Below are 56309 nucleotides of genomic sequence, written 5' to 3'. Positions count from 1 at the left end.
GCTAAAGCCGGGCCATGCGAAGCCACCGTTAGCCGTGCGACGGAACCAGTTCACCAAAAAGATTTTCGGCAATCGTTGCGGATTCGCTTTGGCAGAAACCTCGATCCAGTGCTTGAGGTAATCGCCGGCATCGTAGCCTATGAAGGGCAGCATCGCCATGGGATCACGGCGGACAACACCAACAGCGCCGGTTGCCGCTGCAGTTGTTTCCGAGGAGAGCGTTGAGCCCATGAAAACACCGTGAGTCCAGTCCCGGGACTGAGTAACCAGCGGGATTGTGGTCTTACGCCGGCCACCAAACAAAATTGCGTTGATTTCTACTCCCTCTGGAGAGTAGTAGTCCTTGGACAACATGTCCACCTGGTCAATCGGCGTGGCAAAACGCGAGTTTGGGTGGGCGGCCGGGCGCCCGGATTCAGGACTCCAATCCCGGCCCTGCCAGTCAATGAGGTGAGCGGGCGCTTCGGTGGTCATGCCCTCCCACCAAACACCGCCGTCGTCCGTCAAAGCAACGTTGGTGAAGATCGAGTTACCCTTCACAATCGCAGCCATGGCGTTCGGGTTGGTTGACCAGCCCGTGCCAGGCGCGACACCGAAAAGGCCCGCCTCGGGATTAACAGCCCGGAGTTCGCCTTCCTTACCGAAACGCATCCAGTTGATGTCATCGCCCAAGGTCTCGGCCTTCCACCCCGGGATCGTGGGCTGAAGCAGCGCCAAGTTGGTTTTACCGCAGGCCGAGGGGAAGGCGGCGGCCACATGGTAGGACTTTTGTTCCGGGCTGGTCAGCTTCAGGATGAGCATGTGCTCAGCCAGCCAGCCTTCATCGCGCGCCATGACGGAGGCGATGCGCAGGGCAAAGCACTTCTTGCCCAGCAGGGCGTTGCCGCCGTAGCCGGAGCCAAAGGAAAAGATGGACCGCTCCTCGGGGAAGTGCACAATCCACTTCTCTTCATTGCAGGGCCAAGCCACATCTTTTTCACCCGGGGCCAGCGGTGCTCCTACGGAGTGCAGTGCGGGAACAAAAAATGCGGCAGTCTCCTCGATCTTGCGCAGAACTTCAGCGCCTATCGTTGCCATAATGCGCATTGAGGCTACAACGTAAGCAGAATCGGTAATCTCAACACCGAACTTGGGTTCTTCTGCATCGAGCGGGCCCATCACAAACGGAATGACGTACATGGTGCGGCCACGCATGCTGCCAGCGAACTTATCGTTCAGGATCTCCTTCATTGCCGTAGGATCCATCCAATTGTTGGTGAATCCGGCGTCATTTTCCTTTTCCGAGCAAATGAACGTCCGGCCTTCGACCCGGGCCACGTCCTTGGGGTCCGAGAAGGCTGCGAACGAATTCGGGAACAGTTCAGGGTTCAAGCGGGTGAGGGTTCCTTCGCTCACCAACTCATCCGTCAGCAGCGCATACTCCTGTGCAGACCCGTCTACCCAGCGGATGTCCTCCGGCAAGGTTAAAGCGGCTACCTCAGACACCCAGGCAGCCAAGGCCTCATGGGTTGTCATTGCCTGCTCAACGGATTCCTGCACTGGCGCGTGGGCCATTGTGTTTCCCTTCATTGGGGTAGGTGATGTCTAAATGCTATGGCCGGAGTTTGAAAGTTTGCTGGCATAGGATGTGGGACCTACGTCAGCTCCACACCGCGGTATCCGCGTATTCCCGGTCTTTTTGCCATCCAAAAGAGCCCAAGTTTGTGATCCGGATCACGTAGACCGGTCTAGTGCTGGAGGACACCGCCCTTCCGATTTGTATACGGAGGCCAAGACAGGTTAGAGTTATTCACGGCCCAAGGGTCAAGAAAAGAAACAGAATATGCGTGCGTAGCTCAATGGATAGAGCACCTGACTACGGATCAGGAGGTTGGGGGTTCGAGTCCCTTCGCGCGCACTTTGTGAGAAAATATAGAAAAAAAGTCCCAAACTTTTAGTTTGGGACTTTTTTGTTGTCCAAATACATCCTGGCCGCTAACCCGCTAACGCCAAAGTCGCGCGCACGGCAACCCGGTCTGGGAGCACTCTTACAGCGTCGCACCTGAAAACCGCACCTAAGCGGTAAAGGCCAGCCTTAAAGCGGCCCACAGCAACTGCACGGCGGGCACCTTGGTCTCTTACTCGGTTTCGACGAAGAGTCTGATCTTGGCGCGGATGCCATCAAAATGGCAGCTTAGGAGCCGGGAGGCGGTCGCCGCATCCCCGGTAGCAACCGCATTGTAGATGGAGCGGTGCGCAGCGGCGGTGTCAATTAAGTCAGCGCCGCCGGTGCCAATCTCTACGTGAATCTTGCGGTAAACCTTCCAAAATACACTCATGAGGTTCATGAGAAGATCATTGCCCAGCGGCTCAAACAGCAGACGGTGAAATTCAGCGTCACTTTCGGCAAACTGCTCCCCACGCTTTGCCAAGTCCTCAATCTTCACCACTTCAGCCTCAATACTGACAAGCTGCTCAGCCGTGACAACGGCGATGCTGGCGCCAATGAGACCCGACTCCAAAGCTTGACGGATGTCCACAAGCTGCAGTGCCTCAAGGCCTTCGTGGCGCAGCGAAAGGCGGCCGCGAAAGGTCAACCCGTCAGCCAACGCATCAAAGTTGCTAGGAGCAACGAACATGCCAAATCCATGACGGATTTCAATAACGCCAAGTGCCTGGAGTACCTTCAACGACTCGCGGAGGGTGTTGCGGCCAACGCCAAGCACCTCACACAATTCACTCTCGGTGGGCATCGCATCACCGGAGTCCAGATCCCGGTCAAGAATGAGCTCCATGATGTCTGCCTGCAATGCGCGAAGCCGCACCTGGGCGCTAAAACGAGCCCTGGGTACTACCGTCGAAAGGGACAACGAAACTCCTCAGAAAATGTATCTAGCATAAATCGCACATTTGGCACTTCAATGGTGATACTAGGTCAATTCTCGCATTGCGAAAAACCAGCAAAGGGTGGCCCTACCTTTGACCTACTAGCCCTACCATGAAAATCGGTACCGCGTTAACTAAGACATAGAATATCGGATGTCCGACCACTTGCCCACCCTTGGCCAAAATGAGACTCACCTTTTACTTGACCAAACACTGTGATGGCCATTACTGTTTTGCATAACAGCATCGGACGTCCTACATCCGATAACTAATAAATGAAATGGTGAGTCAACAGAATGAGCAATACTCTTCAGCACCTGCCTGCTAGCCCCGCATCGCGGCGTACCTTCCTCAAGGCCGCTGGCGTCCTTGGGGCAGCAACCGCCTTCACCGCCACCCTTGCAGCCTGCGGATCCTCCACAGACACCAGCAAGGACGCCGCCAACACCGGCACAGTGAACAAAGACCTCAGCATTGAAGCTGGCATCTCCTACTCGCTGTCCACCGGCTTCGATCCGATGAGTTCATCAGGTGCCACGCCGCTGGCCGCCAACCTGCACATCTTCGAAGGCCTGGTTGAACTCCACCCCGCAACACGTGAACCGTATAACGCACTTGCCGCCGAAGACCCCAAAAAGGTTGACGACTTGACCTACCAGGTCACCATCCGCGATGGCGCCAAGTTCCATGACGGCTCCCCCGTTACCACCGAGGATGTTGCGTACTCCTTCGAGCGAGTGCTGGATCCGGCAAATAAGGCACTGTTCGCACAGTTCATTTTCTTCATTGACTCGGTCAAGGCCCTGGATGAGAAGACCGTTGAGTTCAAGCTGAACACCGCGTTCAACGGCTTTGGCCCACGCATCTCAGTGGTGAAGGTAGTACCCAAGGCACTGGCCTCGGCGGACCAGAAGGCTTTCGACGCCAAGCCCGTCGGCACCGGTCCCTATAAGTTCGTCTCTGCCGCCAAGGACGACAAGATTGTCTTCGCCCGCAACGATGACTACAACGGCACCATGCCTGCTCTGGCTAAGGACATGACCTGGTTCCTTTTGGCAGATGCTTCCGCCCGCGTGACGGCCATGCAGTCCGGCCGCGTTCAGGCCATAGAAGATGTTCCTTACTTGGATGTTGATGCACTCAAGGCCAAGGTCGATGTGGAGTCCGTTCAGTCCTTCGGTTTGATGTTCCTCATGTTCAACCTGACCAAGGCTCCCTTTGATAAGAAGGAAGTCCGCCAGGCTCTGCACTACGCCCTGGATAAAGAAGCAATTATCAAGACCGCCCTGCTGGGTAACGCCTCCGCTGCAACGTCCTTCTTCCAGGAAGGCCACCCCGATTACCAGAAGGCTTCCACCGTTTACGGTTACGACGCCGAGAAGGCCAAGTCGCTGCTCTCCGCCGCCGGTGTCAGTGGTTTGAAGCTGACACTGACAACCACGGACACCGCCTGGGTCAAGGATGTTATCCCGCTCATCAAGAAGAACTGGGATGCCGTAGGCGTTGAAACCACGCTGGAGCCTTTGGCTTCTGCCGCCGTTTACGCACCGGATAAGGTTGGCGGCTTGAAGTACGACGTCGTTGCCGCCCCCGGCGATCCCTCCGTGTTCGGCAACGACGCTGACATTCTGCTCAGCTGGTGGTTCCGTGGCGACACGTGGGCCAAGAACCGCTTCGCGTGGAACGAATCAGCCGCCTACAAGGAAGTCCAGACCAAACTGGCTTCAGCACTTGCTGCTTCCGAGGCAGACGCCAAGGCCTTGTACGCGGAAATTGTTGACATCATTGCCGAAGAAGCTCCGTTGTATCCGATCTTCCACCGCAAGCTGCCTACAGCTTGGGATGCCAAGAAGCTCAGCGACTTCAAGCCGCTGCCCACCACCGGTATCTCCTTCGTTGGAGTAGGCCGCACCTCATAGCTTCACAGTTTTAGCACAGACCGGAGGGGCTGTGGCCTCTCCTAGGCCACGGCCCCTCCGGTTTGAACCCATCTTTCCTATGATGCAGCGCACAGTATCCATCCCTGAGGTGCCGCAAATAGAACCGGAGTAAGTACATTGGCAAACTTTTTGCGACTGCTGGGACGCCGGCTCGCAGCACTTCCGTTGATGATTCTGGGTGTCACCCTGCTCGTCTTCGTTGTGCTGCAGTTCGCTCCCGGTGACCGTGCCGTTGCAGCCTTGGGCGAAGGCGCCTCACAAGAGGCCCTGGCGCAGTACCGCGAGGTCAACGGATACAACGAACCCCTCTTCATTCAATACTTTCGCTACCTGGGCAAGCTCATCACGGGCGACTTCGGCAGCACCCTCCCCCCGGCGAAGCCCATCACTGAGGTTATTGCCAGCGCATTCCCCGTGACATTGCAGCTAACCTTCCTCGGTGTTTTGATTGCAATCGTCATTTCCTTGGTCTTTGGCGTTCTGGCCGCACTGTACCGCGACACCTGGGTTGACCAGATCATCCGCGTTTTCTCAGTGGCCGCCATCGCCACTCCCTCTTTTTGGTTGGGTATCCTGCTCATCCAGTGGTTTGCTCTTGGCAGCAACGCCTGGTTCCCCTCCGGTGGATTGGCTGACCCTTCCGAAGGTTTCATGGGCTGGCTGAAATCCATGTCACTGCCGGCATTGGCATTGGCTATCCCCGTTTCAGCATCCCTGATCCGTGTGGTCCGCACCTCCATGGTGGAGGAACTGGACCGTGATTACGTGCGCACCGCCATCGGCAACGGCGTCCCTTACACAACAGTCGTTTCCAAAAATGTGCTGCGCAACGCACTTGTCACCCCGGTGACCGTGCTGGGTCTGCGCATCGGCTACCTGCTCGGCGGCGCCGTCGTCATTGAAATGATCTTCTCCCTGCCCGGCATGGGGCAGCAGATCCTCAACGGCATCACCAGTGTGGACACCAACCTGGTCCAAGGCGTGGTCCTTGTGATCGCTGTGACGTTCGTCCTTGTGAACATCATGGTGGATCTTCTCTACCTGCTCATCAACCCCAGAATCAGGACGGTCTAAGCCATGCGTAGCAAACTTGCGGAACGGCTCAGCGCCCCTGGCCTGCGTTTCAAGGCCCTGACGCTGGGCTCCAAACTGGCCCTGCTTTTCTTAATCTTCATTGTTATTGTGGCCATTCTTGCCCCTTGGATCGCCCCCCATGATCCGCTGGAAACAGGCGATCCCGCTCAGGCTCCCAGCGGCATCCACTGGTTCGGCACCGACCGCATTGGCCGGGACGTTTTCTCCCGCCTGATGTTCGGCGCCCAAGCCTCCTTGATGATCGGTCTGGGCGCAGTTGCCCTGGCCATCATTGTTGGTGCAACCCTTGGTTCCTTGGCGGCCACTTCCTCTAAAACCGTCAATGAGATCATCATGCGCGTCATGGACGTGCTGATGGCCTTCCCAGGAATCGCACTGGCGGCCGTACTACTGACAGCTTTTGGCAACTCGGTACCAACAATTATCATTGCCATCGCCATCATTTACACCCCGCAGATTGCCCGTGTGGTCCGCGCCAACGTCCTTGCGCAGTATGGCGAGGATTACGTGCGTGCAGAGCGTGTCATTGGTGCCGGTCGCACACACATCATGCTCAAGCACATTGTGCGCAACACGGCGGCTCCCGTGCTGGTCTTCGCTACAGTCATGGTGGCTGACGCGATCATTTTGGAAGCCTCCCTGTCCTTCTTGGGCGCAGGTATTCAGGACCCCGATCCCTCCTGGGGCAACGTCATCTCCTACGGGCGTAACCTAGTGCTTTCGGGCGGATGGTGGGCAACCACCTTTGCCGGCCTGGTGATCCTGCTGACGGTGCTGGCCCTGAATATTCTGGCCGAAGGCCTCACTGATGCCATGGTCAACCCGCGTATCAAGAAGGCTGCTCCGGTGAAGGACGACGACGGTTCGGCAGCCGCCGCTGTTGCCTTGGCTAAGGCCGATGCCACAGCCCGTGCTGCGATCGAGGACCCGTTTGCTGCGCTGGATAAGGAGCTGCGCCAACTCCAAGCCGTGGAGATTTCACGCTCGGATCGCCTCCCGCAGGTAGGCCCGGAAGCACGCGTGATCCTGGAAGTGAAGAACCTCTCCATCCGCTTCCCCGGCCGCTATGACGCTACCGCCATTGTGGAGAACGTCTCGTTCACTGTCCGTGAAGGAGAAACGATGGGCTTGGTCGGTGAATCGGGGTGTGGCAAGTCCATCACCTCCCTGGCCGTCATGGGCTTGTTGCCCAAGACTGCCGAGGTTACCGGTTCCATCACATTCGATGGTTTGGAACTTCTGGATCCAGTCACCAAGGCGGCCTCCAACAAAGCCTATGAAGGTCTGCGTGGCGAACAAATCGCCATGGTTTACCAGGATGCGCTGAGCTCCCTGAACCCGTCGATGCTGATCAAGGACCAGATGTTACAGCTCACCCGCCGCAACGGTCGCAAGACTCCTGCGGAGTTGCTTGAAATGGTAAAGCTGGATCCGGTACGTACGCTCAGGAGCTACCCGCACGAACTTTCCGGCGGCCAGCGCCAGCGCGTATTGATCGCGATGGCTCTGTCCCGCTCACCAAAGATTGTGGTTGCCGATGAGCCCACCACAGCCTTGGACGTCACAGTGCAAAAACAGGTTGTTGATCTGCTCAACGAACTGCGCGAACAGCTTGGTTTCGCCATGGTCTTTGTCAGCCACGATCTGGCCTTGGTGGCCTCCTTGGCACACAAGATCACCGTCATGTACGCCGGCCAGGTGGTGGAATCCGCGCAGGCTTCTGAACTGCTGGCACATCCCACCCACGAATACACTCGTGGCCTCCTGGGCGCGGTACTCTCCATCGAGTCCGACGCCGTCCGCCTGCACCAGATCCCCGGCACAGTTCCCTCACCTCGTGAGTTCGCTACCGGGGACCGGTTTGCCGGCCGTTCCCAGCGCCCAGACGCTGATCCGTCCCAGAAGTTGGCTTTTGTTCCCATCACCCGTGACGGTGTGACAACTGACCATTTTTGGGCCAGCCACAAGCACGAAGATGCCCGGAGCGTTTCCGCCGGGGCAGAAACGGAAGGTGCCTCATGAGCAAGCACACAACAGGGGAAGCCATCGGGGCACACGCTCCAGTGATTGAGCTCAAGGACGTGCACGTCCACCACCGGACCCGTTCCGGCGGGCTGTTCCACCCTAGCTATGTCAGGGCCGTTGATGGTGTGGACTTCAGCATCAGCCGTGGTGAAACTGTGGGTATTGTGGGCGAGTCCGGTTGCGGCAAGTCAACTCTTGCTTCGGTGCTGGTTGGCTTGCAGCCTCCCACATCCGGGCAGGTGTTGTTCCGCGGAAAGCCTGCCATTAAACGCAATGCAGCCATGCGCAAGGATTTTGGTCGTTCCGTGTCCGTGGTCTTCCAAGACCCATCCACAGCACTGAACCCACGCATGACCATCCAGGATATTCTTCTTGATCCGCTGGCTGTTCACGGTATTGGCAATGGTGCATCGCGCCTGGCCAAGATCCGTGAGCTGTTATCGCTGGTGGGCTTGCCACAATCGGCAGCCGAGGTCACGCCGTCGCAGGTTTCCGGCGGCCAGCGCCAGCGCGTAGCGATCGCTCGCGCACTGGCACTGGGTCCGGACATCATCGTGGCCGACGAACCCACTTCTGCGCTGGATGTTTCCGTCCGCGCCCAGGTATTGAATCTGCTCTCGGATCTGAAGAAGGAACTGAACCTGGGCATGGTGTTCATTAGCCATGACATCCAGACGGTCCGCTACGTCTCAGACCGTATCTGCGTCATGTACTTCGGCAAGATCGTGGAGCAAGGCGCAGCTGAGCAGATTTTCGATCATCCCACCAACGATTACACGAAGAAGCTTCTCGGCGCTGCGCCGTCACTTCTGCACATCTAATTTTCCCTATAATCAATACAATTTTGGAGCAATTCACGTGACTACCGTCGCAACCCGTTTCCAGGGTGTCATCCCGCCCGTCTGCACCCCCCGCACAGCTGATGGCGCCATTGACGTCCCCTCGCTAGAGAACCTCACCCGTCACCTGCTCGACGGCGGCGTATCCGGTCTGTTTGTCAATGGTTCTTCCGGGGAGGTCACCCACATGACCAACACCGAACGCGATACTGTTTTGACCACTATTGCCGGCGTTAACGCCGGTCAAGTACCGCTGTTGGTGGGCGCCGTGGAGCAGACAACAAACCGGGTCATTGAAGAAGGCGCTCGTATGGTTTCTTTGGGTGCCGATGGCCTCGTGGCAACCAGCCAGTACTACGCCATCAGCAATGCTGAAGAGAACGGCCGCCACTTCCGTGCGATCGCCGCCAGTGTTGACGTCCCCGTTTTCGCCTACGACGTCCCTGTGCGCACACACTTCAAGATGCCCACTGACCTCCTCGTCGAGCTGGGACGCGAAGGTGTCATTGCTGGTGTCAAGGACTCCTCAGGTGACGATGTTTCCTTCCGCCAGCTGCTCATCGCTGCCCGCGACATCCCCAACTTTGACATCTTCACCGGCCACGAAGTGGTTGTAGACGGTGCGCTGCTGGGTGGGGCACAGGGCATTGTGCCGGGCTTGGGTAACGTGGCACCCGCCGCTTACCGCCGCCTGTACGATCTCAGCGTTGCTGGCGACTGGGCCGGTGTTGCTGCGCAGCAGGACAGCATCGCGGATATCTTCAACATTGTCTACACTCCAAAGGCTGGCCGCGTTTCCGGAAACGCTGCAGGTTTGGGCGCATTCAAGACTGCGCTGATGCTGATGGGTGTTATCAAAACCAACGTCATGAGCGCCCCCATGCTCTCCCTTGACGAGGACGAGACGGCCGCGATCAAGGTTATCCTTGAGCGCACCGGCTTGATCTAGTCCCCACCCGCTCCCCAACCTCGTACCTCGGGCGTGGGCCCAACCAGGTTGGGGAGCGTTCGTTTTTGGCTAAAATTTGAAGGAATATGCATGCGGTACGTAGTTGGCGTTGACCTGGGCGGGACCAAAACGGCAGCCGGGGTGGTTGGCGAGGACGGCTCGGTGCTATTCACCGATCAGATCCCCACTCTCAATCACCAGGGTGGCACAGCCATTCTTGATTCCACCGCACTGTTGATCCGTTCCCTCGTAGTCCGGGCCACCGCCGCCGGAATCAGCATCGATGCTGTGGGTGTTGGCTCAGCCGGCGTCATCAACGCCACCAAAGGCACCGTCATTTCAGCCACCGATGCCATTGCAGGCTGGGCAGGTACTGCCATCACTGCCGGTCTGACCGAACGGTTGGGACTGCTTTGCGCCGTTGTCAATGATGTCCACGCCCACGCACTGGGCGAGGCTCTGTATGGCGCCGGATCTGGGGAACCCACAGCTTTAATGGTGGCGTTTGGCACGGGTGTGGGCGGCAGCTTTGTGGTGAATGGACAGCCTTTGCTGGGTCATCATTTTGTTGGCGGTCACATGGGCCACTTTGTCTCGCCACTGGCCGTCCATAACGGCATCGAGCTGCCATGTTCCTGCGGCCATCGTGGCCATGTGGAGGCGATCGCTTCCGGGCCTGCCATCCACAGCGCTTACCTGCGTGCAGGTGGCAGCACGGAACTGAAAGACACAAAAGCGGTGTTTGTCTGCGCCCGGGCCGGTGACGAACTTGCCTTGCAGGTCATCGCCGTGGCCGCCACTGCCGCCGGACAAGCGGTTGGTGGTTTGATTAACATCCTTGACCCTGCCACCGTGGTGATCTCTGGTGGTCTAGCCGATGCGGGGGATCTTTGGTGGCAGGGCATGGAGTGCGCCCTGCGTGCGGAATTACTCGCTCCCCTGGCTCATGTTTCGGTGCGCAAAGCATCCCTGGGCACTGCAGGGGCAATTATCGGCGCAGCTTCTCTTGTTCTCACCCGTTAGATAGTTCCATCCATTCACAGGAGTCACAGTGACGCTTAAATTAACCGATCTTTCTGGGCTCGCCGGGCAGCTTGTTGTTTCTGCACAGGCCTACCCCGGCGAACCCATGCGTGACCCACGTACCATGGCCCAGGTGGCGGCGTCGGCGGTTACCGGCGGAGCGGCCGCTATCCGGGTCCAGGGTATTGCGGACATCCAGTTTGCCCGCGCAGCCGTTGAGGTTCCCATCATTGGGTTGTGGAAGGACGGCCATGAGGGCGTTTTTATCACCCCAACGCTGCGCCACGCCCTGGCCTGTGCCAATGCAGGGGCCCACATCGTTGCCATTGATGGCACCCGCCGTCCGCGTCCGGATGGGCTCACCTTGGCAGAGACTATCGCCGGGATCCACGCCGATTCCAACGCCCTGGTCATGGCCGATTGTGGTTCTTTTGATGACGCTGTTGCGGCTGTCGAGTCCGGAGCTGACCTGATCGGCACCACATTGGCGGGTTATTCCGACGAACGTTCCAAGACGGATGGCCCGGACCTCGAACTCATCGCTGCTATTGCCGCCGCACAGCTGGGCAGGCCCCTGATCGCTGAGGGCCGCATCCACTCGCCCGCCCAAGCCCGCGCAGCTATGGATGCTGGCGCATTCGCGGTGGTTGTTGGTACTGCCATCACGCACCCCACAACCATCACCAGCTGGTTCAAGGCGGCGTTGGAGCACTAGACTCTCACTTCCTAGGCCCCTTCTGCCGTCCTGTTCGACGGCGGAGGGGGCCTTTGCTCGCTCCCTTGAGGTGCCGCTGTGGTTGATCCCATGGCAGAGTGAGGGAGAACAGATCCGTACTTTGCGCGGACGGTTTGGTGCTGATATTTTTGTCACTCTCACCTCGCTGCCAAAGGAACTTTCGCATGCTCACTACCAAGAAGTTACACATCAACGGCAGAAGGCACGTACTACTTCCGGCCACAACCTTGGAAGCACATCGGGGTGAGGTCTTGCTGGTCCAGGCTGACGGGCCGGAGAGGCGCACAGCACTGGCTCTGGCGTTAACGGGGCGGATGAAGCCCACCACCGGATCTGTGGTTCTGGGCCACGACGGTTCCTTGGCCGCTCTGCGCCGTCGCAGCGCCATCGTGGACGCACCAGATATCAACGCACCCGAACATCACCTCACCGTCCGGTCCCTGGCAGCCGAGGATTTGGCGCTAGTGCCGCTGAAATTCCGTGACCGAACCCGTCCAACAGAGTGGCTGGTGAAAAACGGCTTCCGGGATATTTCAAAAATGTGGGTTGAAGAAGTTCACTCGGTCCGTTTGCTGCACCTGCAACTTGAATTGGCGTTGGCCAATCGTGAGGTGGACCTGATGGTGGTGGACTCCCCTGACCGCCACACAGCGGAAGCCGAAAATTGGTTGCCCCTCTTGGAACGGCTGGCTGCGGGATCGCTGGGCCCCCACACAGTCAATGATGAAGACGATAATCCTCGCCCATTGATTGTAGTGGCCGTAGTGAGCCGCATCCCGGCGGAATGGTGCGGTGCCACGGAAGTTGCTGGAAATGCCCTGGCCCCTCCACCCCCGCCCGAGGACAACCCCATAGCGGAGAACAACACAGCGGTGGAGGACAGCCCCGTAGCGGAAGCGAGCCCAGCACCAGCACAGTTACAAACAGCACCCGTTGGAGAAGAATTCAAGGAAGAGGATGGGGAAAAATGACAGTCTTCCGATTGGCACTATCCGAACTCAAGCGCATGACCGGTGGAATCCTGCCAAAGCTCACCATTGTGGCAATGGTGATGGTTCCGCTTCTCTACGGTGCCGTGTATCTCTATGCGAATTGGGACCCGTATGGCAACCTCGACCAACTCAAGGCCGCCGTCGTGGTTCAGGATGAGGGAGCCGTCAGCAAGGATGGCAAGGAACTCCATGTTGGCCAAGACGTGGCAAAGAACTTGGTTGAGGGTCATAAATTCAACTGGCAGCTTGTTACTAGCCCACAGGAAGCCAATGACGGGGTGAAGAGTGGGGAGTTTGCGTTTGCTTTAACAATTCCACAGGACTTTTCAGCCAACCTCGTGTCTCCGGAGAACTTTGATTCGGCCACTCAGGCCATCATGAGTGTGACCACCAATGATGCCAATAATTACCTGCTGACATCCATCGTGGACAAGGTAGCCACGCAGGTTCATGCCTCAGTTGCGCAGCAGGTGGGCGAACAGACCGCCAATTCGTTGCTGACGGGTTATGGCACCATCCATTCTCAGCTGGTAAAGGCTGCAGATGGCGCCCAACAGCTGGCCGAGGGCGCCGCCACGTTGGACAAGGCAGTGGCCACGCTTAAAACTGGCACCGCAGAGCTACTCGCCGGCGCCAACGGCTTAGTAGCCGGGCAGAAAAAGCTGGTGGCTGGCACTACGGAACTTCAGACCGGGGCCGCAGCCCTGGATAAAGGGCTCGGGGAACTAGAAACTAAAACCTCAAACCTGCCGGCAGATACACAGAAGCTATCCGCCGGCGCAGCGGCCGTTTCCGAGGGGAACACAGCATTAAACACTAAAGTGCAAAGTGCCATCGGAACAGCGGAAAAGCTCGATGACGCCGCCACCGCGGCCATCAATGACAAGCTCGCTCAGGCAGTCGCCGACGGTGTGCTCACCAAGGAACAGGCGGCGAAGCTCCGTACTGCCCTGGAATCCTCCGCCACGAGCACCTCGGTCACGGATCTGAAAAAGCAGCTCACGACCGATGCCGCCGACATCCAAAAATTGGCTGACGGTTCTTCGGCTGTTGCCGACGGGGCAGCGAAGTTGGCCGGGGCCACACCTGCCCTGTCCGCCGCCATTGGTCAGGCCCATGGCGGCGCGGGGAAGCTTTCCAGTGGTGCAACCACTTTGGCTCAGGGACAGCTCTCGGCCCAGGACGGCGCCGCGCAACTGGCTGCAGGGGCAAAAAAGCTTGACACAGGTGCAGGGGACCTGGCCGCCGGTTCCAGCAAACTGGCGGCAGGGGCATCGGAGTTATCCACCCAATTGCGAAACGGGGCCGGTTCGGTGCCGGATCCCAATGACAAGGAGAAGGAAAATGCGGCAGGGGTTATTGCCGATCCCATCCGGGTTAACTCGGTTTCCCAAGCCCAAGCGGCCAACTACGGAGCCGGGCTTGCCCCGTTCTTCCTGGTTCTGGCCTTGTGGATTGGGGCGTTCATGTTGGTGCAGGTCATGCGGCCGCTAACGGTGCGGGCGTTGGCATCCAACGCCCCATCGTGGAAGATTGCCGTGGGCGGCTGGTTACCGTTTGCCACTGTCGCCACGGTGCAGGCGCTGCTGCTTTATGCCGTGGTGTACTTTGGTTTGGGCCTGGCGCCCAGTCATCCTTGGCTGACATTGGGGTTGTTACTGTTGGCGTCACTGGCATTTACAGCGCTGATTCAGGGCATTGTGGCGTTGTTGGGCACCCCAGGTAAATTTGTTGTGCTGATCCTGTTGGTGCTCCAGCTGGTCTCATCCGGGGGTACTTTCCCGTGGCAGACCACCCCCGAGCCACTGCACATCATGCATCAGATTCTGCCCATGGGTCACGTGGTGGAGGGGATGCGGCATCTGATTTACGGTGCGGAGCTGGCCCCTCTTGTGCCAATAACTCTGGGGCTGCTGGGCTACATGGCGCTCGGGTTCTTCTTTGCTTGGGCAGCAGTACATAAAAAGAAGACATGGACCTTGAAGACTCTCATGCCAGAAATCGAGGCCTGATCCAGCCCGGGCAATCCAGATCTACCGGGGCACCACAAAGTTTTTCAGCAGGGCGTCCTGCCCATCTAGGGTGGCCCAGTCCCCCGCCTGTTCAAAAACGGCGAAAGCGCTGGTGGGAAACCCGGAGGCCAGGTCCATGTACGCGTCCTGGTCTGATTCACGCGAAGCCAACCGCAGGGCCAGCGATTGGATACCTGGCATGTGGCTGATCACCATGAGAGTCTTCACGGTTTCCGGGACGTGGTTGATAACAGAGAGCATCTGCGTGGCTCCGGCAGCGTAAAGTCCGCTCTCCAACTTAGGCGTTGGGGCCTTATCGCCTAGTTGCTGGCATACCCACGTGCAGGTCTGTCTAGTGCGCAGAGCCGAGGAACACAGGATAAAATCCGGTTCCACCTCATGGTCAACGAGCCATTTACCCGCCAATGGTGCTTCAGTGTGGCCACGCTGTGCCAGTGGCCTGTCATGATCCTCCACACCGAGCGGGAATGCCGCCTTCGCATGGCGCATCAGGATCAGCCGTTTAATGTGGTGTTCGCTCATCCCCACAGTTTAGTGACTCTTAAGGAAGTACGACGACGGCCCTAGTCTGGGGAACCGCCGTCGTATCTCCAAAATCCCGCGGCGCAAGAGAGCGCCGGTACGCTAGATCGAGTATTCCGGGGCGGCCCAGACAACCACTTCGGGGTGCTCGTAGAAGCGGTAGCCTTCGCCTCGGACCGTGCGGACCGTGTTTGCCAGCCGTCCCAATTTGGAACGCAGTCGGCGGATGTGAACGTCAATGGTGCGCTCGTTGGGGACCTCGTCGGCGTTGCTCCACAGACCGCCGAGGAGCTCGTCGCGGCCTACTGTACGGGTCCCGTTTTCAACCAAATAGTTGAGCAATTCAAATTCTTTGAACGTCAAATTCAGTGTCTCGCCGTCAAGGTGGACTTCACGGCGAGCCAGGTCAATCAGCACTCCGGTGGGCCGTTGTTCGGCGGCGGGAATCCTGATTGCTTCTTGGCGTTGGCGGGAGGCCACAGTGGGGTCCCCGAATGTTGAACGCACAACATCCAGTGCGGTTCCAACAGCATCCGACGGCGCAATGGCCACCGCTGCGTAGCTCTGGGCTTGTGGGACAATGCTTTGGGCGTATGCGCGGATGTCTTGGGCAAGCTTGGCCAAGGACGTTCCGGCTGCTGCTGCAGTGTCCTCGTCAACTCCCACGTAGAGAACGAATCCGCGGGCTACGTTATCCGGGCTGACTCCGCGGAGTTTGTCCGCACTTGCCCCTGCAATGACGGCGGTGGGCGCAGTCATGGGGTTGCTGTCCATCCCGGGAACAGCGTGGAGACGCGCCGGTGATGTGCTGGTCTCGGACCGGTAGCTGTTCGCATAACCGGGATGTTCTAGATTCGTGGGACGGGCCGTTGTGGCGGGTCCGGAATTGCGGGCTACCGCTTTAGCGGCATTTCGTACGGAGATGTGGACGTATCCGGATGCTACTGACATTGAACTACCTATGTGTAGGGCCGTACTCAACGGCGCGAATGCTTCCATTGGTTCTGAGGATCCAGAACCTTCGCTGCCCTGTCCTGAGGGCGGGCTCATGAGCCAAGACTGGTAACTGCCACTTTTTGCTGTATCTACATTGCTGTCTCTACGTTGCTGTCTAGATTGCGCGGCGTCCAGGGTGGTGGGTTAAGCCTGCATTCGACAACCACACAGAAACCGTCCTGTCGCTCCAAGGCGGAGCGTTGTAGCGGCTGCACAAGTCTCTGAAGCTGCACAAGTCTCTGAATGGGTGTTCACACCTGCCAGTGTCCTACGTAACAAAGCAAACTTGCAAGTAACATAGGCCCTAAATGTCCATAATATGAGATGCCGAAGAGCATTGTGATGAACGCAACACTGTCGATTTCCTCTCATTCGAATGAAAAATAGCAACTTTTGACGAACATAAGTATGCGAAAAGTATATTTTCGTGTTTTAAATTCTGCAAAAACGCGTTTTATATTGGATGTGTTCAGGAGTGCGGAATGGTCCTTTTGGACTGGGTTCAGCAAGTTCCCCAAGATGTCCGGCAATCTGTCAAACTTTGCGGCGAATTATTCACCGCATAGTCAACAGTCGTTCACTTCATCACCCCCTACGCTCCTTAAGGGTGCCGCTGAGGGAGCGTCCGTTGTGGGCAATTAACGTGCCGAGCGGCGCAGACCGCGCACCATGAAGGACGGACGAAGCGCCTTGACCTGATCACGCAGCCGGATGCTGTTGCGCCTGTTCATCATGATCAAAGCGATAAGACCCGAAAGAACAGCAACCACTGCCGCCATACCTAGCGACCACCGGACTCCGAACTCTGTGGCAATCCAGCCCACTAGAGGGGCTCCAATGGGCGTCCCCCCTTGCAGCACCACCATGTACACGGCAAGGACTCGTCCGCGCATGACCGAATCCGTGCTTAGTTGAACAGTGGTGTTGCACGCATTCATAAACGTCAACGACGTCAATCCCACAAACACCAGAGCCACGGCATACAGGAAGAAGCTCGGCATGAGCGCTGACACACCCACAGTCACCCCGAAGGCCAGCGCGCCGCCCACAATGTAAAGCATCCGCATGGTCCTGCGCCGCGCAGCCAGCAGAGCCGCGGCAAGCGTCCCTACGGCCATCACGGACCCCAGTAGCCCATACTCCCCCGGCCCCAAGTCGAACACCGTGGTGGCCATCAGTGCATTGATGATCTGGAAGTTCATCCCGAACGTGCCCACCATAAACACCAGCACCATGATCATCATTAGATCGGGGCGTTGGCGAATATACGCCAGCCCCTCGCGAATCTGCCCTTTGGCGCGGGGTAGGCGGGTTGGCGGAACTAGTTCGTTGGTGCGCATTCTCCACAGCGAAAAAATCACTGCTACGAAGCTGGCACCATTAATCAGGAAGGCCGGGCCCGTTCCCACAAGGGCAATAACAAGTCCCGCTACGCCAGGGCCGGCAAGGCGGGCCAAGTTGAAGGAAGCGCTATTAAGTGCGACGGCGTTGGGCACGTCCTCTTTAGCGACCACCTCAGAGACGAATGCTTGCCGTGACGGTGCGTCAAAGGCGCTGGCCACACCCAGTAAGAGGGCCAGAACATACACGTGCCAGAGTTCCACGGTGTTCGTGACAACTAATATACCCAACAAAAAAGCACACACACCCATGCCTGTTTGGGTGATCAGCAGCAGCTTACGTTTGTTGACCCTGTCACCCAGCAGCCCCGCATAGGGGCCTAAAAAGACGATGGGAAGGAACTGAAGACCGGTTGTGATCCCTGCGGCAGTTCCAGAGTTATTGGTCAGAATCGTCAGCACCAACCAGTCCTGGGCCACGCGCTGCATCCACGTTCCAATGTTGGAAACAAGTGCACCCGTGACCCAGAGCCGGTAATTGAAAACTTTGAGCGCTCGAAACATCGAACTCATCTATGCGCTCATCTCCTGAAGAATCAGTGCCGCCTCATGCAATGTCTGTCGTTCCTGGGCGGTCAGGGCAGCTACTCGCTGAGCCAACCAGGCCGTCCGCTTGGAGCGTGCACGTAGCAAGGCCGTGGAACCTGAATCAGTGATCTTCACCAACACTTGCCGCTTGTCCAACGGATTTTCTTGTCGGCTCACAAATTCGGCCGCGGTTAACGCATTGACGATCCGCGTCATCGAAGGGGCCTGAATCTGCTCCGCAGCGGCAAGCTGTCCCACCGTCTGGGCGCCACCCATGACTGCGGCGAGAACCGAGTACTGTCCGGGGCTAATTTCCTCCGAGGCTGCCTCCGCCCGCAATCGCCTTGAGGTCCGCATGACGGCGATCCGCAGTTCGGCAGCCAGCGGCCCTGCGCCGATGCCCCGCCATTCATATGGCGCGTACCCGGGCATCCCCGCTTCCCCCGAGATACTGGGCACATCAGCGCCCGGGGGCAAACTTTTTGTTGTCGATCTTGTTGTGATTGGTCCTGTCATTGATGTTCAACTGCCTAAAGAAAAGGGTAAGTAATACCTGCCTTAAGCATAGATCGTTAGCATTGCTAAGTAAATGACGAATTGCTCACCCTAATACAATGGTCGTTACCAAAATGTGACACTAGCGTCTCGTTTCCGTTACGCTCACTAAAGTGCCCGCCGAGCCGACTTTGGCTCTTGGCACTGATGGACGGTTCGCCGAGCTCTGCCGCCGCCCATTTCCCTCCACTAATCAATGGCAGAGACGGGGAACCCAATTTTTTCGGGCCCTTACCCATATGGCAGCCCTTGGGGTTAAGCCAGCGCGGTGCTAGCAGCATTGAAAATTTGCGTCTGGGCACTGCGCGGCCGGATTCTCTAGTCCGTTCCCGACAGCTCACCTCGCAGGCGTAGAGAGGCTCCAACATGTCTGCTGCACCGCAGCGCGGCCGTCGCCGCGCCGAATCAAAGCGCCCAGTTTCCGCGGTTTCCGCGGTGAGCGCCACAGCCAAATACATGGCTGCTGTGGCTGTTCTTGGCGCGGTCTTGGCCGGTGGCGCCGTCGCCCAACAAGTGGGAGCAGCAACGCCTGGTGGACAGAACCTGGCCGGTGTAGTTTCATCAGCAAGCAACTCCACGCCAGCACCATCGGTTTCTGCCCCGCTGGATGCAGCCATCAGTTTCTCAGACCTGAACATCAGCTCAAGCACTTCCGCAACGCCATCCGGAGCCGCGCTTAAGGCCCAAGCCAATGACGTTAAGACAGAGGCAACAGGGAAGGCGGAGAAGGAGCCGGCGGCCTCGCCAACAGCGGCTCCTGCTCCGGTGGATGACCCCGCAGCCGCCCAGTCTTACGCTTCAGGTCAGCTGGGCTCCTTTGGCTGGGGTGCCGATCAGATGAGCTGCCTGACCCAACTCTGGGAACGCGAATCAAGTTGGCTGACATCCGCGGAAAACGCTTCCAGTGGCGCCTACGGCATCGCACAGTCGTTGCCGGCAAATAAAATGGACAGCACCGGCAGCGACTGGGCCAGTAACTACCAAACCCAGATCCGTTGGGGACTTGGCTACATCCAAGCGCGCTATGGGTCCCCGTGTGCCGCATGGGGACACTCAAACGCAGTGGGCTGGTACTAGGCTTCAGTCGTTTCCAGACCCCCACACGAAAAAAGCCGCCGGTTGCGGTTTCGGCCACCGCGCGCGCGGTGGCCGAAACCGCAACCGGCGGCTTTTTTCATCCGGAGCAGGAATGTGGACTAATCCACGACTCCGTAGAGACGGTCACCGGCGTCGCCAAGACCGGGCACAATGTATGAATTTTCGTCAAGGCCTTCGTCAATCGAAGCCAAAACTACGTGGACGTTGTCGCGACCACCATGGGCGGCTTCCAACTTAGCCAGTCCTTCGGGTGCGGCGAGCAAGCAGATGCAGGTGATGTCCGCAGCTCCACGGTCAAAGAGGAACTTGAACGCCTCGATCAGGGTGCCGCCGGTGGCCAACATCGGATCAAGAACGTAGACCTGACGACCGGTGAGGTCTTCGGGGAGGCGTTCGGCGTACGTGATGGCCTCGAGTGTTTCCTCATTGCGCGCCATGCCCAAGAAGCCCACTTCGGCTGTGGGCAGCAGACGGGTCATGCCCTCAAGCATGCCAAGACCGGCACGCAGAATTGGTACAACAAGGGGCGTTGGCTTGGCCAAACCAATGCCAACTGTGGAGGTTACAGGCGTCTCAATATTGACCGGCTCCACCCGCACTCCCCGAGTGGCTTCGTAGGCCAGCAGGGTCACCAATTCCTCGGTGAGCTGACGAAAAACGGGTGACGGAGTGTTCTTGTCTCGAAGGACCGTCAACTTGTGGGCAATAAGCGGATGATCCGCAACCAGTACGCGCATGAATAAAAGCTACCATTGAGCCGTGCCCAACACAGCGAAACCTCACCCAATCGAGATATCCACCACGGCTTTACATGCCCGTTGGATGGACCTTGCCCTTGCCCAAGCACGGCTGGCTTTGGAGACAGCGGATGTGCCGATAGGGGCTGTCGTCTTGGGGCCCGACGGCGAAATCCTGGGTTTGGGGCGTAACGAACGTGAAGCACATGGAGACCCCACAGCTCATGCCGAGGTGCTCGCAATCCGTGAAGCTGCGGCGAAATTGGAGTCGTGGCGGCTGGCCGATTGCACCTTGGTGGTCACCTTGGAGCCGTGCGCCATGTGCGCCGGGGCGATTGTCTTGGCGAGGGTGCCGCGCGTGGTTTTTGGTGCCTGGGATGAAAAAGCTGGCGCAGCAGGATCCGTCTTCGACGTGTTACGTGAACGTCGCCTAAATCACTGGGTTGAAGTGTTCCCGGGGGTGCGTGAGGACGAGTGTGCAGCTCTGTTGAAGGACTTTTTCAGCGGACACCGGTAGCTCCGCTGCCGAAAACACTGCGCCGGGGAATGCCAATGTGTCAGGGAGTCACCACGAGCTCCAGTGCTCGCAGTGCGCAGGAAACCCGCTGAATAGTCTCACTGCGCAGATCAAGGCCTACTCGATTGTTTTTCCCGGTGTCATCACACCAGTCCAGATCATGCGGAGCTGCCGAAACGAGCCAAGTGCCGGGGACGGCAGAATCCGGCACTTCAAAGCGATAAGTGAACCCGCCGGCGTCGTTCATGGGAGCTTTACGGTCCCAAACCAAGTTCCCCACGCTGTCAAAAACCTCAACCTTCACCTGTGCACCTTCGCCGTATTGGGGATCACAGGTTGCATCATTTGCGGAGATGGTGACGGGATCGCCGGGGCTGGCCGTGTCCGTGCTCAGGAACAATGGCGGGGGCATGCAGGGCTGCGAGTCACGTTGCCAAGGGTGGTCTGGTGAACACCCTGCCCCCAGCAAGCGGACGGCAGAGACCGTGAGAATCGCTGTTAGCTTCTGCATCATGAGGACCCCTCTTCCGCGGCGTTGAGCGCGTCAATCCGCTTTTGTCTGCTGGTGGGCGAGTCGAGGCTGAAGGAACGGAAATCGCCCAGATCTTCGCGAATGAACGCCTCAACCTCTTGGATTCTTCGCAGTACCACTTGTATAGGGGCGCCAAAGAGCCAGTGCTCAATGCGTTCCGTGCCTGGATCATACCTTGCCCGGATCATACTGCCATAGACCAATGATTCGCCCTCGGTCCACAATCGGATGATCGGTTAGGTCTGCTTGGAGGGCCAGTGTTGCGCGGAGCGGTTTCAGTCCGCGATCTTCTTGGGCAAAATTATCCGCTGCGTTGCGGCGCAGCAGGAACAATTCCTCGGTCCCTGCCAGCAGCTGGATTTGTTCCTGCTTCGGGACCGGCAAATCAGCTGCGGCGTCAACATCTTCGGCCACCATCCACAGACCATGTGCTTCCTCAGCGCCGGCGTCTGCGAGCGCAACCTTAGTCTGGGCAACGGTGAAGCCCGTGAACCACTGGGTCTGCTTCAAAGTTGCCCCACCGGTCCAGCCCAGATATTTTTTCAGCAGCTTGGCCCGGACTTGTTCCGGGGAGTCCTGCGTAGGCATAGCGCTGTTGGTCAAGCCGCCCGTTGACAGGGACCCGGCGGATTCGACCGTCAGCCTGTAACAGTCCCAGCACTGTGGGCAGCGTTGTTGAGACGCCCTTCTTCTTACCCTGTTCACCCAAATTACGCACGGCTTCGCCGAGCTGCGCTTTGAGTTGCTGGGGCTCCAGCGGACCACCGGCGTTCTGTAGCAACCGGAGGGTTTGCCTCTCCAGCGCGTGGACTTCCGCGCGTGCGACGGCGAGCTTGTCCAAGACCTTCAGCGTCGCCTCTGCTGCCCCTTGGCCCAGCGTCAACGCCCAGGCAAAGTCCTGCGCACCCAGTACATAGGTACAGCCGCGCGCTGGGGGAAGTTCAAGAATGTTCAAGGCAGCGACGTCTGCATCCACCTGTTCGCGGCGGATGCCCGCGCGGGCGAACAGGCTCAGGTAGGGATTGGCCCCGCCCACGGACCGGGCCCACCCTGCGTGTGTAAGAACCGTCGCGGGACTACTTCCTGCAAGTGAACCGTCGAGGCCTTAGTTTGCGCCAGCTCCAGGCACCCAGCGCTGCACTGTCCATAGGCCCATCTTGCACCATGTGCACCCACACCGGCAGTTCCATTTTTGTTGTTGGGCCATGTGCCGGTAAGGTTGACGCGTTGGTGACGTGTCCGAGCGGCCGAAGGTGCAACACTCGAAATGTTGTTTAGGTGAGAGCCTAACGTGGGTTCAAATCCCACCGTCACCGCCATTTGGCAAAACCCCTGCTTCCCTTTTTATAAGAGCAGCAGGGGTTTTGTTTTGCCTGAGGACAGGGTCATTGGCCGCTAACCCGTCATTGGCGTAGGAGCGGCACTGCGGCGCTCCTATTTCCAACCCGCCAAGGAGAAACAGACCAGCAATACAGGGAACACTCGGGTACCACCCAGTGAACATCGGGTTGCGTGCCAGAGGATAGGGTCATGGAACTTTCAACTCCGCCCAAGCTCATCCGGGCCGATGGCGAACCTATCCGTGCCCTCGTTGTAGATGACGAACCCGAGCTGGCCGACCTCATGCGCCGCGGTCTGGAAATCACGGGCTGGGACGTGGCCACGGCACACGACGGCTTTGAGGCGCTGAAGATTGCCCGCGAATTTTTTCCCGACGTGCTGGTTCTTGATGTCATGATGCCTGGCATGGATGGGGTTGAACTGCTGAAAAGAATTCGCACCATCTACCCCGAGATACCGGCACTTTTCCTGACCGCAAAAGACGGAGTTGCCGATAAATTGACCGGTCTGGCGGCCGGTGGCGACGACTATGTCAGCAAGCCCTTCAGCATGAAAGAAGTGCTTCTCCGGCTACACAGGATTGTCCAACGATCCGGCATCACAGCCCCGCAATTCGCACTATTGACGGTGGGTGACTTGACCCTTAATAAGGACACCAAGGCCGTGCAACGTGCCGGCGTGGACATCGCCGTGACAACCACCGAATTTGAGCTGCTGAAGTTCCTGATGGAAAACCCACGCCATGTTCTAAGTAAGGCACGCATCCTTGACCGCGTGTGGAACTACGATTTTGGCGGCCAAAGCAACATTGTTGAGCTTTATATTTCCTACCTGCGCAAGAAGATCGACGTCAATCACGAACCCATGATCCACACCGTCAGGGGTTCCGGTTATGTGATCAAGCCATGTCCCTAGGAAACGCACCTACCAAGGCCAAAAGGCTCCTCCAGCCTGCCTCCTGGCGCCTAAGTACCCGTCTAGTGGCTGTCATGATGGGACTGCTGACTGTCATTTGTGTTCTGGTTGGCATGGTCAGTTATGCAGCCCTGAGCATGACAGTAAACAGCCAGTTGGACTCCACCCTGACGCAGGCGGCCGTCCGCACAACCGCCTTTTACACAAGCTCAAGCACCAGCGGGGCACTGCCTGATCCGCTGAATGCCCGTGCCACCAGCGCCGGTCAGGTGAGCGCGGTCTTGAGCAACGGCGTCGTACATTATGCCGGAATTCTCTCCAGCTCAGGCACGCGGCAGCAGCTGACAAATGCCGACGCCAACATTCTCGCCGAGCTCTCAACCAACGGCGATTTCAGCAGCCGCACCCTGTCCATCGGGGAATACCGGCTGCAAGCCCAGGCAATCCCCAATGGCGACATCCTCATCACGGGCCTGCCTCTGGCCGCCACCGAGCAAACCCTCTCCACGCTGGTGCTCTCGATTGTGCTTGTCTCCGTGGCCGGGCTCATGGCGCTGGGGTGGGCTGGAACCGTCATCATCCGCCGCAACATGCGCCCACTGGGTCAGCTTTCGGAAACTGCCACGAAAATTTCAACGCTAAGGCTCGACGCCGGAGAGGTTGCCTTGGGCCCTAGGGTTCCCGATACGGCTGCCCACCCCGGCACTGAAGTGGGCAATGTGGGAAATGCGTTTAACGCCATGCTTGAGAATGTATCCAACGCCCTGGAAGCACGGCAGCGCAGTGAAACGAAACTCCGGAGATTTGTGGCTGATGCCAGCCATGAATTACGCACACCGTTGACAGCAATCCGCGGCTATGCGGAGCTATTGTCAATGACCGAACCCCTCAGTGCGGAGGGACAAACAGCGTTGGGCCGGGTGCAGGACCAATCGGTGCGAATGAGCCGTCTCGTGGAGGACCTGCTAACGCTTGCCCGGCTGGATGAGGCGCAACAGTCAACCAACGGTATGGACACCTCCACAAAAACCATGGGCGTCCCCACCACTGTCAATTTGAGCCCCCTTGTCATGGAGGCCGTGCGTGACGTTCAAGTCTCCACCCCCAGCCACCACTGGAGCATCGCCGTGCCCAATGAGCCGATGGAAGTCATGGGCGGGGACACCGAACTGCGCCAGGTCCTGCTGAATCTGCTCTCCAACGCCGCCAAACATACTCCGCCAGGAACGGCGGTTCACACCTCTCTGTCCCGCGATCCGCACGGCTATGCCCTGCTAGAGGTCAGTGATAACGGCCCCGGCATCGATCCGGCATTTCAAAAAATCATCTTTGACAGGTTTTCGCGGGCTGACAAGGCACGCACAGGCACAACAGGCAGCACCGGGTTGGGTTTAAGTATTGTGCAGGCCATTTTGCGCGCTCACCGCGGGACAGTGGAGGTTTCCAGCGTCCCAAAAAACACAGTATTTACTGTGCGGCTCCCACCGCTCACGCCTCCGGTGGTCAATCAAAGCTTTTCTTCTATAAGCTAGGACAGTTAGCCAATCGAAAGGAGCAGTGTGAGGCACTCTCCTTTCAGACTGCTCCGAACCACTGTGGTGGGTGCCACCGTGTTCGGGTTAGCTGCCGGCGCACACATCGTAGGCGGGGGCGCACTGCCAGGGCCGGCGATCTTGGCCGCTATTTTGGCCCTGCATATCCTCTGCTCAACTGTGGCCACTAAATTTCGACTAACGCCCCTTGCCATGATTGCTTTGCTGGCCAGTAGCCAAATTGTCTTGCACCAGGGGTTTGAAACACTTTCCCACAGCTTCAAGCCGGGCACCGCTGCCGGAAGTGGCTCAGCTGAGTCGCACGCCATGAGCCACCATGGAATGTCTGCGCAGGAGCACGCGGCTGCCATGATGCCACAGGCGCCACCGCTGAGCCCCCCTGGCCTCGAGCAGATCGGCCATGCAGGGGACATGTCCGGCTGGATGCTGGCCGCACACGTTGGCGCAACACTGGCTGCTGCCCTCATTCTTGCCTACGGCGAGACCGTCCTTTGGTCCCTCGCAAACTGGTTGCGACCGCTGTACCGGCGTGCCGACGTCGTCCTGGATTTACCCGTACAGACTGCGCGCCCAACTATTGTCCCGCGCATGCTGCCGCGCCTTCCCTGGCGAAACGTTCCCCCTGATACGCAACGCGGCCCGCCTGCGTCCGTGGCACTTTTCGCTTCCCACCCTTCGAGTTCATTGCGGGGTGGCCATCTCCCGTAAATTTGCGCTTCTGCGCGTTCGAAAGGTTTCACCATGCGTTTTTCCCGTACCCTCAAGTCCACCGTTGCCCTAGGCGCCACCGCCGGAATGATGATGCTCGGCTTGGGTGCCGCGTCCGCGCACGTCTCCGCCACCCCCTCCGAGACAGCGGCCGGGGCATACTCGCTGGTCACTTTCGCTGTAGGCCACGGTTGCGACGGCTCACCCACCACGGCAATCACCATCAGCCTGCCGGAGGAGCTCACCGATGCCACCCCCACCGTGAACCCCAACTGGACCATCAGTAAATCCATGCAAAAGTTGGACACCCCGATCACGTTGCCCAATGGCAGCAAGGTCAGCGAGCGCACCGGGTCCATCACCTACACGGCCAAGACCCCGTTGATAGACCACGAGCGCGACACCTTCACGCTGTCCCTAAAATTGCCCGAAACCGTTGGAACCACTCTGCATTTCCCCACCCTGCAGAAGTGCGAGAAAGGGCAGACCGACTGGAAGGAAATTCCTGCAGCGGGCGCCGATCATGACTCCGTGGATTCCCCTGCCCCGGAAGTGACCGTTACGGCAGCTGTTGCGGGCGATGGGCACGGCGTCCAGGCTGATGCGGCACAGGTGACTGAAGCGAACGACGCCGGATCTTCCTGGCCGGCATGGCTAGGCTTGGGCGCCGGCCTGGCTGGGTTGATTTTGGGTGGCTTGGCATTCCTGCGCACCACCCGCAAGGCATAACCGTTTCCTGAGCGTGCGGGCCCGCGGGCCTGCGGGCCGCTTAGCTTTTAGCGTGCTTTGAACCGGCAACGCTCCCTCACTGCTGCTGCTGCTGCTGCTGCTGAAGGAGCGTTGCCGAAAACACAGCGTGTAGTGAGCGAGCGTTGAGGTTGGGGGAGTTCTGACGGCGGGGTTAGTTGACTCAGGAAACAATGGGCGTAAAAGTGGACTCATGAATACTGCGCAGCGAACCCCGGCCAAACTACCCCGCCTTGGACAGATGTTCGCACTGGCGGCCATCGTAGGTCTGGGAGCATCGTTGGCCGCATGTTCCCCGCAGGAGTCCACGGCGCCCACCGCTGGCGCCAGCAGCACCACGGCCCCTTCGTCCTCTTCGTCCCCGCAGAGCCCAACATCGGCTGTGACCACGCCTAGCGCACTGCCAACCCCAACGTCAGCGGCCCCGACCCAACCGGCCAAGGCTCCGGCCCTGTGCACAGCCGCATCCTTGAAAGGTGCGCTGGATGATTCCGGCGGCGGGGCGGCAGGCAGTATTTTCATGAAGCTGATAGTGACAAACAGCTCCAAGACAAGCTGTATCCTCGATGGCTACCCGGGGGTCTCCATGGTCCCGGCGGGCACCATAGACTACATCGGGGCTCCTGCGGAGCGTGATCCGGCGGCCCCCTCCAACGGTCCCATCACCTTGGCACCGGGACAAAGTTCAGCCGCGGTGCTGCGCTATACGCAGGCAGGCAACTATCAAAATTGTCAGAGGGTGCAGGCTGAGGCAATTCTTGTCTACCCACCCAGCGCCACGGATAGTTTAGAGATCCCACACCCATTGACAGCCTGCACCAATGCAGGCATCAAGCTCCTGAGAATTGGGGCGTTCCAGCCCTAGGTAGCAGACACAGGCTCACTATTGGGGCTGGCGTGTTAAGGCTTGAGCGCCTCGTCGCGGTCAAACTCTTCAAAGGATCCGATGAACCCGGGGTCGCTATCTTGGGCCTGTCGCCGCTGGCCGTGACGGAGCACATGTAACCTGTTGGCGGCGAGCACCAGCACCCCGGTGGTCAACAGGTGCATGGCCCCACCCCACACGTCGGCGTGAATCACTGCTGTCAGAAATCCGGCCAGGGTCACCGCGGCACCAACGGTCACAAGTAGACGCAGCCGCTCAAATTTGCCGTACACAATGAGAGCAGCTCCTACCACCAGCCACGGTCCGGCGCCGTTGAGGAACGGTATGAGAGCACTGAGAAGGATACCTGCGCCTGTGCCACCGGCCAGATAAAAGTAGTGGTTTCGTGGGGCAAGCCACCACGAGGGGTTTCGCCACAACCAGAGGGCACTTAACCCGCCGATAACCAGGAATGCCACGACGAAAAAGCGCGCATCTGCACCATTGCCGCGTTCGGCCACCATGCTGATGGCACCACCTGCTAAGAAGACGAATGCCAAACCAAGCAGTGGCGCCCAGTTATTCCCGATGTGCCGTGTCTGCACTACCCCCGGCCCCCAAACGATCCCATGTTTCAGGAGAACCCTCCGGCCATGTGTTCTTTTCCGGATAGGCCTCGACAACCCTTGCCGCTCCTACCGATAGATTACCGCCTGATGCTGACACTGACGCATTGGAAACGGTGTCGCCCTCACCACTTCGCCATAATGTCAGTGGGATACGGCATGATGGAGCCGTGCAAGGAACAACGCCAGCAGCTGCCATGAAACAATTCGCCGCCCCCACCCGCGAGTGGTTCCTTGGCGCGTTTGGTTCCCCCACGCCGTCTCAAGTGGGTGCTTGGGCCGCGATTGCTGGCGGAGCCCACTCCTTGGTGGTTGCACCCACAGGTTCCGGAAAAACACTGGCCGCCTTCCTCTGGGCACTCGATGGGCTCATCGCAAAAACAGATCCCCCACAGGAAACTTCAACAGCGGCCGGCGCCGAAAAAAATACAAGTAAAAAAGTAGGCACCCGGGTGCTTTACATTTCCCCGCTCAAGGCTCTGGGTGTGGACGTGGAACGAAACCTCCGGGCACCCTTGATCGGCATCACACAAACAGCTGCCCAGCTCGGTCTGGCGACCCCGCAGGTCAGCGTGGGTGTGCGTTCCGGAGATACCCCCACCAATGAACGGCGCCGCCTGCTCAGCCATCCACCAGATATCTTGATCACCACCCCGGAATCCCTGTATCTGATGCTGACCTCCAAGGCGCGAGAATCTCTCACGGATGTGCACACAGTCATCATTGACGAGGTCCATGCGGTGGCTGGAACCAAACGTGGAGCGCATTTGGCGCTCTCCCTGGAACGTCTTGATGCGCTATTGAAAACCCCCGCTCAACGCATTGGTCTGTCAGCAACAGTTGAGCCGCATTCAACGGTGGCCCGTTTCCTGGGCGGCAATGCCCCGGTTGAAATAGTGGCTCCGCCCAGCACCAAAAACTGGGATCTTACTGTGACCGTGCCGGTCGCGGACATGACCGAACTTCCCGCACTGGCCTCCGCCAACGAGCTTGGCCCTGCCTCCGGTCTGGCACCCAACGCCTCGATTTGGCCCCATGTTGAGGAAAAGATCGTGGACGCCGTGTTGGCGAAGAAGTCCACCATAATCTTCGCCAACTCCCGCCGATTAGCTGAGCGGCTCACGGGCCGTCTCAACGAGATATACGCCGAACGATCAGAACTGGCGGCCCTCGACGCTGCCGCCGCACTGAAAGTTGCGCAGACGGCGGACGGTGAGGTGTCCGACGTCGAACCCTCCTCAGCGCACGCCTGGCGGAAAGCGGAGTCCCCGGCAAGGCTCCCCGCCGAGATGATGGCGCAGGCCGGAGCCGTGGCGGGGGCGCCGCTGGTGCTGGCTAAGGCGCACCACGGTTCGGTGTCCAAAGAGCAACGGGCGCTGATCGAGGATGATCTTAAATCTGGGCGGCTGCGCGCCGTGGTGGCCACATCAAGTCTGGAATTGGGCATCGATATGGGTGCCGTGGACTTGGTGATTCAGGTGGAGTCACCGCCATCTGTGGCTAATGGACTCCAACGAGTGGGCCGTGCCGGGCACCAGGTGGGAGAAATATCGCAGGGGTTGCTGTTCCCTAAACACCGCGCCGATCTGCTGCACTCCGCCGTGACAGTGGAACGGATGCTGGCTAACAAAATTGAGCCACTGTCCATCCCGGCCAACCCGCTGGACATTCTGGCCCAACAAACTGTGGCCGCTACCGCGCTGGAAGCTGTGGATGTGGATGAGTGGTTTGAGACGGTCCGCCGCAGTGCACCCTTTTTGGCACTGCCACGTTCGGCTTTTGAGGCCACCTTGGACTTGTTGGCGGGGCGCTACCCCTCAGATGAGTTTGCTGAGCTACGCCCGCGCATCATTTGGGACCGCGCGGCCGGAACCATTGTGGGCCGGCCAGGTGCACAACGTCTGGCGGTAATATCCGGGGGTACCATTCCTGACCGCGGCCTATTTGGCGTGTTCATCATTGGTTCTGAGGAATCAGGTGGCGCCAATAAGGGTGGGCGCCGCGTGGGCGAACTGGATGAGGAGATGGTGTACGAATCCAGGGTGGGGGATGTGTTTGCTCTGGGCGCCACGAGCTGGAAAATTGAGGACATCACCTTTGACAGGGTGTTGGTCTCTCCCGCGTTTGGCCAACCGGGCAAGCTGCCCTTCTGGAAGGGCGATTCCCTTGGCCGTCCCGTGGATTTGGGGCGGGCACTGGGCGCCTTCATTCGCGAAGTCAGCGCAGCTCCCCGCAAGAAAGCACTTGCCCGGTGTGCGGCCACCGGACTTGATCAGTGGGCAGCTAACAACCTGCTCAGCTATTTGGATGACCAGAAAGCCTCCACCACGCAAGTCCCGGATGACAAAACACTCATGGTGGAACGCTTCCATGATGAACTCGGCGATTGGCGCGTGGTGCTCCACAGCCCCTTTGGCATGCCTGTGCATGCACCGTGGGCACTAGCCGTGGCAGCCCGTCTGCATGAACGCTATGGGCTGGACGGCTCGGCCATGGCCTCCGATGACGGTATTGTGCTGCGCGTTCCGCTCATGGATGACGAACCTCCGGGCGCTGATTTGTTCCTCTTCGACCCAGCTGAACTTGACGGCATTGTGACAGCAGAGGTGGGCGGCTCAGCACTGTTTGCGAGCCGTTTTCGCGAATGCGCCGCCCGCGCGTTGTTGTTGCCGCGCCAGAATCCCGGTAAACGATCCCCCTTGTGGCAGCAGCGCCAGCGCTCGGCTCAGCTGTTGGATGTGGCCCGGAAATACCCCACATTCCCCATCGTGTTGGAAACGGTGCGCGAATGCTTGCAGGACGTCTACGATCTGCCCGCGTTGAAGGAGATTGCCGCATCGATTGAGCGCCGCGAACTGCGCATTGTGGAAACCACCACCAGCGAGCCCTCCCCATTTGCCCGTTCGCTGCTCTTTGGCTATGTGGCGAGCTTCCTGTATGAAGGGGACTCCCCGCTGGCTGAACGCCGGGCAGCCGCGCTGTCCTTGGACCCGGCGCTTCTGGATGAGCTGTTGGGCCGGGCCGAACTGCGCGAGCTGCTGGATCCCGATGTCATCGCCACTACCGAGGCCCAGCTACAGCGCCTCGCTCCCGATCGCCGCGCGCGCGGGATCGAGGGGGTTGCTGACCTGTTGCGTTTGCTGGGCCCTCTCACAGTGGCAGAAATTGCCGCCCGTCTGGTACCCACGGTCAGCGCGGATCCCTCGGGGCCGGAGCCCTCCTTGGTAACGGAGGACGCCGCTGACCCGCCCGCAGTTGTTGGCTCCCCTGAACATGGGGTTGAATCGCATCTGGTCCAGGTGGGCGCGTTTCTAAGCACATTGGCTGGCGCCAACCGGGCACTGCAAGTCAATATGGCTGGTGAGCCACGCTTCGCAGCCATTGAGGACGCCGCGCGCCTGCGCGACGCGCTGGGAATTCCGCTGCCCATGGGTGTCCCGCTTGCCTTTATTGAACCGGTGGCCGATCCACTCGGTGACTTATTGGGACGCTATGCACGCACCCACGGCCCATTCACGGCACCCGAGGCTGCTGCCAGGTTGGGGCTCGGAGTGGCCGTGGTCCTTTCAGGGTTAGCTCGGCTCTCCGCAGACAGACGTGTGACAGAGGGCGAATTTTTGCCTCAACGCGCCGAAAACGGTGCTTCGGAGTGGTGCGACGTTCAGGTGCTGCGCCAATTGCGCAGCCGCTCGCTGGCGGCACTGCGTGCTGAGGTAGAACCGGTTGATGCCGCTACGTTTGGCCGCTTCCTGCCCGCGTGGCAGCACGTTACAGCCGCATCCAGCTCAACGGCGCTGCGCGGCTTGGATGGTGTATTGACGGTGGTGGATCAGTTGGCGGGTGCGCCGATTCCCGCATCCGCATGGGAACCACTGGTATTGGCTTCCCGGGTGGCCAACTACTCCCCTGCCATGCTGGATGAGCTTATGGCAACGGGGGAAGTGGTGGTTTCCGGGTCCGGGGCACTGGGGTCAAACGATGGTTGGCTCAGCTTGCACATTGCGGACTCAGCCGATCTGACGCTGCAACCATCCACTGATTTCACCGCAACCGAGTTCCAGGAACGTATCCTGGCCGCGTTAGGCAATGGCGGTGCGTATTTCTTTCACCAGTTGCGTGAGATGACAGCTGAGGGACCCGATCATCCTCCCTCCGATTCCGAGCTGACCAACGCTTTATGGGAACTACTCTGGGCCGGGAGGGTCAGCAACGATACATTTTCGCCCATCCGAGCGTTACTGGCCGGTGGACACACGGCACACAAACAAAAAACGCCCTCGTCACGGCTGCGTCCGGCACGCGCCGGGCGCTATGGCCGTTTGCCGGGCCGGAGCCTCAGCTCGCAACGCGGGGCGCCTCCCGTGGGAGCTGGGCGTTGGAGCTTGTTATCAGGTGCATCCAGTGCAGAAGATGCCATCTCCACCACGCAGGCCACACTGCGCAGCCACGCCTTGGCCGAATTATTTCTGGATAGGTACGGGGTCATCACGCGGGGCTCCGTCATGAACGTTGGAATCCCTGGTGGGTTCGGGCTCATGTACAAGGTGTTGGCTCGATTGGAAGAAAGCGGCAAGTGCCGCCGCGGCTACTTCATTGAGCATCTGGGTGCCGCACAATTTGCGGTCTCAGCCACAGTTGATCGCTTGCGCACCTTTAGCGAGGACGCCGCTTTGGCGGTGAAGGCTCCTACGGCCCTGGCTCTGGCGGCCACCGACCCCGCCAACCCCTACGGCGCAGCGCTGCCATGGCCACCTTTGGATTCTGGGCATCGGCCGGGGCGCAAGGCTGGTGCTTTAGTGGTTCTGGTTGATGGTGCCTTGATCCTCTACGTGGAACGCGGTGGGCGTACGTTGCTGTGCTTTAGTGAAGATGATTCTGCCATTGCCTTGGCCGCCAAAGCACTGGTACAGGTGGTTAAGCGTGGCGCAATTGATAAAATGGCCATTGAAAAAGTCAATGGTGGCGACATTCTTGGCACTGCGCTGGCCCATTCCTTATTAGAGTCCGGGGCATATAGCTCCCCGCGTGGAGTGCGGATCCGTGCCTGAGGGAGACACGGTCTGGCGTCAGGCCCGCGATCTGCGCGCAGTGCTTCAGGGCCAGGAGCTTGCCTCTTGCGATTTCAGAGTCCCTGCGTTTGCAACGTTGGATTTCACAGGCCTGACTGTCACCGCGGTTCAGTCGCGCGGCAAGCACCTTTTGATGTACGTGGGCCCGCACGTCATCCATTCGCATCTTTCCATGGAAGGGCATTGGGACATTTATCCACGTGCCACCCCGGGCCGGGCATCACGCTGGCGACGCCCTGCCTTCACTGCACGGGTGGTTCTGCAAACCCAATTAGTCACGGCTGTGGGATTCTCCTTGGGAACGCTGGAAGTGGTGGCCGCGGCGCAAGTTTTGGACGTCGTGGGACATCTTGGCCCAGACTTGTTGGGCCCCGATTGGGATGCCGCCCAAGCCTTGCAGCGACTACGTGCCGATCCAGGCCGAGCCGTGGGGCTGGCGCTACTTGACCAACGGAACCTTGCCGGGATTGGCAACGTTTATCGCAACGATTTGTGCTTCTTAGGTGGGGTACACCCTGCCATGCCCATCGGCGAAGTGGCAGGGTTGCCTCGCATGGTAGACCTCGCCAAACGCTTGCTTGAGGCTAATAAGGACAGGTCCTCCCGGTCAACCACAGGTGGGCCTGCGCGCGGCGAGGCGGCTGCGTGGGTGTACGGGCTGGCCGGAAAACCATGCAAGCGGTGCGGAAGCCTTATCCGCTATGCCACCCTCGCCGATCCTCTCTTCCCCACCCACGGCGCCCGGGATATCTATTGGTGCCCGCACTGCCAAGGAGGTCCGCCGGCGAGTACCCACGGTTAGGGTTTACCTAGCGTGACCGCGGCGGTGGTCTGCACGCCGCCGATCCCTCGGTACCCTTGAATGGTGATGAAATCTCCGCTCCCGGTACGCAATGGCGTCAACGCGACCCGCGTGCGAGTGCCCGCTGAGGGGCCCTGGAAAACAGCCATGGAATTTGTGCTGGACAAATTCGGGCATGTGGACCCTGCCGGCATCGTCAGTAGATTTGAACGCGGCGAAGTTATGGCGTTGGGTGGGGAAATCCTCACACCCGCAACCCCGTTGGATCAGCACATGTTCATTTGGTACTACCGCGAACTGCCGGTGGAAAAACGGCTACCCGTGGAACTCTCAGTCCTGCATCAGGATGAAAACCTTGTGGTTGTGGACAAGCCTCATTTTCTGCCCACCACACCTGGCGGCATGTACGTTCACGAGTCGGCCCTTGTCCGCCTGCGCGTGCTCCTTGACTTACCGGAACTGGTGCCCATGCACCGTTTAGACAGGATGACTGCCGGGGTGTTGTTATTTTCAGCTAACCCTGACACGCGTGGAAAATACCAAACATTATTTGAAAAACGTCAGATACAAAAAACGTACCGCGCCGTGGCACCGGTCCGCGACGATCTGGAGCTGCCCTTAGTGGTGCGGAGTCACATGATTAAATCGCGCACGTATTTGTTGGCTCAAGAAATCGAAGGTGAGCCCAACGCTGAAACCCGGATCGGGTTGTTGGACAGCCGTACGGACCAGACAACCGGTGACCACCTGGGACTCTACGATCTGAACCCGCACACAGGAAAAACCCATCAACTGCGCGTGCACATGGCCTCCCAGGGCCTAGGAATCTTGAACGATTCGTTTTACCCAATCCTGCACGAGCAGGCACCGGATGATTTCACTAAACCACTGCAGCTACTAGCGCGCAGTATTTCCTTTACTGACCCGCTGACTCGTGAGGCAGTGAGCTACTCCTCTAAACTGGAACTTTCAGCGTTCCCAGGTCACAACTAAGCGGTGGCTAGACTCCGATTGCGGCAATCTGAACAAGTACCCGAACCTCAAAATCTGGCCTACGCGGGACTACAAATGTGCGAATCCCAGTAGCAACACTGCGAGCCAACTGCGGTGCAGGCACAGACCCATCGGTGCCTACACGCACCTTCACTGTCAGGACCGGCGCTGTCAGGACCGGCGCTGTCAGGACCGGTCTCATGCCGTCGCTGCCAGGGTCAGCGGTCTCGGAGCACGCCACGAAGGTCGTCGCCGCAGCAGTTTCCGCGGGTGATAGGAGTCCACCCAACGTTTTCACCGCTGTTCGCCACATCGGATCCACTGCATAGACAACAGCAACGCCATCCATGTCCAAGACCCGCTGGTGAACATCATCTTCAAGGCTCATGGCTGTTCTTTCCTATCCGCATCGCCAGCAGTCTGAAATCTCGGCCGCACATCAGTGAACGTCACGTGCACAGCCACCACATTCAGCTCCGTTTCAGCTAGCAGTTCTGCGAACACTGCCTCCCGCAATTTCTCGGCAAGCGACGGCAACGGGTACCCGTACCTCGCTGAAACACCTATGTGAAATTCAATGGGTGCTCCGACGGTCTCGGCGTCGCCATCTATCCGGCAGCGACCAATCAACACCCCGCCCACAGAGTCACCCACGGAGCGGACCATTGCAATGACAGCACCCTCGGATTCTGTCAGCTGGTCTAAAGGACCGCCAGCAATCGGGATTGAGCGCCCCGCGCTCGTTTCTAGCCTCAGGTTGGCCAGAATGCCATCAAGCCAGATGGTGTCATCGGCTGCTGCTGACGCCGCGTCGTCGTCCATGAGATCCATGGCTACAGACCTGAGGCTTCTCAGTCCTGCAAGTCTTGCCTGGCATTGTGGGCAGTGCTCAATATGTTCGGCATCAGCGCAAACACCCGTGTCGAGGTAGTCGCTGAGGTCTTCGATGCGCCGATCGCAATCTCGCGTTGGGTTCATCGCCAGTCCTCCATGTCCTTCACAAGCGTTGTTCGTGCTCTGGCCAACCGGCCGCGCACGCTGGTTGCGCTGATACCCAGCGTCTCGGCAATTTCCTCATATGATTGACCACCGATTTCCTTCAAGACCCAGCATCGTCGCTGTTCTTCCGGTAGACGGGCAAGCGCCTGATTCAATGCAAGACGCGCGGACCCAGCCAACGCGGCTTGCTCCGGCGTGGGTTTTTTATCTGCCGCGTGCCCCTGCTCATCCAAGTTGCCATGTACTTTACGCCGCCTGCCGGAATCGACAGCACGGTGGGCCACTATCCGCATCATCCACGCTTTTACTGACGCCGGATCCTTGAGGTCCCGGATATCTTTCCATGCTGTGATGAGCGCTTCTTGTACAACGTCGTCGGCATCGTCATAGGTTCGGGTTAGACGCCGGGCGTATGCTCGCATCAGTGGGGCATGTCTATGGGCCAGCGCCTCAAAGGCAGCAACATCACCGTCACCGGAACGCTCTGCCAAAAAATCATCGGGGGCATCAGCAAGTGCGTGCGCCATTTCCTGCAGTCGTTTCACCGTCTTGGGCCCTTTCATCATTTCCAGCCGTCCAAGGTGCTTGGCTGTGAGCCTATACGTTTTCGCGGGCAGCTAACGCTATGCGTTAGCTGCCCGCGAAACTTGAAACTATTTGTAAGCTACCTGAGGCTACTTACGGCCGCGGATGGCGCCGTAGATTGCGGCAACAACCAGGCCACCACCAATGGACAACAGCCACGTCTTAATATTGAAGAACGTGCCGAGGTCAACATTGAAAATAAGCGATCCGAGCCAGCCACCAACGATGGCGCCAACCACTCCCAAAATGATGCTTGTGATCCAGCCGCCTCCGACTTTGCCAGGCATGACTGCCTTAACGATTGCGCCGACGATCAAACCAAGAATAATAAATCCGAAGAAACCCATATGTACCCCTTATATTAAGTGCGAATGCTTGTAATGCAGATGATTAGACTACTTGTTGAGACCGTTTTTGAACTCCGTGGCGGCGTCTTTGACCTTTTCCCCGGCCTGTTTGGCTTCGGCGCTTACTTGGTCTGCACGGCCTTCATGCTCAAGTTTCTGGTTATCCAACAGCTTGCCTGCTTGCTCTTTTACGGAGCCAAGCCCCTTTTCGGCGCTATTACTGATTTTATCGCCCAGTCCCATGTTTTCTCTTTCGTTAGGTTTCGTTGTTGTTTTTTCTCATGCCACGCGTTCTGTACGGGCAAATTTGCTACGTGTGCCTGCTTTGATGCGGATCAGCACAGGCAGTTGAATTCCCAACAGTTCATCCAAGCCCACCACTAGATGTTCCACGGCGGCGCGCACCTCAGCCGGAGAGGCACCTTTCCGGGCTTGGAGCACTATTTTCAGCCCAGTGTCACTGCCGATACCTCTGGTTTTCCAGGATTGCACCGAACTGGCGAGGATCTGGTTGTTTTCTGCCAGTGCCGCCTTGATCGCTTGAGCGGCAACAGCAATATCTACTGTGGTATTTCCGGTCGGGCTTTCCGCCTTGGCCAACTCATTGCTGCGGCCGGTGCCTTGTGAGGCAAGCCAGCTCACTAACAGCACTGCAACCACAATGAGCAGGACCAGCACAGCGATAGTCCACCAACTGATCTCTGCCCCTGAAATCCGGGCCGCATCCAGCCGTTCCTGGATGCGGCTCCAGAGGTTAGTGCCGGCCGAAGTCAAGCTTTGGGCGAATCCCCTGCTGACTCCAGCCAGTATTGCGAGGGTTCCCGCGCCAGCTAATATCAAACCAAAAATGGCCAATATTGTGCGGTTCAGCCCACGGTTGGTGCTGTTCATATGCCCACCTCCTGCTTAGTACCGGACGTCTGCTTATGCCCGGGTTTGACAGTGATAGCAACAGGATTATGCAATCCGTAAGCAGCTACCTCGCGTTCCACGGCTTCTTGAACAGCATCCGTATCTACACTCAGACCGGTGCTTGGATGCAATGAAACCTCGATGCGCTTTCGGCTCACACTTGTCGCTACCTGTTCAGGTGTCAGGCGGGCAACTGTGCGTGCAGTACGCGATACGGCTGCGGCCAGCACTTCATGCTCAACCACCACTGCTGCACGTGAACTCTCCATAATGTGCCGCGGCTTGGTACCAGGCAAGAGTGCGGCTGCCACAATAACAAGCCCCACCAACACCATGCCTGCACCGATCGCGATGAGCGCCTCAGGGATTGTGGCTGTTGCCACTGATGCCGTACGCTCAGCCAGCTCGGAAGGGGAAATCAGCAGAGCTGTGTTCGCCGTCAACGTGAGCAGCAGTTCAATGGCCAGCCATATCACTGCCAGCAACAGGGCGACGGCTACGATGATGGACAAGGCTGCCCGGCTGGACCGGGTTTCGCGCAGATTGAGTCTTTTGATTACTCGCGGCTCAGTTGCCTGCATGTTTCTCATTGGACCCTCCCTGTGGTTATTGGTTTCCCGTCATGAATCCCGGTGAACCGGATGTCCACTCGGCCAACGGTTGTTCCAGCCAGAGCGTGGAGGCGTTTTCTCACAACGTCCCTGACTGCAGCTGCACGCTCAAACACAGTGCCGCCGTCGGACTCCAAGTTCATGCGCACATCATCACTTGGTGAGTCCAGGTAGAAATCCTGCCCTTGGGCGCGCAGTACCAAAGGCACGGCCAGCGAGACGCTTACTTGTCCCTGCTCATCGTGGATTTTGGCGCTGATATCCCGTGCCGGGACATTGAGGGCGTCGGCGGCGATCGCTGCCACTAGCTGGTGCATCGTGTTGGCTGAAATGTTGGTGTACCCGGCACGCATATTTGGCTGGTGCTGCCGGTGTGCTTCCAGATCAGCCCCCCGCGTGCCGGTACTCATGATGAGGTGCGCTTGCCGCGGAGAGCGTCAAAAACGCTGCGCAGATCCAGCCTGCCGTCAACACTTCTGCCGATGAGCGCACCAACCGCCATGAACAGGGCCACCAACAGCATGGCCCAGAATCCAAAAACAAGGGCCGTAATGGCCAACGTAGCGGCTATGGCCGTGCCGGCCACGGTGGCGCTCATGAGACGCGGGCTTCTCGCGGCCCAGTCTGGCTCTCATCGTGGCGTGCGGCCGCGACGGTCTTCTCGTCATTTTCTTCCGAAGCGATGTGGATATCGGTGATGGAGACGTTAACCTCGGTCACCTCCATACCTACCACGTCTTCCACTGCGGCGTAGATGGCGTCACGGACGTCGTCGGCAACCTTTTGAAGTGGGTGCGGGTACTCCACAACAAGAGTAATATCAACCGCCACCTGTGTCTGGCCAACTTCAACGCTCACGCCCTGGGTCAAATCCTTCTGACCCACAGCTTCGCGGAGGCTGCCCAGTGCACGTGCGGCTCCGCCACCGAGTGCGTAAACACCCGGAATGTCCTGTGCAGCAATACCGGCAACTTTGGCGACAACACCGTCAGCCACCGTGGTGGTGCCACGGCTGGTGACCGACTGTTTGCCCGGTGCGGGGGTACCTGTTGCTGGGTTCTTAATCTGAGGCTGAGTAGTCAAAATAATCACTCCCGAAGTTCTGCTTAGATACATCTTCAAGCTCAGCACCATTTTGGCGCCTACACAGATAAGGCGTATCGAGCGGGAGAATCCTCACGGTTAAATCCATGTGATTCACATCACACTTGTTTTTCCGGCTTCCTAGAGCGCAAGCCACTTGCCTGTGGAGCGGCGGAAGGTGCGCAAAACACCCGTGGTGGCCACCGTATTCACACCATGCGCCATCGATACCGCAGCGTTGCGCGCAAACTGGTTCTCGGCGTCGTACTCGCTGGCCTCAACCATGAAACGAACGGTAATGCGCGGCACCCCGGCCACAATGTCCAGCTGGTTGGCCTCAACAACGTGGGCGGAACCAACCGCAGCAACAGCCACATCCATAACTTCTTTAGGATCGTGACCGGGACGCAGGCCGGTAATTTGGATGGTGGCACGAAATGAAGGCATCTAACCAGCCTAAACGAAGCCGCCCACACCAAAAAAGCCGCCGTTTGCGGATTAAGCCACCCGGCGCCGGGTGGCTTAATCCGCAAACGGCGGCTTTTTCCATAGGGGAGCGTTGTTTAGCCGGTGTTACGCAAGCCGGCAGCCACACCGTTGATGGTGATCAGCATGGCTCGCTGTAGACGCTCATCCACATCAGACTTGGTAATATCCGCCTCACGGACGCGGCGCAGCAGCTCAACTTGGAGATAGGAGATGGGGTCAAGATACTGATCGCGGACATTTAGTGAACGTTTGAGCAGGGGCTGGTTGTCCAGCAGCTCAGTCTCCCCTGTCAGCAGCTGTAGCTCCGCGACAGTGAGGTCAAACTCGGCGCGGATGGTGGCAAAGAGGTGCTGCAGCGGAACAGGTACAAGGGTGCGAACGTAGTGCGCGGCAATGTCCATATCCGTCTTGGCCAGCGTCATTTCCACATTGGAGATAGTGGAGGAGAAGAAGTGCCAGTGATCCAGCATTTCCTTCAGCTCAGCACCGCGGCCAGCTTCACGTGCTGCGCGCAGACCCGAGCCAACACCGAACCAACCCGGCACAATCTGACGTGACTGAGTCCACCCAAATACCCACGGGATGGCGCGCAGGCCACCAAGCCCGGACCCGGAATCCGGGCGTTTGGACGGCCGTGAACCAATGTTCAAGCTACCAAGTTGCTCCACCGGGGTGGACGCCAGAAAGTAGGCCGGCAGGTCCTCGTGGTCAATCAATGTGCGGTAGGTACCAAAAGCGGCGTCGGACATGACTTCCATAATGTCTCCGAAGCGGCCCAGATCATCCTCTGAGTGACGCGGTGCCTGGTGCAAGGCGGAGCCCTGCATGACAGCAGCCAGGGAAAGTTCCAGGTTTTCCCGGGCAAGTTCGGGCAAAGAGTACTTATCGGAGATGACCTCGCCCTGCTCGGTGAACTTGATGGCGCCTTCAAGGACGCCATTGGGCTGGGCCATGATGGCGTCATAGGTGGGTCCGCCACCGCGGCCAACAGAGCCGCCACGGCCGTGGAACATGCGCACGTTCACGCCGTGCTTGAGCGCTACGTCGCGGAGTTTGCGCTGAGTCTTGTGGATCTCCCACTGTGAAGTCAGCACGCCGGATTCCTTGTTGGAATCTGAGTATCCAAGCATGATCTCCTGGACGTCCCCACGCAGGCGAACAAGTTCGCGGTACGCCGGATCGGAGAGCAGCTGGTCCACAATTTCAGCAGAGGCGCGCAGCTCATCCACCGTTTCCAACAGCGGTGCGAAACCAATTTTGGCGTAACGGTTTTCACCGGTGAGCTGGACCAACCCGGCTTCGCGAGCCAGTACCGCGGGGGCCAACACGTCGTCAGCGCCGCGAGTCATGGAGATAATGTACGTTTCAATGACGTCGGGGCCGTACGTGCGCAAGGCCCGCCGCACAACACGGAAGACGTCGTAGGTTCCGTTTGCCGCGCCGTCGAGCTTAATCGGGTGCCCTGAAAGCGGACGCTGACTGGCAAGTTCGCGGCTCAGAACCGCCATACGCTCGGCACGATCAAACTCTGCGTAGGGCTTGTTTAGCTCACCAACCCTGTCAATGAGCTGGCCGACGGCGTCGTGGTGGTAGTCGGCATGCTCACGGATATCCAAGGTTGCCAAGTGCAAACCGAAGGAGGCAATGGCCCGACGCACTGAAGCCAGTGCCCCGTCCGCCACCAAAGCTGCAGAGTTATTGCGCAGCGAAACTTCCAGCAGCTCCAAATCCGCGATGAGTTCCGAAGTGGCGCTATAGTCGCGGCCGGGCTCATGGTAGGCATCAGCGGCCACACGCTTTTGCGTGTTGTGCAGTTTGGCCTTGATGCAGGTGAGTTTCAGACGGTACGGCTCATCCGCATTGAGCTCTAGGACGCGCGGATCAATATGGGGCAGGTTCGCCAAATCCACAGCGATCGAATCGGTCAGCGCCGCATCGGTGCCATAGAGGGCGCTTGAGTTGGAGAGAACGCTCAACAGCTCATCGATGAGCACCAGCGAGATTTTCACCGCGTTCTGGTTCTGCAACACCAAAACCTCGCGTGTCACCTCCGGAGTGACATTGGGGTTGCCATCGCGGTCGCCACCAATCCACGAGCCGAAACGCAGTGGGGCGGCGTCCACGGGCAGTGCAACTCCGTGCTCTCCCAACAAGTCGCTGAGCTCGGTCAGCACCTCCGGCATGGCGTCAGTGAGAATATTGCGCAGGTAGTAAATGGCGTTGCGGGCCTCATCCATAGGGGTGGGGCGAACTTTCCGCAACTCATCCGTCTGCCACATTTGGTCGATGATTTCGGCCAGTTTGCGGTCCTGGCGGGCACGGGCTGTGCTGCCTTCTTCTGATTCGGTGGCAAGGATGTCAGAGAGCTTGCGGATCTTATCCAGCACTGAACGCCGCGATGCTTCCGTGGGGTGGGCGGTGAAGATGGGCCGCACGTCCAGTTCGTTGACAACCTTCTGCAGCGTTTCGGCACCCGCTTTTTCAGCAATTTCGGTGACGGCCTTGGCCAGCCAGCCGTCCTTTTCGCTACGGCTGCGCAGACTCCGAACACGGTGAACCTGCTCCGCAGCGTTGGCCAGGTGGAAGTAAAACGCAAAGGCCCGAACCAGGTCTGTTGCCTGCTCCAGCGGTAGGGAGGAGAGGACCTCACGGACCTGCTCCGCGACGTCGTTTGCGCTCCAGGGGCCCGTGCCGGATTCCCCACGCGCAGCCTCTTTGGATTCCTTTGTCAGCAGGCGAACCTGCTCCACCATCGCCAACAGTTCGGGGCCGTGCTGGCGCACCAGGGATTCACCCAGCAAAGTGCTCACGCGGCGCACATCGCGGCGAAGGTCAGTATCCGGCTCGGCACCCTGTGCGGTGCCCTGCGGGTTTGGTTGCAAATCTGAGCTCATGAGTCAGCGTCCTTACGGTCTATGATTCTGGGGTGCTCGTATGCGGCGTTGAATACGTTGGGACCCAAGAATAGGGCCGCTTGGATACTACGTGGGGTTCGTTGAACGATGCCAGTCTGTCTCAGATAGTGAGGATCTGCGCGACAGAGACTCTGCACGCTCAGACTGCGGTGTATAGGGCGTGAACGCGTTCCCAGCACGGGTAAAAGTCATCCCACCAGTGCTGCCAGTAAATACTTTTGCCATCCAGCGCTTCCTGCAGATGGTCAAGGTGGACGTGCCAACCGGCCAGCGACATCAACGCTATTTCAGCGGGAACTTCCACAGCATTGCTAAACACCAGCTGCGTGCCCTGCTCGGTGTCAGTCAGCTCCAGCCGGATACGCCCGTGCATGGAATTGGAGATTTCAAGTACTCGCGGCTCATCAGCTTCAATAACGCGCCCGTACCACCAGTCGGTCTCAATGCCGTGTCCTTCATCTTTGACATTGAGCCATTTCAAATCAAAGGATGAACCGGTTTTGATACTGCCCCGAACCTTCGCCCACCACATAATGGTTTTCTCCGGGTCCGTGAACATGGACCACAGTACCTCAGGGGCAACCTGATAGTGCCGCACCAACGTTAGCTGCGTGCGCTCATCCTCCAACGCGGTGGCGGCACCGAGCGGAAAACGTGTCATGTCCTTGTTCAACGATGCGTTCGTTGAGTCTGTGGGGTTCGTTGAATCTGTTGCCATGGCCCCATTCTTTCACCACGGATGCCCCCGTGCCGCCGGAATATCGCTGCCGGCGCAGTCGTTGTGCCTAGAGTGGAGAACCCACACTGTTTCGATAGGAGCGCCATGAGTATGAACACCGCAGAACTCGATCGCCTTACCCAGCGGTGGGAACGCTTCCGCACCGGCCGCGACAACTCGCTCGCCGTGCAGCACGGCTGGCTCACGCTCACCTCGCTACAGTGGCTTCCCCAGGTTCCCTCCCCGCTCTTGGGCGTACCCGGCCTGTGGAGTTATTCAGGCACGACGGCGTCACTGACCGCCAGCGCGGACGATCACCTTACGCTGGCGAAAAGCGGAGAGCCAGTGGTTGGCACCATCACGGTTGAACTAGTTGACGAGCAATCAGTGATGTGGGTTGCTGCCGGAACCGTGGTTGTTGAACTGGGTATGCGCGCCAACCGTTATATGATCCGAACCCGCGACTCGCAGGCACCCTTGATGCAAAACTTCACCGGCGTCCCGGTGTTTGATTACAACCATGACTTTGTTCTCAGCGGCAACTTCGAGCGCTACGCCCAGCCCCGGGGTGAAACTATCAAAACGGCCAACCCGCAAGTCCCCGGACAGGCAGTGCTGGTGGGGGACGTCTGCTTTGAATTGGGCGGCAGCCGGTATAGTTTGGCGGCCGAGGAAGGTGATCTTGGCTCTCTTCTGGTGAACTTTCACGATGCCAGCAACAACGTTTCAACAGCGCCGTGGCGCAGAGTTGAACTGACCAAGCCGCGTCCTGACGGCACGGTTGTGGTGGATTTCAACCGTGCCATCAACTACCCCAGTGCTTTTAGCGACTTTGGTACGTGCCCCTCGCCCTCAGCCGGGAACACTTTGCCGGTGGCAATCGAAGCCGGAGAGCGCAACCCGCGGAAATAACTCTCACGCCGTCGGCTCGGATTTGATGGCTCTTGGTCGTCGCGGCACTCCTGCTGTCTTGAAACTTGCCCGTAGCCGACCCCTTCAATTGATGGGGCTCATACATGTCTCCATCTTCCTCCCACGAAGCTGTGACCTTAGGACTTTTTGCCAGCGTTGATCGATGCGCTCATGAATTCGGCCACGATCTTTTGCGAGATGGACACATCTAGGACGAACACCCCTTCATCATGCGTGTCCAACCATTCACGAAGGACTTCAAGCTCAGCCAGTGTGCCGATCTTGGCTCCTTCGGCTCCGAACGCGCGCCCCACGGCGGCGAAGTCGACTTCATCGATGAGCATCGCGGCAGGGTCAAGGCCTTTGGACGCGTATTGATGCAGCTCGGCGCCGTAGGCGGCGTCGTTCAACACCACGATCACGCCTCGGCGGGTTACGCGGAGGAAAGTTTCGAAGTCTGCCAATCCCATGAGTCCGCCGCCATCACCGGTGACAAAAACGGTGGTGCGGTCCGGGCGGGCTGCGGAGACTCCCGCCGCGGAACCGAAGCCGAGCCCAATGGACTGAAAGGCAGTGCCCACCAGGATCATGGCCTGCGGGTCCGGTACGGAGAGGTACATCGGGGCCCAGCCGATGAAATGGCCCCCGTCCATGACCAGCGAGCGCTCCGTGGGCAGGATGTCCTCGAGGGCAGCGACAACCGCTCGGGGGTTCAGGCGGCCGTCGACGCCGAACTCGGCCGGGTTCTCCACCGGTGCAGCAGAACGGAAGGACTCGGTGGCAACCTCCGGCACCTGCGAGCGCCAGCCGCTGGATTCTTCCACAACCGGCAAGCGCTCGACGAGGGCATTCAAGGCTGGCTCAAGGTCTGCCCGCAAGTAATCGGTCACCTGCGCATGGACCATCCCGGACTCTGGTTCGTTGTCGATACGGATGACCGTGGTGGCAGAAGCCAATAAAGTGCCGTAGCGGGACTGGAAGGCGTTCAGTGATGCCCCCACCACCAGCACCACATCAGCTTGCTGGGCCAGTTCCAGCCGGTGGTCGCGGGTGAAGCCTCCGGCGATGCCGAGGTTCCACGCGGAATCGATGATGTTGGTGGCCATGACTGAGGTCATGAACAGGGCTCCGAGCCGGTCCCCCAGTTCACGAAGCGGCGCCTGCGCACCAGCCAGCAACACGCCCCGCCCGGCCAGGACAAGGGGTCGTTTGGCGCCGCGCAACAACGCGGCCACCTCATCGAGTTCAGCAGCGCCAGCGGTCCAGGCCGCCTTCTCAGGAAGCGGCGCCAGGGTGACCTGTTCGCTCAGCTGCGCCGTGGCGAGGTCATAAGGAATAGCCAGTACCACCGGCTGCACGCTCTGTATTGCCAGATCGAATGCCCTGTGCGTCATTGCTGCGGCGTTCTCCGGTCCGGCCACCAGCGTTGTCACCCCCACGGCAGCGGATGCCGCGCTCTGGTCCACGTCGAAGGCCCTTCGCCCTGTTGTGGGGGCATCTCCGGTCACCAACACCAACGGGATGCGGGCCAGCCGTGCTTCTGCGAGAGCGGTGTAGGCGTTGGTGAACCCGGCCCCGTACGTTGTTGTCGCGGCACCCACCTTGCCGGTGGCACGGTGGTAGGAGTCCGCCATCGCCACCGTGGCAGCCTCATGACGGGCAGAGGTGAAGGGAAACCCCGCGGAGGTGAGGTGGCTGATCAGGTGGGCGTTTCCGTTTCCCAACAGCCCAAAGAGGTGCCCTGTCCGCTCTGCGATGACGTCGGCCACTGCTGTGGAGACGCTTGCGGCGGGGGTGGAGGCTGCGTTCACAGTGGTGCTCATGGCGTTCCTTCTTTCATGGAAAATCTTCGCCCGCTCCAACAGCGGGCGGCACTCGATGGCAGGTGGGGTTGCAGCCCTAGACGATCGCCGAGACCCCTGTGATTGCGCGGCCGGCAATGAGCGTGTTGATCTCGTGGGAACCTTCGTAGGTGTAAATCGCTTCGGCATCTGCGAAAATCTTGGCCATACCGTAATCGCTGACAATGCCGTTGCCACCCAGTATTGACCGGCCAAGCCCTACGGTTTCGCGCATAGCAGCCGTGGTGTGCGCTTTTGCCAGCGCTACTTGTGCCATGGATGGAAGCAAGGGTCCATCCGTAGCCCCCGCCGTGTCTTGCAGCCCCGCAATACGCACCATCATTGCCATGGACGAGGTGGCGTTTCCCAGCATTGTCACTAATTGTGACTGGATCATCTGGAACGCTGCAATGGGCCGGCCAAACTGTTCCCGCTCCAGGGCATACGCTCGGGCAACATCAAAAGCGGCCAATTGCTGTCCCACCGCCTGCCATGCCACTGAGACGCGTGAGCCCAGCAGCAGCCGGTTGGTGTCTTCGAAGGAATCAACAGTAGAAATACGATCGCATTCCTCAACCCGCACATCAGTCAAAGTGATATGCGCGTTTTGGACTGTTCGTAGCGCAATCTTGTTCTCGATCTTTACCCGAGAAACTCCTGGTGCGGTGGCGTCCAAGAAGAAGCCACGAACTTTTCCTGTTTCAGTTTCTTTGGCCCACAACAGCATTCGCTCGCAGAACGTCCCATTGCCAATCCAGCGCTTGGCGCCGTTCAACACCCAGTGCGTGCCGTCGTCGTCGGTAACTTGCGAAGCCGTGGTCGCCATTCCGCCGGCCACGTCGCTGCCGTGATCCGGTTCGGTCAGCGCAAAAGCGCCGGTGCTGCGCAACGAGAGGGCATCTGGCAGCAGCCGCTCCCTTTGCTCCATGGAACCGAAGTCAATGAGCGCTTGCACAAATAGGTCGTGGTGGACAAGGAAAAAAGTTGCCAGCGAAGTGTCCACTCGCGTCATTTCGGCCACCACCAAACCGGTGAACAAATGGCTATAGCCGCGCCGGTCCGGCGTGGCCAGATCCAGTGCCGCGATCTTGGGCAAAATGTGCGCCGGGAACTCGGCCTCATTCCACCAATCGATGCAGTCAGGGGCAACCTCTTTAGCGAGAAATTCGCGCAGCTGCGCCAACTTTGTCTTTTCTGCAGCGCTCAGCAGCGCTTCAAAATCGTAAAAGTCGGCTTCGGGAATCGTGCTGTGGATTTTGCTCACTTCGGCGACATCCGGATGGCGCCGTCAAGCCTGATGGTCTCACCATTGAGCATGGCGTTGGCAACAACGTGCTCAACGAGAGCCGCATATTCGGCGGGTTTTCCCAACCGTGAAGGGTGCGGGACTTGCTGGCCCAGCGAATCCTGCGCGGCTTGCGGGAGGCCGGCCAGCATAGGCGTTTCAAAAATACCCGGCGCAATGCTCACCACGCGCACCAATGACCGTGCCAGCTCGCGGGCCAACGGCAGGGTCATTGCTGCCACGGCACCCTTGGATGCGGCGTAGGCAGGCTGGCCAATCTGTCCGTCAAATGCGGCGACGGAGGCAGTGTTGACGATGACACCGCGCTCGGGACCAAATTCACCGGCCAACGGTTCAGCCGCAGCCATGGCCTCGGCGCAAAGCCTGACAACGTTAAACGTCCCAATCAGGTTGATCTGCACTACTCGGCTGAACTGCTCTAGCGGAAGCACTCCGTCCCGTCCCAGAACCTTCCCGGGAGTGGCAACACCGGCGCAGTTCACCACTATCCGCAGCGTGCCCAGCTCCGCGGCGGCCGCAACTGCTGTGCGCACCTGGTCTTCGCGGGTTACATCGGCGGGAACAAAAATGGCTCGATCTCCAAGCTCTGCTGCCAGATCGGCGCCGCTTGAGTTTGGCAGATCAACAAGTACCACGGCAGCCCCGGCAGCATGTAGGCGCTTAGCCGTTGCCGCGCCAAGACCTGATGCACCGCCTGTAATCAGTGCGACGGTGCCATTGTTTGAAATTTCCATGGTTCCTCCTCGTTGAGGTTTGACCCGGTACCGGGCGTGGAAGTTGCGTTAGTGAATACTAACCGAAATCTGCTGTTCGGCGCAGAACAGCTGAAGGAGCGTTCAAAAAAAGCCGACCTGAAGTGAGCGAGCGTTTGATGACGGTACCGCGCCAGTACGCTTGGTTCCATGACAGGGAACTTCAACCACGCCGCTGGGCTTCCCCTGCCTGGGGAATGGGCGGCACTGGCAGCGCACGCGGCAGCCGATGTGAATGCACGCTTCGGCCATCCTTTGATGGGCCTGCCCGGAACCTGGATTGGCGCGTTGACCTCCGCAGCGAGGCAAGACCCACACCTCAAACCCAGCACGTGTCTACTACGCCAAACCCCATGGTCCGAATGGCACTACTGGTGGCAGGCACAATATCTGGACGCCATTGTTGACACCGGTTTTTTGACGTTGAATGCTGGCAACAGAGCTGCCGCCAAGGGTGAACTTCACCGCGGGCAACAATTGCTGCGCGGAATCATGATCAGAAACTTCGGCCGTTTCCCCAACTATTTCTATGACGACATGGCGTGGTTGGCCCTCGCTGCGCACCGGCTCAACGAACTCTCACTGCGCCTGACAGCCCGCCCTTCTCGGCTCGCTATTTACGCAATAAAGTCCCTGACTAAGCAACTTCACAACGCCCACGACACAGTCCTTGGCGGAGGCATTTACTGGTCCCGCAAGCGAGATTTCAAAAATACGCCTGCCAACGGTCCCGCCGCCCTCCATTTTATCCGCGCGCGGGAGCAAGACCTGGCCGAGTCCATCCTTGACTGGCTGCGCCATGAGCTCTTTGATCCGGTAACAGGGCTGTATGTTGACGGCATTCACCCCTCCGCCACTGGTCGCGACGTTGAACACACCATCTACACCTATAACCAGGGTCCCGTGTTGGCTGTCCTCTTGGAGCTTGGGCGTCCACAACATTTGGCACGGGCAGCAAACCTGGTTGACTGTATCCGAGACCAGCTCAGCACCCCGGGCCAGGGCCTGCGCCTGGAACCAGGCGGTGATGGCAGCCTCTTTACCGGCATACTCTGCCGCTACCTGGCCCTTGCCGCGCGGGAGGAAAGGCTTCCGGCGCTGACCCGTGAAACGGCGTCGAACCTTATCCAAGAGACCGCGGCTAAAGTTCGTGGGCAGACCCCTCTGCAGCTTTCCGCGGCAGTCCAACGCTGGAGCATACTCTCAGCCGCTGCCGCTAGTGAATAGCTGCGCCAACCTTGTGATCAGCACGCTGGTCACCGCCGGCGGAAACCGGGGCCAGTGCCTGCTCTAGATCCTTGATCAGGTCCTCAACGCACTCGAGCCCAATAGAGAGACGCACCAGGTTGGGCAAGGGACGCGCCTCGGGTGCAACCGGCCTGTGAGTGAGCGCGGCCGGGTGCTGAATAAGGGAGTCGACGCCGCCCAGCGAGACAGCATGCGTGAACATGCGCACTCCCGAGGTGAGTCGCATGGCCGCCTCAAAACCGCCGGTCAGGCTGATCGAGACCATGGCACCGGTTCCGTGCATCTGGCGCTCCAACAAGCCCAGCGGGTCACCATCGTTACCCGGGTAATGGACTTTCTCCACGCCTGGATGGCTGTGGAGCCACTCGGCGATCCGGACGGCGCTTTCCTGCTGTCCACGCATCCGGACTGGAAGCGTGGCAAGTCCCCGGTGCAGCAGGTAAGCGCCCAGGGGATGCAAGATGGCCCCGGTGATGGCCCGAACACTGCGTAGTGATTGGGCCGTTTGCTCACTACAGGCAATGACACCACCCACTGCGTCGCCATGTCCACCAATATATTTTGTTGCGCTGTGCAGCGACATGGAAGCACCAAGAGTGATGGGATTTTGCAACACCGGCGTGGCAAAGGTGTTATCGACAAGGACGGGAACGCTCCCGGCTTGCGCCACGATATTTCTAATATCAACAAGCTCAAGAGTCGGGTTGGCAGGTGTTTCCAGCACAATCAGGACGGTTTCCTCCCGTACGGCGCCGGCCACGTCATTCTCCGCACAGAACGTGGCATCTACGCCCAACAATCCGGACGCCAGGAGATGGTCGGTGCCACCGTACAGTGGACGCACGGCAACCACGTGGGGGCGAAGTGTTGGATTCGCAGTCACCTTAGGGCTGTCTTTAGCGGCCAGAATGGCGGCTGTCATTGCCGCCATGCCCGAGGCAAAGGCAACTGCGGCTTCAGCCTTTTCCATCTGCGCAAGTCCAGATTCGAACCGGGCAACAGTGGGGTTCCATAGGCGGGCGTACACCGCACCTCCCTCGGGCAAAGGGTGTCCGCCAAGCGCCATGGATTCGTAGGAATCGCCTCCATGCTCAATATCCGGCAGTGGGTAGGTGGTGGATAAATCTAAGGGGAGGGCGTGAACGCCCAATTCCTGCAGATCCTCCCGCCCCCCATGCACAGCCACCGAGTCAGGATTCATGGACACATTGCTGCGATGTTCAGTAGTCATAGCCCAAGAATGAACGAATAAACAAAAGATAGCTAGATAATTAGGTGAATGGCTAATAAACTTAGCTAAATCCGCGTTTTTCAACAAGAAGTATGGATGTAACGGAGACCACATTGCCGAAAACGCAACTGCCGCCAGATCGCCTCGCCAGACTCGACCCCATAGACTTGGCAATTTTGCGGGCCCTGGTTGCGGACAGTACTTTGACGAATAAGGCTATTGCCTCCCGGCTTGGTCTTGCCGAGTCAACCTGCGCTTACCGCATGCGTATGATGCGTGATGCCGGGGCGCTCCTGGGTAGTCGCGTCACACTGAACCTGTCCATGTTGGGGTTTCCAATCCAGGCCATCATCAAGGTGCGTTTGGGAAGCCACGACGCTGAGCACGTCAACACGCTCTACACCAAGCTCACCGAAGTCCCAGGAGTCATCCAAGCTTTCCATGTCGCAGGGGAAGATGACTTCCACCTCCATGTGGCTGTTGAAAGTCCACAGGCTCTGCGCGACATGGTCCTCAAACACATCACGGTCAACCGGGTAGTGCGGCAAACTGAGACACAGTTAATCTTCGAGGCCCGCGATGGCGTAGGAGTGCTGGGGCAATAGTTAGCGCTCTTGAGGTTTACGCTTCTGCGGATACGGAGTTTGACCCGCCTGAAGTTTCTGCACAAAACCAGCAACTTTCGCAGCCCTAACGGCAGGAGTCTTAACGGAGGTAACCCGGTGAATCAGCGCGTAGCGATTAACTGCTGTGAGCACCTCGAACATGGCTTGTGCTTGTGGATTAGCACCGATCGCTGTGGCCAGATCATCGGGCACTTCGGCGGTGCTTTGGCCCGCATAGGCGGCTTCCCAGCGGCCATCGGCCTTTGCTGCGTCGGCGGCAGCCTTCCCTGCTGGCTGCATCCGTCCCTCACTAACAAGCCGCTCATGGTGTCCAGTATTGATCTTGGACCACTTGCTGCTTCGGGTTCTGGCCGTGAACCGCCGCACGTGACTGCCGGCATCACGTTTTCCAATAACCCCATCAATCCACCCAAAGCACAGGGCCACATCTAGGGCATCAGCATAATCTAGCGCTGTGACGGTGCCGCCCTTCTTGTGCAGTACTAGACGAACCCCGGAACTCGTTAGGTGGTTTGCTGCGAGCCACGCGCGCCACGCCTCAGCATTGGGCAGGAGCAGTTCGGGAAGTTCATCCATACCCCAACAGTAACCCTGGAGCTCGCTAAACAGTTGATACTTTAGGGAGCCAACTGCTTTTAGGAGAATTCATGCTGCGTGTCCGTCCGCTTGTCCACACAAACTATTTTCACGAATATGTAGCACTCCTTACGGCACTTGGTATGGACTGTGTGCAAACCCAGGACGACGGCGGTTGGCAAGTGTTCGACTCCGGCAACGGCAAAGTGGCAGTGCGCCGAGCCTGTGCCGATTCGCTCCCCGGGACCAGCATGCACTTGGGTTTTGAGTTAAGGGATGCAGAAATTTTCATTCAGCGCACCCTGGCCGATGGAACCACCGCTGAACTGGCCCCAGACGCTGGAGCCGCCCGGGTCACGGCTCCGGATGGTTTTAGTTTTCTGGCACATCCTTCAAACGATCTCAGCCTGGCTCATCCACAGGCGCGCCTAGCCGTGGCGACCGTGTGGCGCACTTTGCAACCTGAGATGGCCAATACTGTCTTGGCAAACATTGGCGCAAAGCACGTGCGTGACAGTACCGGGGGCGGGGCCGTGTTTCGTATGAAAAATGGAGGCTTGGTAACTACCGCGGCGGGAGATCTCACCGGCGTCGAACTTGGTTTTACGTACAACGGCGGGCTGGCTGAGCTGGGCAAAAAGTTGACCGGTGTTGCGGTGACGGTTGGTCTTGATGGGGACGCCCTGTGCGTAACAATGTCCGACGGCGTGTCCCTCACCATCACTTCGTGACGGCAATTCTTAGAGATTTGCGTGTGCGGAAGCAGCACACAAGGTAAAGATGAGGTAGAACTTAGATATGAGCGTTCGTACACCTGATCCGTATTCCGGCTGGCTCTCCGAAGAGGACCTGCACGAAGCCCGTAACCGCCTCCCCATGGTCTATGTGGAGGCAGTACCTGTCAGACTCGATCCACTGGGCTATGTCAACGAGATTGGTTTGCTGTTGCAGGCCGACGAGCAGGGTTCCATGGTGCGCACCCTGGTATCCGGGCGGGTGCTGTACCGCGAGACTATTCGCGCGGCCTTGATCCGGCACATTGAAAAGGACCTGGGACCGTTAGCGTTCCCACAGCTCCCGGTGAGCCCTGTGCCCTTCACGGTGGCCGAATACCTTCCTTCTCCGTCGCAAACAGGTTTCACCGACGAACGCCAGCACGCTGTTGCCCTGGTCTACGTCATCCCTGTGACAGGTGACTGTGAACCGCGCCAAGACGCGCTGGAGCTGACGTGGATGACCCCCGAGGAAGTCCTTAGCCCCGGTGTGCAGGCAGAATTTTTTGGTGGCCGCGGCGCGCTTGTGCGCCAGGCCATCTCCTACGCAGGCCTTGGACGCTAAGCCGGAGTCTGTCTTATTCCGTTCAGCTCTAGCAGATCCTCAATTTCACGCGTAGATTACCTTCCATGGCGACCTCCCAGCTCTCTGTCCTGATCAACGCCGACGCCGAACAGCTGTGGCACATGCTCCGTGAGCCGAACAGGATTGCCCAGTGGCATGGCTGGGAGATGGAGAGCTTGGATGATGAAATCCAGGAGATCTACTATTCCAATGCCATCGAAGGTCCCAATCACCTGCGTCTAGAAGTGAACATGGGCGATACTTTCACGCTAGAACCGCGGCCAGATGGAACCTTGGTGACATTGACGCGCGGGAAGCCGATGGGCGAATGGGTCGCCTATGACGCCGATATCACCGAGGGCTGGTCCATGTTTTTGCAACAGCTCAGGTTCGCCCTGGAACGCCATCCCCAAACTTCACGGCGCACCGCTTACATTGACGGCACCAGCGCCACCCACAGTAATTTGTGGGATGTATTGGGCATTGACACTGGCTGGCTGCCAGAAGTTGGCGAACCCTATGAGCTGAGCTTGAATACCGGCGCAAAGCTCTCAGGCAAGGTCTGGTATCGAAGCGAAACACAGCTTGGACTCACTGTGGCAAGTTACGCACAGCATGGCGACGGTCTACTGATTCTGAACTCTCAGCGACCACTGGCCGGTGTGCGCGAACACCCCGGAGCCCAGATCATCGCCAGTACTTACGGTTTGGGTGCAGCCGAGTTTGATGCAATCAGCTCCCAATGGGATGAGTTCATGGAGGCTCACTACCCGGAGAAGTAACGTGGAGTGCTCTGCGCAGGTGCATCGAGCAGATCCGCTGGGGTTCAGCGGCGTTTATGGCGACGGGCAAAGACTGGCAAAATAGGATCATGCCTTCCCCAGAAAATCTCACTGACCTTCTTGCAAGCACGCCCGTCGCGGTCCCCGGCCAGACACCCACACCCACCTCCGGTCAGCCCGCCTCACAAAGCGAATTCAGTTTTAGGCTCACCACACGGCTAAGTGAAAGCTGTGCACCTACTGCGGCGGCCATTGCAGAGAATGGCGGGGCATTCCAGGGCCGTACGGGCGTTATTACCACCCCGCACGGAACCATCAAAACACCGGCATTCATCGCCGTCGGCACCAAAGCCACAGTCAAAGCGGTGCTACCAGAAGCAATGGAGGAGCTAGGTGCACAGGCGTTGCTGTCCAACGCTTACCACCTGTATTTACAACCTGGCGCAGACGTCCTGGACGCCGCTGGCGGGCTGGGACAGTTCATGAATTGGCAAGGCCCAACGTTTACTGACAGTGGCGGATTCCAGGTCATGAGCCTGGGTTCGGGCTTCAAAAAGGTCATCAATATGGATGCCGTGGCGTCCTCACCGCACGCAGGCGCGGATGATTCAGTAGCCGTGGGCAAGGAGCGTCTGGCTCATATTGACGACGACGGTGTCTGGTTCAAGTCACATTTGAATGGCGATATGCACCGATTCACCCCAGAGGTCTCCATGGCTGTACAGCACCAAATCGGGGCCGACATCATGTTTGCCTTTGATGAGCTGACTACTTTGCTGAACTCTCGCGGCTACCAGGAAATGTCCCTAGAACGCACCCGGCTGTGGGCACTGCGTTGCATTGCTGAGCACTTCCGGCTCAATCAAGAGCGTACGGGCAAGCCCTACCAGGCACTTTTCGGCGTCATCCAGGGTGCCCAATACGAGGATCTGCGCCGCAAAGCCTCGCATGATCTGGGCGAGATGAACTTTGACGGGTATGGGATCGGCGGGGCATTGGAGAAGGAGAACTTGGGCACCATTGTGCGCTGGTGCTCCGAGGAATTACCTGAGAACAAGCCGCGCCATCTGCTGGGCATCTCCGAACCCGATGACATCTTTACCGCCATCGAAAATGGCGCGGACACCTTCGACTGTGTCTCCCCCACACGAGTTGCCCGCACTTCTGCTTTTTACACCCCGGATGGTCGTTTCAACCTTTCCGGCGCCCGCTATAAACACGACTTCGCTCCCCTCTCAAAGGAGTGCGACTGCTACACCTGTGAGCACTACACACGCGCCTACATTCACCATTTGTTCAAGGCCAAAGAGATGGTTTCGGCCACGCTGGTTTCCATCCACAATGAGCGTTTCGTGGTGAAAATGGTCGACGACGCCCGGCTCGCCATTGAGGATGGCACCTTCTTCGACTTCAAGGCTGAGACCCTACGCCGCTACTACCCCAAACGGTAGAGCCGGCGCACCGCCGTCGGGCCCTTAAAGATGGCGGCGCACCGCGTCGGGCGCGCCCTGCTTAGAGGGCCACCGAATAGGACGGCTCTCGGCGCTTGAACCAGCCGATGCAGATCGTAGTGACAGGGATGAGGGCGTACTGCACCCCGACTTTGTAAAGGAAGCCCACAAGTACGTAATTGGCAAACATCCCAACCCCCACAATGCCAATCACGGGTGCGGCGATGGCGCAGAAGATCAACGTGTCAATGAACTCACCAACTCCGCTGGAGCCCATGAGACGGGCCCACAGTTTCCGTTCACCGTGGCGTGCTTTTAGGCGCACCATGATGAAAGAGTTGATGGTTTGACCGGCCAAAAACGCCAGTAGGCTCGCCAGTACTATTTGCGGGACGGGGCCCAAAGCGTCTTCTAAGGCGTGTTGTTTAGTGACGCCGTAGTCGTCAGTAAACCCAGGTAACGCAATGATCACCCAGTAACACAGGGATGCGAAAACTGAGAGTGCAAACGTAGTTAAAATGGCTTTACGCGCCACCTTGAACCCGTAAATTTCGCTGATCACATCCCCCAAAATGTAGGCAAAGGG

Annotated in this window: 55 protein-coding genes, 2 tRNA genes, 1 pseudogene and 1 riboswitch (2 of these 59 only partly in view); of the genes and pseudogenes, 28 read left to right on the top strand and 30 right to left on the bottom strand. The window is 58.8% G+C overall.

Going from position 1 to position 56309, the window contains the following annotated elements; genetic code table 11:
* On the bottom strand, window positions 1-1554 hold the 5' portion of the coding sequence (locus tag AAFM46_RS01805) for a phosphoenolpyruvate carboxykinase (GTP) (protein ID WP_343319203.1). 276 nt of this gene lie to the left of the window's left edge; only the first 1554 of its 1830 coding nucleotides appear in the window; the start codon lies at window positions 1552-1554; its stop codon lies beyond the left edge, outside the window.
* Window positions 1555-1824: 270 nt separating this feature from the next.
* On the opposite strand from AAFM46_RS01805, the gene AAFM46_RS01800 reads away from it, so the two are divergent.
* Window positions 1825-1897: transfer RNA gene (locus AAFM46_RS01800), tRNA-Arg, on the top strand.
* Between the two features lie 220 nt (window positions 1898-2117).
* Here AAFM46_RS01800 and AAFM46_RS01795 read toward each other — a convergent pair.
* Window positions 2118-2849 (bottom strand): FCD domain-containing protein, encoded by a 732-nt coding sequence (locus tag AAFM46_RS01795; RefSeq protein WP_283531375.1) that lies wholly within the window; start codon window positions 2847-2849, stop codon window positions 2118-2120.
* A 312-nt stretch (window positions 2850-3161) separates the two neighbouring features.
* On the opposite strand from AAFM46_RS01795, the gene AAFM46_RS01790 reads away from it, so the two are divergent.
* The 9 genes from AAFM46_RS01790 to AAFM46_RS01750 all read left to right on the top strand — a co-directional run bounded on the left by AAFM46_RS01790 (window position 3162) and on the right by AAFM46_RS01750 (window position 14476).
* Window positions 3162-4784, top strand: a complete 1623-nt coding sequence (locus tag AAFM46_RS01790; RefSeq protein WP_343319202.1) for an ABC transporter substrate-binding protein — start codon at window positions 3162-3164, stop codon at window positions 4782-4784.
* Window positions 4785-4922: 138 nt separating this feature from the next.
* Window positions 4923-5879, top strand: a complete 957-nt coding sequence (locus AAFM46_RS01785; protein WP_283531373.1) for an ABC transporter permease — start codon at window positions 4923-4925, stop codon at window positions 5877-5879.
* Window positions 5880-5882: 3 nt separating this feature from the next.
* Window positions 5883-7922: a dipeptide/oligopeptide/nickel ABC transporter permease/ATP-binding protein gene (locus AAFM46_RS01780; protein ID WP_283531372.1), complete on the top strand. Its 2040-nt coding sequence runs from the start codon at window positions 5883-5885 to the stop codon at window positions 7920-7922.
* Window positions 7919-8746 (top strand): ATP-binding cassette domain-containing protein, encoded by an 828-nt coding sequence (locus AAFM46_RS01775; protein WP_343319200.1) that lies wholly within the window; start codon window positions 7919-7921, stop codon window positions 8744-8746. The genes AAFM46_RS01780 and AAFM46_RS01775 overlap by 4 nt, the downstream gene beginning before the upstream one ends.
* A 37-nt stretch (window positions 8747-8783) precedes the next feature.
* Window positions 8784-9713 (top strand): dihydrodipicolinate synthase family protein, encoded by a 930-nt coding sequence (locus AAFM46_RS01770; protein WP_343319199.1) that lies wholly within the window; start codon window positions 8784-8786, stop codon window positions 9711-9713.
* 90 nt (window positions 9714-9803) lie between these two features.
* Window positions 9804-10736, top strand: coding sequence for an ROK family protein (locus AAFM46_RS01765; protein ID WP_343319198.1), 933 nt, complete (start codon window positions 9804-9806; stop codon window positions 10734-10736).
* Window positions 10737-10764: 28 nt separating this feature from the next.
* Window positions 10765-11451 (top strand): N-acetylmannosamine-6-phosphate 2-epimerase, encoded by a 687-nt coding sequence (locus AAFM46_RS01760; RefSeq protein ID WP_343319196.1) that lies wholly within the window; start codon window positions 10765-10767, stop codon window positions 11449-11451.
* Between the two features lie 185 nt (window positions 11452-11636).
* Window positions 11637-12443, top strand: coding sequence for an ABC transporter ATP-binding protein (locus tag AAFM46_RS01755; protein WP_343319195.1), 807 nt, complete (start codon window positions 11637-11639; stop codon window positions 12441-12443).
* Window positions 12440-14476: a YhgE/Pip domain-containing protein gene (locus AAFM46_RS01750; RefSeq protein ID WP_343319193.1), complete on the top strand. Its 2037-nt coding sequence runs from the start codon at window positions 12440-12442 to the stop codon at window positions 14474-14476. Before AAFM46_RS01755 ends, AAFM46_RS01750 begins: the two co-directional genes overlap by 4 nt.
* Before the next feature lie 21 nt (window positions 14477-14497).
* On the opposite strand, the gene AAFM46_RS01745 is transcribed toward AAFM46_RS01750, so the two are convergent.
* From AAFM46_RS01745 to AAFM46_RS01730, 4 genes are all read right to left on the bottom strand, one after another.
* Window positions 14498-15019, bottom strand: a complete 522-nt coding sequence (locus AAFM46_RS01745) for a histidine phosphatase family protein (RefSeq protein ID WP_283531365.1) — start codon at window positions 15017-15019, stop codon at window positions 14498-14500.
* 102 nt (window positions 15020-15121) lie between these two features.
* The gene (locus AAFM46_RS01740; RefSeq protein WP_343320322.1) at window positions 15122-15970 is read right to left on the bottom strand and encodes a winged helix-turn-helix domain-containing protein; all 849 of its coding nucleotides are present in this window, start codon (window positions 15968-15970) and stop codon (window positions 15122-15124) included.
* Window positions 15971-16653: 683 nt separating this feature from the next.
* A complete protein-coding gene (locus AAFM46_RS01735) occupies window positions 16654-17928 on the bottom strand; it encodes an MFS transporter (RefSeq protein WP_283531364.1) in 1275 nt (424 codons plus the stop codon).
* Window positions 17929-18459 (bottom strand): MarR family transcriptional regulator, encoded by a 531-nt coding sequence (locus AAFM46_RS01730; RefSeq protein WP_343319192.1) that lies wholly within the window; start codon window positions 18457-18459, stop codon window positions 17929-17931.
* Between the two features lie 202 nt (window positions 18460-18661).
* Window positions 18662-18861, top strand: a riboswitch (cyclic di-AMP (ydaO/yuaA leader).
* Between the two features lie 3 nt (window positions 18862-18864).
* Between AAFM46_RS01730 and AAFM46_RS01725 the strand changes: the two genes are divergently transcribed.
* Window positions 18865-19575 (top strand): transglycosylase, encoded by a 711-nt coding sequence (locus AAFM46_RS01725; protein WP_283531363.1) that lies wholly within the window; start codon window positions 18865-18867, stop codon window positions 19573-19575.
* 119 nt (window positions 19576-19694) lie between these two features.
* Here the strand turns inward: AAFM46_RS01725 and upp are convergent, their stop codons facing one another.
* The gene (gene upp / locus AAFM46_RS01720; RefSeq protein ID WP_283531362.1) at window positions 19695-20333 is read right to left on the bottom strand and encodes a uracil phosphoribosyltransferase; all 639 of its coding nucleotides are present in this window, start codon (window positions 20331-20333) and stop codon (window positions 19695-19697) included.
* Window positions 20334-20355: 22 nt separating this feature from the next.
* Here upp and tadA point away from each other — a divergent pair, with 22 nt between their 5' ends.
* Complete coding sequence (gene tadA / locus AAFM46_RS01715; protein ID WP_343319190.1) at window positions 20356-20850, top strand: tRNA adenosine(34) deaminase TadA; 495 nt, start codon at window positions 20356-20358, stop codon at window positions 20848-20850.
* A gap of 40 nt (window positions 20851-20890) precedes the next feature.
* Here tadA and AAFM46_RS01710 read toward each other — a convergent pair whose 3' ends face one another.
* The 3 genes and pseudogenes from AAFM46_RS01710 to AAFM46_RS01700 form a co-directional block, all read right to left on the bottom strand.
* The gene (locus AAFM46_RS01710; protein ID WP_343319188.1) at window positions 20891-21364 is read right to left on the bottom strand and encodes a hypothetical protein; all 474 of its coding nucleotides are present in this window, start codon (window positions 21362-21364) and stop codon (window positions 20891-20893) included.
* A complete protein-coding gene (locus AAFM46_RS01705; RefSeq protein ID WP_343319186.1) occupies window positions 21361-21570 on the bottom strand; it encodes a hypothetical protein in 210 nt (69 codons plus the stop codon). The genes AAFM46_RS01710 and AAFM46_RS01705 overlap by 4 nt, the downstream gene beginning before the upstream one ends.
* A pseudogene (locus tag AAFM46_RS01700) lies at window positions 21551-22358 on the bottom strand (crosslink repair DNA glycosylase YcaQ family protein). The gene AAFM46_RS01705 and the pseudogene AAFM46_RS01700 overlap by 20 nt, the downstream one beginning before the upstream one ends.
* A 253-nt stretch (window positions 22359-22611) precedes the next feature.
* Here AAFM46_RS01700 and AAFM46_RS01695 point away from each other — a divergent pair.
* The 6 genes from AAFM46_RS01695 (at window position 22612) to AAFM46_RS01670 (ending at window position 27511) form a co-directional block, all read left to right on the top strand.
* Window positions 22612-22701: transfer RNA gene (locus tag AAFM46_RS01695), tRNA-Ser, on the top strand.
* Between the two features lie 211 nt (window positions 22702-22912).
* A complete protein-coding gene (locus tag AAFM46_RS01690; protein ID WP_283531359.1) occupies window positions 22913-23638 on the top strand; it encodes a response regulator transcription factor in 726 nt (241 codons plus the stop codon).
* Window positions 23629-25170, top strand: a complete 1542-nt coding sequence (locus AAFM46_RS01685; protein ID WP_343319184.1) for a HAMP domain-containing sensor histidine kinase — start codon at window positions 23629-23631, stop codon at window positions 25168-25170. Before AAFM46_RS01690 ends, AAFM46_RS01685 begins: the two co-directional genes overlap by 10 nt.
* A gap of 27 nt (window positions 25171-25197) precedes the next feature.
* Complete coding sequence (locus AAFM46_RS01680) at window positions 25198-25899, top strand: hypothetical protein (RefSeq protein ID WP_343319182.1); 702 nt, start codon at window positions 25198-25200, stop codon at window positions 25897-25899.
* Window positions 25900-25932: 33 nt separating this feature from the next.
* The gene (locus AAFM46_RS01675; RefSeq protein WP_343319180.1) at window positions 25933-26628 is read left to right on the top strand and encodes a YcnI family protein; all 696 of its coding nucleotides are present in this window, start codon (window positions 25933-25935) and stop codon (window positions 26626-26628) included.
* A gap of 211 nt (window positions 26629-26839) precedes the next feature.
* Entirely contained in the window at window positions 26840-27511 is a 672-nt protein-coding gene (locus AAFM46_RS01670; RefSeq protein WP_343319178.1) for a DUF4232 domain-containing protein, read from the top strand.
* A gap of 35 nt (window positions 27512-27546) precedes the next feature.
* On the opposite strand, the gene AAFM46_RS01665 is transcribed toward AAFM46_RS01670, so the two are convergent.
* Window positions 27547-28116 (bottom strand): hypothetical protein, encoded by a 570-nt coding sequence (locus AAFM46_RS01665; RefSeq protein ID WP_343319177.1) that lies wholly within the window; start codon window positions 28114-28116, stop codon window positions 27547-27549.
* Between the two features lie 218 nt (window positions 28117-28334).
* Between AAFM46_RS01665 and AAFM46_RS01660 the strand changes: the two genes are divergently transcribed.
* From AAFM46_RS01660 to AAFM46_RS01650, 3 genes are all read left to right on the top strand, one after another.
* Window positions 28335-33185: a DEAD/DEAH box helicase gene (locus tag AAFM46_RS01660; protein WP_343320321.1), complete on the top strand. Its 4851-nt coding sequence runs from the start codon at window positions 28335-28337 to the stop codon at window positions 33183-33185.
* The gene (locus AAFM46_RS01655; RefSeq protein WP_283531352.1) at window positions 33178-34008 is read left to right on the top strand and encodes a DNA-formamidopyrimidine glycosylase family protein; all 831 of its coding nucleotides are present in this window, start codon (window positions 33178-33180) and stop codon (window positions 34006-34008) included. The genes AAFM46_RS01660 and AAFM46_RS01655 overlap by 8 nt, the downstream gene beginning before the upstream one ends.
* Before the next feature lie 66 nt (window positions 34009-34074).
* Window positions 34075-35001: a pseudouridine synthase gene (locus tag AAFM46_RS01650; protein ID WP_343319175.1), complete on the top strand. Its 927-nt coding sequence runs from the start codon at window positions 34075-34077 to the stop codon at window positions 34999-35001.
* Window positions 35002-35008: 7 nt separating this feature from the next.
* Here the strand turns inward: AAFM46_RS01650 and AAFM46_RS01645 are convergent, their stop codons facing one another.
* From AAFM46_RS01645 to AAFM46_RS01585, 13 genes are all read right to left on the bottom strand, one after another.
* The gene (locus tag AAFM46_RS01645) at window positions 35009-35389 is read right to left on the bottom strand and encodes a hypothetical protein (protein ID WP_343319173.1); all 381 of its coding nucleotides are present in this window, start codon (window positions 35387-35389) and stop codon (window positions 35009-35011) included.
* On the bottom strand, window positions 35386-35979 hold the full coding sequence (locus AAFM46_RS01640) for a hypothetical protein (protein ID WP_283531349.1): 594 nt from the start codon (window positions 35977-35979) through the stop codon (window positions 35386-35388). Before AAFM46_RS01640 ends, AAFM46_RS01645 begins: the two co-directional genes overlap by 4 nt.
* Window positions 35976-36545, bottom strand: a complete 570-nt coding sequence (locus tag AAFM46_RS01635) for an RNA polymerase sigma factor (RefSeq protein ID WP_343319171.1) — start codon at window positions 36543-36545, stop codon at window positions 35976-35978. Before AAFM46_RS01635 ends, AAFM46_RS01640 begins: the two co-directional genes overlap by 4 nt.
* A 129-nt stretch (window positions 36546-36674) precedes the next feature.
* Window positions 36675-36932, bottom strand: coding sequence for a GlsB/YeaQ/YmgE family stress response membrane protein (locus tag AAFM46_RS01630; RefSeq protein ID WP_283531348.1), 258 nt, complete (start codon window positions 36930-36932; stop codon window positions 36675-36677).
* Window positions 36933-36980: 48 nt separating this feature from the next.
* Complete coding sequence (locus AAFM46_RS01625) at window positions 36981-37175, bottom strand: CsbD family protein (RefSeq protein ID WP_283531347.1); 195 nt, start codon at window positions 37173-37175, stop codon at window positions 36981-36983.
* A 36-nt stretch (window positions 37176-37211) separates the two neighbouring features.
* A complete protein-coding gene (locus AAFM46_RS01620; RefSeq protein WP_283531346.1) occupies window positions 37212-37823 on the bottom strand; it encodes a hypothetical protein in 612 nt (203 codons plus the stop codon).
* Window positions 37820-38434 (bottom strand): hypothetical protein, encoded by a 615-nt coding sequence (locus AAFM46_RS01615; RefSeq protein ID WP_343319168.1) that lies wholly within the window; start codon window positions 38432-38434, stop codon window positions 37820-37822. Before AAFM46_RS01615 ends, AAFM46_RS01620 begins: the two co-directional genes overlap by 4 nt.
* Window positions 38431-38865 (bottom strand): hypothetical protein, encoded by a 435-nt coding sequence (locus AAFM46_RS01610; RefSeq protein ID WP_283531344.1) that lies wholly within the window; start codon window positions 38863-38865, stop codon window positions 38431-38433. Before AAFM46_RS01610 ends, AAFM46_RS01615 begins: the two co-directional genes overlap by 4 nt.
* Window positions 38862-39053 (bottom strand): DUF2273 domain-containing protein, encoded by a 192-nt coding sequence (locus AAFM46_RS01605; RefSeq protein ID WP_283531343.1) that lies wholly within the window; start codon window positions 39051-39053, stop codon window positions 38862-38864. Before AAFM46_RS01605 ends, AAFM46_RS01610 begins: the two co-directional genes overlap by 4 nt.
* A complete protein-coding gene (locus AAFM46_RS01600) occupies window positions 39050-39520 on the bottom strand; it encodes an Asp23/Gls24 family envelope stress response protein (RefSeq protein ID WP_283531443.1) in 471 nt (156 codons plus the stop codon). The genes AAFM46_RS01605 and AAFM46_RS01600 overlap by 4 nt, the downstream gene beginning before the upstream one ends.
* A 159-nt stretch (window positions 39521-39679) precedes the next feature.
* Window positions 39680-39985, bottom strand: a complete 306-nt coding sequence (locus tag AAFM46_RS01595) for a hypothetical protein (protein WP_283531342.1) — start codon at window positions 39983-39985, stop codon at window positions 39680-39682.
* Between the two features lie 116 nt (window positions 39986-40101).
* On the bottom strand, window positions 40102-42921 hold the full coding sequence (ppc, locus tag AAFM46_RS01590) for a phosphoenolpyruvate carboxylase (RefSeq protein ID WP_343319166.1): 2820 nt from the start codon (window positions 42919-42921) through the stop codon (window positions 40102-40104).
* A gap of 160 nt (window positions 42922-43081) precedes the next feature.
* Window positions 43082-43660 carry an SRPBCC domain-containing protein gene (locus AAFM46_RS01585; RefSeq protein ID WP_343319164.1) on the bottom strand — a complete coding sequence of 193 codons (579 nt, stop codon included), beginning with the start codon at window positions 43658-43660 and terminating at the stop codon, window positions 43082-43084.
* A gap of 105 nt (window positions 43661-43765) precedes the next feature.
* Here AAFM46_RS01585 and AAFM46_RS01580 point away from each other — a divergent pair, with 105 nt between their 5' ends.
* Window positions 43766-44572, top strand: a complete 807-nt coding sequence (locus tag AAFM46_RS01580) for a DUF1684 domain-containing protein (RefSeq protein ID WP_343319163.1) — start codon at window positions 43766-43768, stop codon at window positions 44570-44572.
* A 137-nt stretch (window positions 44573-44709) separates the two neighbouring features.
* Here the strand turns inward: AAFM46_RS01580 and AAFM46_RS01575 are convergent, their stop codons facing one another.
* The 3 genes from AAFM46_RS01575 to AAFM46_RS01565 all read right to left on the bottom strand — a co-directional run bounded on the left by AAFM46_RS01575 (window position 44710) and on the right by AAFM46_RS01565 (window position 48453).
* Window positions 44710-46395 (bottom strand): thiamine pyrophosphate-binding protein, encoded by a 1686-nt coding sequence (locus tag AAFM46_RS01575; protein ID WP_343319161.1) that lies wholly within the window; start codon window positions 46393-46395, stop codon window positions 44710-44712.
* Window positions 46396-46471: 76 nt separating this feature from the next.
* Window positions 46472-47677 (bottom strand): acyl-CoA dehydrogenase family protein, encoded by a 1206-nt coding sequence (locus AAFM46_RS01570; protein ID WP_343319159.1) that lies wholly within the window; start codon window positions 47675-47677, stop codon window positions 46472-46474.
* On the bottom strand, window positions 47674-48453 hold the full coding sequence (locus tag AAFM46_RS01565) for a 3-hydroxyacyl-CoA dehydrogenase (protein ID WP_283531336.1): 780 nt from the start codon (window positions 48451-48453) through the stop codon (window positions 47674-47676). The genes AAFM46_RS01570 and AAFM46_RS01565 overlap by 4 nt, the downstream gene beginning before the upstream one ends.
* Window positions 48454-48621: 168 nt before the next feature.
* Here AAFM46_RS01565 and AAFM46_RS01560 point away from each other — a divergent pair, with 168 nt between their 5' ends.
* Window positions 48622-49698, top strand: coding sequence for a glycoside hydrolase family 76 protein (locus AAFM46_RS01560; RefSeq protein WP_283531335.1), 1077 nt, complete (start codon window positions 48622-48624; stop codon window positions 49696-49698).
* On the opposite strand, the gene AAFM46_RS01555 is transcribed toward AAFM46_RS01560, so the two are convergent.
* Complete coding sequence (locus AAFM46_RS01555; RefSeq protein ID WP_343319156.1) at window positions 49688-50950, bottom strand: PLP-dependent transferase; 1263 nt, start codon at window positions 50948-50950, stop codon at window positions 49688-49690. The two genes, AAFM46_RS01560 and AAFM46_RS01555, sit on opposite strands and share 11 nt — an antisense overlap.
* A 113-nt stretch (window positions 50951-51063) precedes the next feature.
* Here AAFM46_RS01555 and AAFM46_RS01550 point away from each other — a divergent pair, with 113 nt between their 5' ends.
* Window positions 51064-51555: an Lrp/AsnC family transcriptional regulator gene (locus tag AAFM46_RS01550; RefSeq protein ID WP_343319154.1), complete on the top strand. Its 492-nt coding sequence runs from the start codon at window positions 51064-51066 to the stop codon at window positions 51553-51555.
* Here AAFM46_RS01550 and AAFM46_RS01545 read toward each other — a convergent pair whose 3' ends face one another.
* Window positions 51556-52152 carry a YdeI/OmpD-associated family protein gene (locus AAFM46_RS01545; RefSeq protein WP_283531332.1) on the bottom strand — a complete coding sequence of 199 codons (597 nt, stop codon included), beginning with the start codon at window positions 52150-52152 and terminating at the stop codon, window positions 51556-51558. It abuts the gene before it with no gap.
* Between the two features lie 71 nt (window positions 52153-52223).
* Here AAFM46_RS01545 and AAFM46_RS01540 point away from each other — a divergent pair, with 71 nt between their 5' ends.
* The 4 genes from AAFM46_RS01540 (at window position 52224) to tgt (ending at window position 55723) form a co-directional block, all read left to right on the top strand.
* The gene (locus AAFM46_RS01540) at window positions 52224-52883 is read left to right on the top strand and encodes a VOC family protein (RefSeq protein WP_343319152.1); all 660 of its coding nucleotides are present in this window, start codon (window positions 52224-52226) and stop codon (window positions 52881-52883) included.
* A 67-nt stretch (window positions 52884-52950) separates the two neighbouring features.
* The gene (locus AAFM46_RS01535) at window positions 52951-53490 is read left to right on the top strand and encodes an NUDIX hydrolase family protein (RefSeq protein WP_283531329.1); all 540 of its coding nucleotides are present in this window, start codon (window positions 52951-52953) and stop codon (window positions 53488-53490) included.
* A gap of 65 nt (window positions 53491-53555) precedes the next feature.
* Window positions 53556-54272, top strand: a complete 717-nt coding sequence (locus AAFM46_RS01530; RefSeq protein WP_343319151.1) for an SRPBCC domain-containing protein — start codon at window positions 53556-53558, stop codon at window positions 54270-54272.
* Between the two features lie 89 nt (window positions 54273-54361).
* Entirely contained in the window at window positions 54362-55723 is a 1362-nt protein-coding gene (tgt, locus tag AAFM46_RS01525; protein ID WP_343319150.1) for a tRNA guanosine(34) transglycosylase Tgt, read from the top strand.
* A gap of 61 nt (window positions 55724-55784) precedes the next feature.
* On the opposite strand, the gene AAFM46_RS01520 is transcribed toward tgt, so the two are convergent.
* Window positions 55785-56309: the 3' portion of a queuosine precursor transporter gene (locus AAFM46_RS01520; RefSeq protein ID WP_283531326.1), read on the bottom strand. It continues 153 nt past the right edge of the window; 525 of the gene's 678 nt are visible here — the last part of the coding sequence; the start codon falls outside the window, past its right edge; the stop codon is at window positions 55785-55787.

The organism is Arthrobacter sp. TMP15, assembly GCF_039529835.1.
In the GTDB taxonomy this organism is placed as follows: domain Bacteria; phylum Actinomycetota; class Actinomycetes; order Actinomycetales; family Micrococcaceae; genus Specibacter.
The sequence above is the reverse complement of the archived record's forward strand: the minus strand, read 5'-3'. Positions and strand labels throughout refer to the sequence as shown.

Coding starts and splice junctions, on each gene's coding strand:
- AAFM46_RS01585 (WP_343319164.1), bottom strand. CDS start 43,660: ATGGCAACAGATTCAACGAACCCCACAGACTCAACGAACGCATCGTTG.
- AAFM46_RS01775 (WP_343319200.1), top strand. CDS start 7,919: ATGAGCAAGCACACAACAGGGGAAGCCATCGGGGCACACGCTCCAGTG.
- AAFM46_RS01565 (WP_283531336.1), bottom strand. CDS start 48,453: ATGGAAATTTCAAACAATGGCACCGTCGCACTGATTACAGGCGGTGCA.
- AAFM46_RS01675 (WP_343319180.1), top strand. CDS start 25,933: ATGCGTTTTTCCCGTACCCTCAAGTCCACCGTTGCCCTAGGCGCCACC.
- AAFM46_RS01735 (WP_283531364.1), bottom strand. CDS start 17,928: ATGAGTTCGATGTTTCGAGCGCTCAAAGTTTTCAATTACCGGCTCTGG.
- AAFM46_RS01755 (WP_343319195.1), top strand. CDS start 11,637: ATGCTCACTACCAAGAAGTTACACATCAACGGCAGAAGGCACGTACTA.
- AAFM46_RS01725 (WP_283531363.1), top strand. CDS start 18,865: ATGTCTGCTGCACCGCAGCGCGGCCGTCGCCGCGCCGAATCAAAGCGC.
- AAFM46_RS01625 (WP_283531347.1), bottom strand. CDS start 37,175: ATGGGACTGGGCGATAAAATCAGTAATAGCGCCGAAAAGGGGCTTGGC.
- AAFM46_RS01605 (WP_283531343.1), bottom strand. CDS start 39,053: ATGAGCGCCACCGTGGCCGGCACGGCCATAGCCGCTACGTTGGCCATT.
- AAFM46_RS01555 (WP_343319156.1), bottom strand. CDS start 50,950: ATGACTACTGAACATCGCAGCAATGTGTCCATGAATCCTGACTCGGTG.
- AAFM46_RS01560 (WP_283531335.1), top strand. CDS start 48,622: ATGACAGGGAACTTCAACCACGCCGCTGGGCTTCCCCTGCCTGGGGAA.
- AAFM46_RS01620 (WP_283531346.1), bottom strand. CDS start 37,823: ATGAACAGCACCAACCGTGGGCTGAACCGCACAATATTGGCCATTTTT.
- AAFM46_RS01660 (WP_343320321.1), top strand. CDS start 28,335: ATGAAACAATTCGCCGCCCCCACCCGCGAGTGGTTCCTTGGCGCGTTT.
- AAFM46_RS01710 (WP_343319188.1), bottom strand. CDS start 21,364: ATGATGCAGAAGCTAACAGCGATTCTCACGGTCTCTGCCGTCCGCTTG.
- AAFM46_RS01575 (WP_343319161.1), bottom strand. CDS start 46,395: ATGAGCACCACTGTGAACGCAGCCTCCACCCCCGCCGCAAGCGTCTCC.
- AAFM46_RS01630 (WP_283531348.1), bottom strand. CDS start 36,932: ATGGGTTTCTTCGGATTTATTATTCTTGGTTTGATCGTCGGCGCAATC.
- AAFM46_RS01745 (WP_283531365.1), bottom strand. CDS start 15,019: ATGAGCGAACACCACATTAAACGGCTGATCCTGATGCGCCATGCGAAG.
- AAFM46_RS01750 (WP_343319193.1), top strand. CDS start 12,440: ATGACAGTCTTCCGATTGGCACTATCCGAACTCAAGCGCATGACCGGT.
- AAFM46_RS01640 (WP_283531349.1), bottom strand. CDS start 35,979: ATGAACCCAACGCGAGATTGCGATCGGCGCATCGAAGACCTCAGCGAC.
- ppc (WP_343319166.1), bottom strand. CDS start 42,921: ATGAGCTCAGATTTGCAACCAAACCCGCAGGGCACCGCACAGGGTGCC.
- AAFM46_RS01645 (WP_343319173.1), bottom strand. CDS start 35,389: ATGAGCCTTGAAGATGATGTTCACCAGCGGGTCTTGGACATGGATGGC.
- AAFM46_RS01790 (WP_343319202.1), top strand. CDS start 3,162: ATGAGCAATACTCTTCAGCACCTGCCTGCTAGCCCCGCATCGCGGCGT.
- AAFM46_RS01535 (WP_283531329.1), top strand. CDS start 52,951: ATGAGCGTTCGTACACCTGATCCGTATTCCGGCTGGCTCTCCGAAGAG.
- AAFM46_RS01685 (WP_343319184.1), top strand. CDS start 23,629: ATGTCCCTAGGAAACGCACCTACCAAGGCCAAAAGGCTCCTCCAGCCT.
- AAFM46_RS01615 (WP_343319168.1), bottom strand. CDS start 38,434: ATGAGAAACATGCAGGCAACTGAGCCGCGAGTAATCAAAAGACTCAAT.
- AAFM46_RS01530 (WP_343319151.1), top strand. CDS start 53,556: ATGGCGACCTCCCAGCTCTCTGTCCTGATCAACGCCGACGCCGAACAG.
- AAFM46_RS01765 (WP_343319198.1), top strand. CDS start 9,804: ATGCGGTACGTAGTTGGCGTTGACCTGGGCGGGACCAAAACGGCAGCC.
- AAFM46_RS01705 (WP_343319186.1), bottom strand. CDS start 21,570: ATGATCCGGGCAAGGTATGATCCAGGCACGGAACGCATTGAGCACTGG.
- upp (WP_283531362.1), bottom strand. CDS start 20,333: ATGCGCGTACTGGTTGCGGATCATCCGCTTATTGCCCACAAGTTGACG.
- AAFM46_RS01580 (WP_343319163.1), top strand. CDS start 43,766: ATGAGTATGAACACCGCAGAACTCGATCGCCTTACCCAGCGGTGGGAA.
- AAFM46_RS01740 (WP_343320322.1), bottom strand. CDS start 15,970: ATGTCAGTAGCATCCGGATACGTCCACATCTCCGTACGAAATGCCGCT.
- AAFM46_RS01595 (WP_283531342.1), bottom strand. CDS start 39,985: ATGCCTTCATTTCGTGCCACCATCCAAATTACCGGCCTGCGTCCCGGT.
- AAFM46_RS01650 (WP_343319175.1), top strand. CDS start 34,075: ATGAAATCTCCGCTCCCGGTACGCAATGGCGTCAACGCGACCCGCGTG.
- AAFM46_RS01610 (WP_283531344.1), bottom strand. CDS start 38,865: ATGAGTACCGGCACGCGGGGGGCTGATCTGGAAGCACACCGGCAGCAC.
- AAFM46_RS01690 (WP_283531359.1), top strand. CDS start 22,913: ATGGAACTTTCAACTCCGCCCAAGCTCATCCGGGCCGATGGCGAACCT.
- tgt (WP_343319150.1), top strand. CDS start 54,362: ATGCCTTCCCCAGAAAATCTCACTGACCTTCTTGCAAGCACGCCCGTC.
- AAFM46_RS01730 (WP_343319192.1), bottom strand. CDS start 18,459: ATGACAGGACCAATCACAACAAGATCGACAACAAAAAGTTTGCCCCCG.
- AAFM46_RS01670 (WP_343319178.1), top strand. CDS start 26,840: ATGAATACTGCGCAGCGAACCCCGGCCAAACTACCCCGCCTTGGACAG.
- AAFM46_RS01540 (WP_343319152.1), top strand. CDS start 52,224: ATGCTGCGTGTCCGTCCGCTTGTCCACACAAACTATTTTCACGAATAT.
- AAFM46_RS01545 (WP_283531332.1), bottom strand. CDS start 52,152: ATGGATGAACTTCCCGAACTGCTCCTGCCCAATGCTGAGGCGTGGCGC.
- AAFM46_RS01780 (WP_283531372.1), top strand. CDS start 5,883: ATGCGTAGCAAACTTGCGGAACGGCTCAGCGCCCCTGGCCTGCGTTTC.